The organism is Siccirubricoccus deserti (assembly GCF_014283215.1).
Taxonomy (GTDB): Bacteria; Pseudomonadota; Alphaproteobacteria; order Acetobacterales; family Acetobacteraceae; genus Siccirubricoccus; species Siccirubricoccus deserti.
Map to the genome: position 1 here is coordinate 222022 of NZ_JACOMF010000003.1, position 56352 is coordinate 278373.

Below are 56352 nucleotides of genomic sequence, written 5' to 3' on the forward strand. Positions count from 1 at the left end.
TTGCCGCCATGGCGATTTCAGCCGCAATAAGGCGGGAAGGATAAGAAAGCGCCCAGCCACCGCAGAGCCGCTCAACCGCTTCGGCTTTCTTAAGCGTCGTTTCACGAAAATCGGCGTTATACTGCAGAAGTTCTCCAAGGATCGGCATCGATAACGCGAAAATTACATTGCCTGACCGCTTTCGTGCTTCGAGCATGTTGAAAATTTTTTCGGTGGATATATCGGCCTTGCCTCGGAGGACATCGCCAAACCGGGAATAATCCTGAGTGTCAAGGTAGACAATCGGCAGTGACAGCACGGGAGATCTCGCGCGGTTAAGATTGTAATCCAGTTCGAATAAAATACGTTCATAATCCCCCGTTGCAAACATTAAGATGAAGTCAAATTCTGAGAGGTTCACTTGCAGTGTCGAGCGGACTCAGCAATGCAGAGCCCGCTATGCGGCGTTCTCGCAAACGCATATTTTTAGCCGATAGCAGTCGTTTTTGATTGGGTTTGCACCCTAGCTTTACCCCAGCGCCGGCCAGCGCTGCGCCCAGGGCTCCGCCGCCTCCCATTCCGCCGCGATGGCGCAGAGCAGCCCATCGGCGCCCGCAGGGCCGACCAGCTGCATGCCGATCGGCAGCCCGCTCGCCGCCGGGGCGATCGGCAGGGCGATGCCGGGCAGGCCGGCGATATTGGCGAAATTGGTGAAGACCGCATGGCCGCGCGGCCCGACCGGCTGTCCGTCGATGGCCGGCGGCGCCACCTGCTCCGCTGGCCAGGGCAGCGCCGCGGCGGCCGGGGTCAGGATCAGGTCCCAGGCGCCGAAGAATGCCGCCATGCGGCGGCGGAAAGCGGCGATGCGGTCCAGGGCGGCGAACAGCGCGGTGCCCGCCAGGGCGCGGCCGGCCTCGGCCATCTCGCGCAGCATCGGCGCTTCCGGCGTGCCGCCCTTCTCCGCCAGCAGCCAGGCGAGTCCGATCTGGCCGACCGGGCCGAAGATTGCCGTCGTCTCCTCCACGGTGAAGGGCGCCTCGCCCGTCTCCACCTGATGGCCAAGCGCGGCGAGCCGCGCCGCGGCGACGGCGGTTGCGGCGGCGATCTCCGGCTCCACCGGATGCGCGCCGAGGCGGGGGATGAAGAGGATGCGCCGGCGCGGCGCCGCCGCCGGCACCGCGAAGGGCGGCAGGGCGCGGGAGGCCGCATCCCGCGCATCCGCCGGTGCCAGGATCGCCAGCAGGGCGACGAGGTCGGCGACGGTGCGGGCGATCGGGCCGATCTGCTCGAAATCCAGCAGGATCGCCGGCAGCCCGTCGCAGCGCGGCACCCGCCCCGGCGTCGGCTTCAGCCCGACCAGCCCCGCATGCGAGGCCGGGCGGCGGATCGAGCCGCCGCCATCGGTCCCGAGGGCCAGCGGCCCGAAGCCCGCCGCCACCGCCGCGACCGCGCCACCGGAGGAGCCACCGGGGGTCAGCGCCAGGTTCCACGGGTTGCGCGTCGGGCCGTACACCGCATTGTCGGTGTAGCCCTGCAGGGTGAACTCCGGGACATTGGTCTTGCCCAGCACGATCAGCCCGGCGGCACGGGCGCGGGCCACCGGCAGTTCGTCGCGCTGCGGCACGAAGTCGCGGAACAGCGGGCTGCCCCAGGCGCAGGGCAGGCCGGCGACCGTGATGTTGTCCTTCACCGTCAGCGGCACGCCATCCAGCGGCGAGAGCGGCACGCCCGCCCGCCAGCGCGCCTCGCTGGCCCGGGCGGCGGCGCGGGCGCCGGCCTCATCCAGCGCGACGATGGCGTTGAGCCGCGGATTCAGCCGGGCGATGCGGGCCAGCACCGCCTCCAGCGCCGCGACCGGGGAGAGCCTACCCTGGGCGAAGCGGCCGGCGAGCGCGGTGGCCGGCAGCAGCGCCGGGTCCGCGCTCATCCGAAGCTCGCCCGAAGCCGGGCGACCCCGGCCGCCGCCTCCGCCACCATGCGGGTGATGATGGCGCCGGCGGATTCGACCCCGTCGATCAGCCCGACGCTCTGCCCGGCCCAGACATAGCCGCCCTCGAAATCGCCCTCATCGGTGCCGCGGGCATTGGCGGCGCCGGCGATCATCGCCACGATCTCCTCCTTCGGCGCCCCGGCGGCCTCGGCGGCGAGGATGCGCTGCGCATAGGGGCTGTTCAGCACCCGGCCGGGCATGCCGAGGCTGCGCTTGATGACCATGGTGTCGGTAGGCAGCGCCGTGGCCAGCGCCTGCTTGTAGGCGGGGTGCGCCTGGGCCTCCGCCGCCGCGACGAAGCGGGTGCCGATCTCCACGCCTTCCGCACCCAGCGCCAGCGCCGCCAGCAGCCCCGCCCCGGTGGCGATGCCGCCGGAGGCCAGCACCGGGATCTTCACCGCGGCGACGGTGCGCGGGACCATCACCATGGTGGTCTCATCGGAGCGGCCGATATGGCCGCCGCCCTCATAGCCGACGGTCGCCACCATGTCGGCGCCGGCCGCCTCGGCCTTCCGCGCCAGCTCCGGCCCGGCGGTCAGCACCAGGGTCTTGGCGCCCACCTCCAGGCAGCGCTTGATGTAGGGCGCGGGGTTGCCGGCGGTCAGGGCGATGATGCGCACGCCTTCCTCCAGCGCCGCTTCCAGCCCGGGCCAGATGTCCTGCCGGCCGATCGGGAAATTCACCGCGAAGGGCTTGTCGGTCAGCGCCCGGCAGCGGCGGATCTGGTCGCGCAGCGCTTCCGTCCCGCCGAGCCCGGCGGTGCTGATCTGGCCGAGCCCTCCGGCATTGGAGACGGCGGCGGCGAGGTCGGCATAGGCGACGCGCGCCAGCCCCCCCTGCACGATGGGGTAGCGGATGCCGAGCAGGCGGGTGACGCGGGTGTCGATGGCGGGAAGTGTCATGCCGCCATGCTGGCCTCGCGCCCCGTTGCGCACCAGGGGCATTCTGCGCCGCGAGAGGCGCGGGAGAAGGGAGCGGCCCGATGGGCGGCGTGGTGCCGCGCGCCTTGTATTCATCGCAAGGCGTTGCGTACCATCCCCGTATCAACAAGGACGGGAAGCCCATGCGCGCGCTGCCGGCGCCCAAATGGCTGGTCATCGGATGCGCCCTGCTGCTCGGCGCCTGCAATGGCTGGCGGGAGCAGCCGCCTGCGCCCCTGGCGGGCGAGGTGCCCTGGTCGTTGCCGGCGGAGCCGGCCGCGGTGCTGCCGCAGGGCTGGAGCCCGGAGCTTGCCGCGCGCGTCCACTTCACCGCCCAGGGGTCCCGGCTGATGCCGCGCGCCTGGTTCGTCGCGCTGGAACGGGCCGAGGGCGACGGGTTCTTCGCCGCGCCGGACAACCTGGCCGGCTACGGGCTGCTCTTCGCCGATGATGCCGGCACCGGGCTGAACCCGGACCGGCTGCCGATCGGCTTCGCCATCGACCCGGTGCCGCAGCCGGTCACCGGCCAATGGGTCGGCCTCACCTGCGCCGCCTGCCATACCGGAGAGGTGACGCATCGCGGCGCCCGCATCCGGGTGGAGGGCGCGCCGGCCAACTTCGACTTCGACCGCTTCGTCGCCGAACTCGACGCCGCGGTGCAGGCCACCGGCCGCGACCCCGTCCGCTTCGCCGCCTTCGCCCGCCGCCTTGGCGCGACGCCGGAGGCGCTGCGCGAGCCCTACGCCGCCTATGCGGCGCGGAGCGCCCGCCACGCCGCGGTGCAGCGGCCGGCGGTGGTTTCCGGCTTCTCCCGCGTCGATGCGCTGGGGCAGATCATCAACGCCATCTCCGTGCTGCAGCTGGATGCGCCGGCGGCGCTTGTCGATGCCAATCGCCAGGCACCGCGCGCGCCGGTCTCCTACCCCTTCCTCTGGACCGCGCCGCGCCAGGAATGGGTGCAATGGATGCCGATCGCCAGCAGTCCGATCGGCCGCAACGCCGGCGAGGTGCTGGGCGTGTTCGGCGAGTCGCGGCTGACCGCCCCCGGCACCCCGGACCGCTTCGGCTCCTCCGTGCAGTACCACAACCTGGTCGCCATGGAGAAATGGCTCAACGACCTGCGCCCGCCAGCCTGGCCGGAGGAGCGCTTCGGCGCCCTCGACCGTACCGCCTGGGCGGAAGGCAAGCGGATTTTCCAGAAGGAATGCCAGGGCTGCCATAACATGCCGCCCTTCCGGTTGACCGACCCGCGGCAATCCGCTGACGGCAACCGCTTCATCCGCACCAGCGGCGTGCCGCATCGGATCGTCGGAACCGACGCCGAATACCTCCGCGCCCTGCAGGGCTGGCGCATCCGGAGCGGGCCGCTGCGCGACCAGATGGCGGATATCGGCGGAGAGACGGTGGCGGCGACCGACTACTTCCTGCGCACGGTGAAGCTGGTGGTGGAGGCCGGCACCGCCCAGGCCGGGTTGTCCCGCATCGCCCTGATCGACACAGGCGAGGCGCGCGCCTGCCCCGGCCATACGACGCGGCGGATGGTCAACCAGATCCCCCGCCCGACCGGCGCCTTCGAGGCGCGCGACGTCTGTGCCATCACCGACCGCAGCGGCATCCGCCGGGCGCCGGAACGCTGGGCGCTGCCGCCCTCCTTCCTCGACAGCCTGAAGGCCGGGCCGCTGCTCGGCCTCTGGGCGACCGGGCCGTTCCTGCACAATGGCTCGGTGCCGACGGTCTATGACCTGCTCTCGCCGCCGGCCGAGCGCCCCGCGGTATTCTGGGTCGGCGGGCGGGAGCTGGATACCGGGCGGCTCGGCTTCGTCTCCACCGAGGCGCCCGGGCTGTTCCGCTTCGACACCACCCTCCTCGCCAATTCCAACCAGGGCCACGCCTTCCCGCGGCGTGGCCTGACGCCGGCGCAGCGGCTGGCGGTGGTGGAGTTCCTGAAGGACCCGCTGCGCTTCGACCCGGAGGGATTGCGATGAGCCATCTCGATCGCCTGGATGCGACGCCGGAAGCCGAGCGCTTCCCCCTGGTCTGGCAATGGATCAACAGCGAGGATCCGAGACCCTTCTTCGCCGAGTTGCGCGAGCGGCGGCCGGTGCTGGCGACGCCGGTCTGCACTCTGGTGGCGCGCTTCGACGACGTGATCGAGGTGCTGCGGCTGCCGGCGGTCTTCACCGTGCAGCCCTATGTGAACGCGCTCGGCACCTACATGCTGGCGCAGGACGAGACACCGGACCATGCGCTCGACAAGAGCGTGATGACGGCGATGCTGGACCGCCGCGACCTGCCGCGGGTGCGCGCCTTCGTCGCCGCCGAGACCGACCGCGTGCTGGATGGCGCGGGAGAGCGGATCGAGCTGGTCGGCGGCATTACCCGATACATTCCGGTGCGGCTGGTGCAGGAGTATTTCGGCTTCGCGGAGTCGTCCGCCGCGAAGCTGCAGGAATGGTCCTACTGGGCGCAGATGGACGGGTTCCACAACTACCCCTGGGACCTCGGCGCCGACCATGAGCGCATCCATGCCGAGGCGCGGCGCGGCCTGACGGAGATGAAGGACTACCTGACCGGGCTGCTGCAATCCCGCGCCGCCGCGCTCAAGGCGGGCAGGTCGCTGCCGGATGACATCGTGGCGCGGCTGCTGCAGTCGCGTATCGCCGGGCCGGTCGGCTTCCCGCCGGAGAAGCTGCTGCTGAACGTCGGCGGGCTGCTGATCGGCGCGGTCGAGACCTCCTCCCAGGCGACGGCGCAGGTGATCGAATGGCTGCTGCAGCGGCCGCCGCGGCTGGACGCCGCCATCGCAGCGGCGCAGGAGGCCGACCCCAAGACCTTCGATGGCCATGTCTGGGAGGCGCTGCGTTTCGCGCCCATGTCGCATTACCTGTTCCGGAAATCCGCGGCGGCGCATGTCTTCGGCCGTGGCCAGGCGTGGGAGACGACCATCCCGGCCGGCACCCATGTGCTGCCGCTGATCGGCAGCGCCGGCTTCGACCCGGCGCGCTTCGCCAGGCCCGATGCCTTCGACCCGACCCGGCCGATCCACAGCGCCTTCCACTTCGGCTGGGGGCACCACGCCTGCCTCGGCGGGCATATCGCCGAGGTGCTGATCCCGGAGATGGTGCGCCGGGTGCTGCTGCGCCCGGGCATCAGGCTGGAAACCCCGATTGACCGGCGCGGCGGGCCGTTTCCGGAAAGCCTCGGGGTGGCCTGGGCCTCCGGCGGGGCGGTGTAGCGGCGGCCGGTGAATTGACTCTCTGTTAACCCATGCTGCGGATGTTGGAGGCCGCTTGAGGGAGCCACGACCCTAGCCGCCGCTTCATTTCGTAGCTATGAGCTTCCTCCTGGCGGAGTGCAGTGTGGCGCCTGTGGGCCGAAAGGGTGATACATCCGAATCGGGAACCCGCCGACCGGATACAGGACGCAGAGGATCCTCGTTGGCGACCGAGACAGCCGCGCCGGAGATCGCCGGCCTTGCGCCACCCGCCGCGGTACCGGCCCCGATTCGTGTCCTCCACCTCCATCGCCGTTTTCATCCGGACTACACCAGCGACGGCATCCGCTTCGTTCGGGTGATGGCGCGCCTCGCCTCCCGGGGGATCGGCAGCGAGGTCCTGGCCTATGAGACCACGACACCTGGCGGCGAGACATTGGCCATCCACCAGGGCCTGCCCGTCCACTACATCGCCAACCGGCGCGGCCAGCCGTCGTACCCGGCGCTGCTGCGCTGGCTTCTCGCCAACCTCCGGCGATTCGACGTGCTGCACCTCCACGCGCATGCCGACCGGCAGTTCATCTCCTGCCTCCTGGCCCGGCTGTTCGGCGTGCGGGTCCTGTTCTCCGGCACGCAGGCCGACGGCCCGGCCGAACTGGTGGAGGCTTATCGGCCGCGCAATCGCTGGCTCGTCGGCCTGCTGCTGCACGCGATCAACGCCTTCGTCGTCACCAGCCCGCGCCTGTTCCGCCGCTCGCTCGAGAGCGTCGCGGCAGCCCGGCTCTGCTTCATTCCACCGAGCGCCAGCCTGGGTGAGCCGCCGGTCCCGGCCGCCGACCGGGCCGCGGCGCGCGCATCCCTCGGCCTCGCGGCCGATGACCTGGTCCTGCTTCATGTCGGCTCGGTGTCCCGCCGGGAGAACATCGCCTTCCTGGTCGAGGCCCTGGCGCGGACCGCCGATCCCTCGGTCAGGCTCGTGGTGGTCGGGCCGGTGCTGGAGGATGACTACGCCACCGAGATCGAGGCGCAGATCGCGGCACTCGGGCTGCGGGACCGGGTGATGTTCACCGGCTTCCAGGACGCCCACACCCCCTACTACACAGCGGCGGATGCCTTCGTCTTCGCCTCGGCCGCCGAATGCTTTCCCGATGCCTGTCTGGAGGCGATGGCCAAAGGCTTGCCGATCATCAGCCATTTCCTGCCGGGGCTGACCGATTTCATCGTGGATCACGGCCGGACCGGCTTCCTGGCCGGCTCGCTCGATCAATTCGTCGAGGCGATCGAGCACATCCGGGCCGACCCGGCCCTCCGCGAGTCCATGGGCCTGGCGGGTCGACGCTTCGCCGAGCGCAACCTCGACATCGGCAGCATCGCCGACCGCTACGCGGAGCTTTATCGGAAGACCAGCCGGCACGCCTCGCCACCGCACGCCGCGCCGCCCGCCTGTCCGAACCTGCATATCCGCTTCAGCGGCGCCCTCGCCGAAGGCCCCGCGGCGCTGGGCCTCGAGGAGTTCGACACCCCCACCCACTGGCCGCCGCTGCTGCAGGTGGTGATCGACACCGAGGCGGATTTCGACTGGGACCGCGGCATCTCCACCGATGTCGGCCGCGTGGTTTCGATCTCCGGGCTGGACGAGAATTTCGACAGCTTCCGCAAGCACGGCATCCGGCCGTCGCTGGTGATCGATCACCCGGTCGCCACCCATGCGGAGGGCGGTCGGATCGTCCGCCGGCTGGCCGAGGAAGGCTGCGAGATCGGCGTGCACCTGCACAGCTGGACCACGCCGCCGATGGTCGAGCCGAGGGACGACTGGCATTCCTTCTCCGGCAACATGGGCGCCTGGCTGGAACGCCGGAAGCTGGCGACGCTGACCCACCGGGTCGAGGCGCTGACCGGCCGCAAGGCGCGGATCTTCAAGGCCGGCCGCTACGGTCTGGGCCCGAACACCGTAGACGCGCTGGAGGCTGAGGGCTTCGAGATCGATCTCAGCATCTGCCCCTGGTACGACTACTCGGCGCTCGGCGGGCCGGATTTCTCCCGCTTCACCGCGCGGCCGGGCTGGTTCGGCGCGTCGCGCCGCCTGCTCTCGCTGCCGACCACCGCGGCGCCGCTCGGCTGGCTCGGCCCCCAGGCGCATCTGGTCACCCGGGTCACCCGCGGCGGCCTCGGGCGGCAGCTCGGCCTGGGGCGGATCGCCGCCCGGGCCAATGCCTTCTATCCACTCCGTCTCTCGCCCGAAGGCGCCGATCTGGGCCAGATGATCCAGGTCACCCGGCAGTTGCATGCGCGTGGGCTCAGGGTATTCACCCTGAGCCTGCACAGCCCCACGCTGCAGGTCGGCAATACCCCCTATGTCCGCTCCGTGGCCGACCTTCGTGAATTGCTCGGCCGGATCGACCGCTACTGCACCTTCTTCCGGGACGAGCTGGGCGGCGTCTTCTCCGACCCTGCCGACCTGCACCGTCGGCTGAGCGGCCTGTCCGCAACGCAGCCCGCCGCTGGCAGGCCGCGGCCGTGAGCCGCGCCGCCACCCTGCCGGACCCCGCTGCCCCGGGGGCGCGCGGCCCGGCGATCCGGCTGCTGACCTTCAGCACGCTCTATCCCAACGCCGCGCAGCCGAACCACGGCGTCTTCGTCGAGAACCGGCTGCGCCACCTGGTCGCCGGCGGCGCGGCGGAGAGCACGGTGCTGGCGCCGGTCCCCTGGTTCTCCGGGCGCGGGCCGCGCCGTGCCGCGGTGCCGGCGCAAGAGACCCGGCACGGCCTCGTGCTGCACCATCCGCGCTATGCGGCGCCGCCCGGCCTCGGCATGTGGACCAATCCCTTCACCCTGCACCAGGCGTCGCGTGCCGCCCTGCGCAGGCTGCTGCGGGGCGGGCTGCGGGTCGAGGCGATCGACGCGCATTACCTCTACCCCGATGGCGTCGCCGCGGTCTGGCTCGGGCAGGAATTCGGCCTGCCGGTGGTGATCACCGCGCGCGGCTCCGACACCAGCCTGCTGCCGCGATACCGGGTGCCGCGGCGGCTGATCCAGGGGGCGATCGCCGGCGCCGATGCGCTGATCGCGGTCAGCGCCGCGCTGCGGGAGGAGCTGCTGGCGCTCGGCGCGCCGCCGGGGAAGGTGACGGTGCTGCGCAACGGCGTGGACCTTGGCCTGTTCCGCCCGCCTGCCGACCGCGCCGCGCTGCGCGCCGCGCTGGGGGTGGAGGGGAAGGTGCTGCTCTCGGTCGGGCTGCTGATCCCGCGCAAGGGCCATCATCTGACCATCGAGGCGCTGGCGGCGCTGCCGGGCCACACGCTGCTGGTGCTCGGTGAGGGGCCGGAGCGGGCGGCGCTGGCGGCGTTGGCGGCGCGCTGCGGCGTCGCCGACCGGGTGCGGCTGCTGGGCGCCCGGCCGCATGCCGAGTTGCCGGCGTTCTACGGCGCCGCCGACGCCATGGTGCTGGCCTCCAGCCGTGAGGGCTGGGCCAATGTGCTGCTCGAATCCATGGCCTGCGGCACCCCGGTGGTCTCCAGCCCGGCCTGGGGCAGCCGTGAGGCGGTGGCGGCGCCGGAGGCCGGGCTGGTGCTCGACACCGCCACCCCCGCCACCATCGCCGCCGGGGTGCGGCAGCTGCTGGCCACGCCACCCGATCGCGCCGCGACCCGGCGCTATGCCGAGGGCTTCGGCTGGGACGAGACGACCGCCGGTCAGCTGGCGCTGTTCCGGCGCGTGATTGCGGGAAGGCAGCCGGCCCGGTGAGCACGCCCCAGCCGATCCGCCGCCGTCGCCTGCCGCTGCTGGACACCGCCCCGCCATCGCAGCGCCCCGTCGCCGCCTAGAGCGGTTTCGAATTTTGCGGGCTCAGCGGAGCGGCGAGGGGCACCGTTGGACCGCCATGGCCGGACGTGTCCCGCCGCTTGGCCGGTGTCCCGGGTCCAGGTGATCCGCCACCGCACCAGGCCGGCGCCGTGGTCCGGCTGCCGCCGATGCCCTGCGCCACCCGCCCGGGCGACATCGCCGGCAATGCTGCTGGAGGACAACGGCACCACCACGGACACCATCATCGTCTTCAGCCAGGCCTTCAGGCCGGGTGACCTGCCGCGCGGCCGCGGCCTCGCCGCCCGGACGATGGGGGACGCCGCTGCGCGCCCAGTTGAATGTGAAGACCCGCCACCCCGATGGCTCCGCTGGTTCGACGTAGCGAGCCTGGCCGCTGCGCAGCAGCGCCCGGCTCGGCGTGGTGCTGTCGGCTTCGGCCAGTGCCGCCGCGCCGCCGCTCGGCGCCCGCATGGTGCACCAACCCACCGTAGCGCAGCCGAGTGGGCGGGGTGCTCAACCTCAGCTTCGAACCCGCCTGCGCGTGCCGCCTTCAGGGAAGATATATTCAAGTATGGCTACGCCCGCACCAACCGCCATGAACGCAACCGCAAACCTGAGAGGAATGCCGTCCAAGGACGTGCCCAACAGTGCCCCGCCGCCGAAGCCGTTAAGAACTCCTGCAGTAATGGCCGAAATGAAAATTCGCATTTTGTAATTAAAATACGGACGTCCGGTAACAAAAAACAGAAATACGACCAGAGCGACCGCAAGAACTCTGTATAAATTTGTGTAGATATCGTACATATCAATTCCTTTCGGTGCTGCCGGCTGCTGCCTGAATTATCTTGTGATGGTTGTTGGATTAGGCGTGCGAGCCGCCTGCTTTCCAGAGAATTGCAAGGCTGCACAGAGTTGTGCATTCGAGCCCGCATCACTGGTTGAGCGGCGTGGTAGTGAGGGCGGCCGCCTTGTATCCGGACCCGCGGAGGCGGCTGTTCCGGGTGGATGGGCAGCGCGGTGCTCGCCACGATTCGGCGGCTACCACAAGCCGCTGCCTGCCGGGTACAAGGACCTGCCGCGTGAGCTGATCCGCGGCGTTGCACGTACTCCCGATGCCATGGTCAGCCTGCGAGGCAGGCGGCCAGCTCCCGCGCCGCCCAGCGCAGCGCACCGGGCGCATGGCCGGAGAAGCCGAGCATCAGCCCCTGCATCGGCGGCGCGGCCAGGAACATCGGGCTGACCGGCCGGGCGATCACGCCACGTCGTGCCGCCGCCGCCGCCACCTCGATGTCCCGGCTTCCGTCGCGCAGCCGGGCAACCAGCTTCATGCCCTGTTCCGGCGCCTCCACCTCCAAAGCCGGGATGCCGGCAAGCGCCTCCACCAGCGTGTCGCGGGCGCGGCGGTAGTGCTGGCGCATCCGCCGCAGGTGCTGGGCGAAGTGGCCCTCCGCGATGAAATCGGTCACCACGGCTTCCGGCAGCGCCGCCGGGTGCCAGTCGCTCAGCAGCCGGGCGCCGAGCACCGCATTCAGCAGCGGCTGCGGCAGCACCGCGTAACCCAGGCGAAGGCCGGGAAACAGCACCTTGCTGAAGGTGCCGATGTAGATGACACGGCCGGCGTCATCGATCCCCTGCAGTGCCGCCAGCGGCCGGCCGGCGTAGCGGAATTCGCTATCGTAATCATCCTCCACCACAAAGGCGCCGGCCTGCCGCGCCCAGGCCAGCAGCTCCAGCCGCCGCGCCATGGAGAGCACCACGCCGAGCGGGTATTGCGAGGAGGGGGTCACATAGGCGAGCCGCGCCTGGGGCGAGGCGGCGATGCCGGCGGCCACAACCAGCCCCTGCGCATCCACCGGCACCGGCACGATGCCGGCCCGCGCCGCGGCCAGCGCGGCGCGCACCGCCGGGTAGCAGGGGTCCTCCACCCAAACCGGGTCGCCCGGCTCCACCAGAACCTTCAGCACCAGATCGATCGCCTGCTGCGCCCCGGCGGTGACGATGATCTGGTCCGGCTCGCAGCGCACCGCGCGGGCGGCGCGGAGATAGCCGGCGATCTCGGCACGCAGGGCCAGGCTGCCGCGCGGGTCGGCATAGCCCAGCATCGCCGGGTTGGGCGCCTGCAGGCGGCGCAGGGTCAGGCCGCGCCAGACCAGGGCGGTGCGCTCCTCCCAGGAGGTGCGGCCGGTGTTGCAGGGCTCCGTGCCGTAGGAGCCGACGGCGGGGACCGCGGTGGCGTAGCGCTGGGCGGCGCGCGGCAGGGCGCCCGGCGCGGCGGGCGCCGCCGACCCTTCCTGGCGCGGCGGCGGTTCCAGCCCCTGCGGCAGGTCGCGCGAGACGTAGCTGCCCGCGCCGACCCTGCCCTCGATGATGCCTTCGGCGAGCAACTGGTCATAGGCCGCGACCACGGTGTTGCGGGCGAGGCCCAGCCGGGCGGCGAGCGACCGGCTGGGCGGCAGCCGCGCCCCCGGCGGCAGCACGCCGGTCAGCACCGCGCGGCGGATCTCCAGATAGACCTGGCGCAAGGCCGGCACGCCGCTGCCGCGGTCAATGGCGAGCAGCAGCAGGTCCGAGAGGTCGTGCGTCGGCTTCATGCCGCAGCCTATCGCCTGCCTACCGGATTGGACCAGTGGATAGCGGCCGGATTGGCCCTCGCGCGGGGCCAATCACCCCGGGCATAGCAGCCTCGGAACTCCCTCCCCGAAGGCCAGACGATGTCCCAGACCGACGCCTATCCGGTTTCCGAGCGCAACAAGGTCCGCCGCCTGCACGAGCGCGGGCGCTACGACCGGGAGAGCGTGCACGCCATCCTCGACGCCGCGATGATCTGCCACATCGCCTATGTCATCGACGGCCAGCCCTACTGCACCCCGACCGCCTTCTGGCGGGAGGGCGAGCATCTCTACTGGCACGGCTCCTCGGCCAGCCGGATGCTGCGGAGCCAGAAGCCGGGCCTGCCGGTCTGCCTGACGGTGACGCATCTCGACAGCCTGGTGCTCGCCCGCTGCGGTTTCAACCATTCGGTCGATTACCGGTCGGCGATGTGCTTCGGCACGGCGCATATCATCGACGACCCGGCGGAGAAGGCCCGCGCCCTCGATTCCATGATCAACCGCTTCTACCCGGGCCGTGCCGCGGAACTGCGGCAGAGCTCGGCGCAGGAGCTGAAGGCGACGATGCTGGTGGGGATGCAGATCGAGCAGGCCAGCGGCAAGATCCGCTCCAAGGGCGTCGCCGATGAGGAGGAGGATTACGCCCTGCCGATCTATGCCGCGCGCTTCCCGGTGCGCCAGGTGATCGGCGCCGCCGAGCCCTGCCCGCGCATGCCGGAGGGGGTGGCCTACCCGCCGGGGCTGGCCGGCTTCATCCCGGACCGCCGGCTGGACGAGGTCATGCTGGAGAGCTTCCGCACGACCTATGGCGATTGAACTGCCCTACCAGCGCAACCCGCGAATCGCCGCCAGCGGATCCACCCCCTCGGCCAGCGCCACCTGGCGCAGCACCTCAGGGTCCGGGTTGTCGCCATGGGCAAAGGCGGCCAGGCCGGTCAGCGCCCAGAGCGCGTCCAGCCCGGCGGCCTGCGCTCCGGCCAGATCGGTGTGCGGGGTGTCGCCTATCGCCAGGACCCGGGCGCGAGGAATCGGGCCGATGATCTCCATCACCGGGTCGTAGACCGCCGGGTCCGGCTTGCCGACCTCGAAGCACTCGCCGCCGAGGGCCGTATAGATATCGGCCAGCGCGCCGGCGCAGATCAGCCGCTCGGCGCCGACCATCACATGCCGGTCGGGGTTGACGCAGACCATCGGCAAGCGGTGGCGCGCCGCGGCCTCCAGCGCCGGGCGGTAGGCCTCGGCATCCTGCGAGCCGCGTTCGGGGTCGGGGCCGGTGTTGAGCAGGAAATCCGCCGCCGCCGGGTCTTCGACCAGCGTGGCGACGCCGTCCTCGACCACCGAGAGGTCGCGCTCCGGCCCGATATGCACCGCCCGCAGGCCGAGCCTGGCGAAGAACGGGTGGCTGCGTGCCTTCAGCATGCGCCAGGCGATCTCGCCGGAGGAGATGATGCCGTCATAGAGGGCCCGGTCGAGCCCCATGCGGTCCAGCATGCCGGCGATGAACCACGACCGGCGCGGCGCATTGGTCAGGAAGACGATGCGCTTGCCGCGGGCCTTCAGCTGCCGCAGCGCCTCCGGCACCTCCGGATAGGGGTGCTTGCCGTTGTGCACGACACCCCAGAGGTCGAGGACATAGCCGTCATAGCGCTCGGCAACCGGCGCGATGCCGTCGAGGATTTCCATCTGCGCTTCCTTCAGGCCGCGCCGCCGACGGCGACGGAGCACTCAACCATGGCCGGCATCCACGCCGACCGCATCCGCTACCCGCGCGAAGCCGTCGCGCTGCAGCAGCGTCGAAAGCTCCGCCTTCAGGCGCGGGATCAAGGCCGGCCCGGCGTAGGCGAAGCCGGTGTAGAGCTGCACTAGGCTGGCCCCGGCCCTGAGCTTCGCCAGCGCATCGGCGGCCGAGGCCACGCCACCGACGCCGACCAGCGTCAACCGGCCCCGCGCCAGGCGGAAGCAGTGCCGCAGCAGGGCGGTGGAACGGTCGCGCAGCGGCGCGCCGGACAGCCCGCCGGCCTCGCTGCGATGCGGCGAGCGCAGGCTGGCGGGCCGGGCAAGGGTGGTGTTGCCGATGATCAGGCCGGCAACGCCCTGGGCGACGCAGGTTTCGACTAGCGGCCCGAGCGCATCCTCCGCCAGGTCGGGCGCGATCTTCACCAGCACCGGCGGCTGCCGCGGCAGTCCGGCCCGCGCCGCGGCGATGGCGCCGAGGATGCCGGCCAGCCGCGCCTCCCCCTGCAGGTCGCGCAGGCCAGGGGTATTGGGGGAGGAGATGTTGACGGTGACGTAATCGGCCAGCGGCGCGATGGCGCCGTAGAGCGCCGGGTAGTCCCGCTCCGGCTCGGCGCCTTCCTTGTTCACACCGATATTGGCGCCGATCACCGCAGGCAGTGGCCGCGGCAGGGCGGCCAGCCGGGCCCGGTAGGCCTCGATCCCCTGGTTGTTGAAACCCATGCGGTTGATGACCGCGGCATCCTCCGCCAGCCGGAACAGCCGTGGGCGCGGATTGCCGGGCTGCGGCCGCGGCGTGACCGTGCCGGCCTCGACATGGCCGAAGCCGAGCCGCATCAGCGCCGGGATCGCCGTTGCATCCTTGTCGAAGCCGGCGGCGAGGCCGATCGGGTTGCGGAAGGAAAGGCCGAAGGCGGTGGTCGCCAGCCGTGGGTCGTCCGGTGCCGCATCCCGCCCGGCGAGGCCGGCGGCGAGGGCGCGAAGGGCCAGCTCATGTGCGGTTTCGGCGTCCAGCCCACGCAGCAGGGGCATCAGGGCGGAAGCGAGTTTGGGGGTCATCGCGGGGCTGTGTGCCTGAGTGCCGCGTCCATGGGAAGCCGCCATGGTGGCGGCGCACCGCCGTCTCGGTTGACGGCATGGGTCGGCCCCGCGACAAGCTACAGCGGATCGCGTCCATGTCTGGACACCGATCCGCTGTAGCCTGTTGTTTGCGGAGCGGATCGGCGCTCCGGGGCGTTCGCGCCCCTCCACGATCCACTCTGACGGCAAAGCCTTGGGAGGAAGCGGTTGAAGGGCCCGGCGTTGCTGCTGGCCGCCATCGCGGTGTTCGGCGTGCTCGATGCGAATGGCAAGCTGCTGTCCGGCGCATATCCGGTCGGCCAGGTCATCAGCATGCGCTACATCGTGCTGCTGCCGGTGTTCTTCGCCCTGCGCGGGCTTTGGCCCGGCCTCGGCGGCCGGTTCCGCACGGCGCATCCGGGGCTGCACGCGCTGCGCATCGCCTCGATGATGGTCTCGGCCGCCTCCTTCTTCCTCGGCTTCCGGCATGTGTCGCTGGCCGAGGGCTATCTGGTGTTCTTCACCGCACCCTTCATGACCCTCGCCCTCGCCGCCCTGGTGGCGCGGGAGCCGGTGCCGCGCGCGGCCTGGTTCTGGTGCGCGGTCGGCTTCGGCGGGGTGCTGGTGGCGGTGGTGCCGAAGCTGGGCGGTGGCGGCTCGCTGCTGGGCTTCGCCTGGGTGCTGCTCGGCACCATCGGCTTCTCGGTGACCCAGACGGTGAACCGGCAGCTCAAGGGGGAGTCGGGGCTGGCCATGCTGGTGGTCTGGCCGGGGCTTGCCGGGCTGCTGATCTTCGGCCCGCTGGCGGTGCGGGACTGGGTGGCGCCGCCGCCGCTCGACCTCGCCATGCTGATGGCGAACGGGCTGCTGGGCGGGGCGGCGGTGGTGCTGAGCGCCGCCGCCTACCGGCACGCCGATGCGGCCCGGCTCGGCACTTATGGCTACGCCGCGTTGCCGGTCTCAGTCGCGCTGGATTTCATCATCTGGGGGAGGGTGCCGGATGCGGCGACGCAGCTCGGCGGCGCCGTGGTGATCATCGCCTGCGTGATGAGCGAGCGGGCGCGGCGGCGTACGCTTTCCGCGGCTCAAGGCACCTCGGTGGGAAACCGGTGCGTGCCGTCCGGCATCAACGGCAAGGGGGTGACCGCGCGCACCGCGGCCAGCGGCAGCGGGCCGTAGAGGTGCGGGAACAGGCCCGGCCGCCTGCCGCCTGCCGCCGGTTCCCAGCGCAGCGCCTCACCAAGCGATGCCGGATCGACGCTGACCAGCAGCAGGTCGGCCTCGCCGGCGCGGTGCTTGGCGGCGCTGGCGCGGAGTTGCCCGGCGGTGGAGAAATGCAGGAAGCCGTCCCGCCGGTCATCGGCGCTTCCCTCATAGGCTCCGGCGGCTTCGGCCCGGCGCCAGTCCGCGGCGCGCACCATGGTGTAGATCGGCTGGTCCATGGCGACGGTGTAGCGCCGGCCAGGGATGGGTGGAACAAGGCCAGCGCAGGGGCGCGGGCTCAGCCCACCGGCAGACGGTAGAACACCAGCCCGCCGATCTCGGCCGTCGGCACCAGGCCGAGCGCCCAGCCGGGCAGCTCATCCGCCGCATGCCAGTGGGTCGCGCCGCCGGTCGGGTCGGGCAGCGCCCCGGCCGCCGCCCGGGCGGCGATGCGGCGGCAGGCCTCCAGCATCGTGTCGGTCCCCTCGGTGGAGGCCTGCATCGCCAGCAGAAGCGCCCGGCGCCGCGGGTTGCGCGGCATCCAGCAGCCGAACAGGAAGGGCACCCGGCAGACCAGGCCGAGCAGCGCCGCCAGGCCTAGCCCCGGCCTTGCGCCAGGCGCAAAGCGCAGCCCCGTGGCGGCATCCATCGCCGCAAGCCGCGCCCGGTTGACCGCCAGTGCCGCCACCGCCTCGATCGCCCGCACCGGGCGCCCGCCGGCTTCCGCGCGCAGGGTCAGCGCGAGGATCTCCGCGCCGGTCACGGCGCGTCCCCATCGGCATGGGTCCGGTCGCGCACCCGCAAGGGGGGCGCGCCGAGCCGCTTCACCTCCTCGATCTTCTCCTCGATGCGCAGCAGCTGCTGCGACAGGCGGCGATCCACGTCGCGAATCAGGGAGAGCGGCACGTAGCTGCGCGCCACCTCCAGCTTGAACTCGGCCAGTTCGTCGCGGGCGCGGCCGACCACCTCATTCTCACGCTGGTCGCTGCGGTCGATGCGCTCCTGCATGTCGCGCCGCAGGCCATGGAGCATGTAGAACAGCGCGGCGACGATGGGAGCTTCCACCGCGCTGATCCACCAGGTCGCTTCAATCTGCATGGGGCTCCTCGCTGCCTCCTTGAAGGGGTAGGTGCACCGGCCCACCCTCCTGGCCGCGCGCCAGACGTGCCGGGCGTGAATCAGGCGAAGCAGGACGGGGGACGATGTCCGTGGATGGATGGAATGAGCCCTATCTCGAGACCTGCTGCCGGGCCGCGCTGCACCGGCTGATGCTGGTCGGCGCGGTGGGACGGCCGGAGGGGCTCAAGGACGGACCCTGCCTGCTCCGGCTGCAGGGCATGGGGCTGGCGGCGCAGCGCCCCGACGGCCGCTTTCTGGCGACCGCCGAGGGCACCGCCCGCCATGCCAGCGAGATCCTGCGGCGCACCGGCTGAGCCGATCAGCCCACCCCGCGCCAGGACGGCCCGCGCGCGGTCGGGACCGCCACGGGCAGCCGTACCGGCTCGGCCAGCAGGCAGCCGGCCAGCGCGTCCAGCGCATCGTCGCGGCTGCCCGGCGCATCGGGCCGCCAGCCGGCCATCTCCGCCGGGAAGGGCGTGCGGAAGACCGCCTCGTGCGCATGCAGCCGGCGGGCCGCCAGCGCCGGTTCCAGCGCCGAGAGAATGCGCTCGGCCTTGCCCCGGCGGCTGGCGTGCTCGATGACGCTGCAGGACGCCCCGGCCCGCGCCAGCTCCCGCCGCAGCAGCGCCGGCAGGAAGCGGCCAAGGCCGTTGGTCTCGACCCGCACCACCGGCAGCAGCAGCTCCCGCGCCAGTGCCGCCACGCTGCGGCATTGCTGGGTCGCGGGATCCACCTGGCCGTCCGGTTCATGGGTCAGCCAGGCGATGCGGTGCAGGTAGTGGTTGCCCTCGCCATCCGCATAGGTGGCGGCGAGCACCGAGCCATCCCCGCCGGCACCCTTGCCGGGCGGCCGGCCGAAGGCCGGGTCCCAGAAGCCGCCGCCCGAGACCAGCCGCCGGCCGAGCAGCGAAAGCTGCGCCCTGCCGCTGGCCTCGCGGAACGCCGGCTCCTCGGCGTAGCGGATGATCAGCGCCGGATCGAGCCGCAGCGCTTCCTCCGCCACCGCCTGCAGCAGCATCTGCCGGGCGAAGCGCAGCGGGCCGACGCGGCTGCGCAGCGCCTCGATCATCGCGCCGTCGAAGCGCTCCGGCCAGGCGCTGTTGCCGCCGGCATCCAGCAGCGGCACGGTCAGGCGGTGGTAGCCGCCGAGGAAGGCCTCGCCGCGCGACGGGTGGAGGTAGAGCGTCTCGGTGCAATGCGGCGTGCCGACGAACAGGATGGTGCCGCCCGGCACCAGCACGAATTCGATCTCGGCCAGCCTTGCCCGCAGCTCCTCCCGCTTGCCGGGCGTGTCGCAGTTGCCGGCGACCTCGACATCGTCGCAGATGATGATGTCGGCGCGGGTGCCGGTGATGTTGCCGCCGAGCCCCTGCGCCAGCATCGACGGGTCGCGCAGCACGGCGTCGCGGGCGACGGTGAAGCGGTCCATCGCCCAGGCTTCGGCGGCATCCGGCAGAAGCTGCTGGCACAGCGGATGCCGTTCCAGGATGCGGCGGACCTGGGCGACCATCTTGGTGGCCAGGGCCTGGTCGGCCGCCAGCACCAGAATCCGGGTATCCGGCGCCCGCAGCAGCCGCCAGGCGCAGAACAGCCCGACCAGGGTCGATTTGCCGCAGCCGCGGAAGGCCATCAGCAGCAGCCGCCGGTCGCCGCCGTCCCAGCGCGCCTGAAGCCAGCGGGCGATGCGGCGGTGCGGGGCTGGCGTGCCCTGGTTCTGCTGGGTGTTCCAGATCCAGACGAATTCGATGAGGTCAGGGTGAAGGTCCATCGCCCTCCGTGGCCTCCTTTGCTTCGATCGGCGATGCCGCGGGGATGACCCGGCGGGTGTCGAGCAGCAGCGCCTGGCCGTTTCGGCCGGTGTCCTCCTCCGGTTTCTCGCCAGTCAGCTTGAGCAGCTGTTCGAGATGCGCGAGCGCGGATCTGGCGGCGGCGTGGCGTGCGCCGAATTCCTTCGCCTCCTCCGGCGCGGCCGTCGCATCGGCCTGGCGCAGGAAGCCCCGGTATTCCGCCAGCACCTGACCGACCGCCGCGGCGAGCCCGTGGGCGACCGCGGAGCCTCGCCGGCGCTTCAAGACTTCACCACCCTTGCCCGGACGATGCCGGGGTTCAGGTCGATGGGCTGGGTGCTGCGGTTCCAGGCGGTGACGGAGACGATATCCGCCGCGGCGACCTGCGCCAGGAACACCATGCCGGAGGTGGCGAGGCTGAAGCTCGCCGCGGCGAAATCCCCGGGCCTCGCGCCGACCAGCGGCACATTGACCTGGGCCGAGGCGCCGGCCGCGACCGAGGGCGCATCCCAGGCCACTTCGGCGCTCAGCTCCCGCCGGCCGAAGGGCAGGTCGGGCAGGCCCCAGAGCGCGGCCGGCGCATGCGCCGGATCGCAGGCGAGGCGCAGCGCACGCACTTCATAGTCGGTGCCGATGCGGGCGACGCCGATGATGGCATAGGCCACCGCATCGGCCAGCCGCACCACCTGCAGCCGGGTCAGGTCGGCATCCTTCAGATCGGCCGAGCCCTGCCACCAGCGCGGCGCCGCCGACCATTGCATCGACATGCCGGAGGCCCGCACCAGCTCGCCGCCCGCATTGGTCAGCAGGTTCATCGACGCGTCGAAGCATTGGACGACGAGGCGCGGGTCGTCGGCGTCGACCGCCAGCGCGAATTCCTTGCAGACCCGGGCATCCACGACGAAGCCGATGCCGCGGCCGCCGGTGAGCAGCAGGCCACGGTCGGTCAAGGTGTAATCCTCAAGCGCCGGGAAGGCGAAATGCGCCAGATGCGTCGGCGTGCCGGAGACATTGGTGGACAGGCAGGCCAGCCGGTCGAAGCCGATTTCGGTCTTGCTCCAATGGAAGGCGGCGGCGCGCAGGTTGGGCACCGCGACGATCTCGCGGGTCGCTGCGCGATGGCCGGCGGCCTGGTGCAGCGCCCGCACCACCGAGCCGACGCGGGTCGCCGTGCCGGTGTAGTCGATGCCGACGGCATAGCCCTGGCTTGCCCAGGCCACCTCATAGACATGGTCCTGCGCTGCGCCGGTATGCCGGGCAACGTAGTCCGAGCATCCTTCCATGCGCATCGCACTGACGATGATCGAGCGGCTGCTGACCTCGCTCAGGAAGGGAATGCCGCTGATCGGCCGGTTGCGGGCCTGGAGCTCGAAGGCCGGGCCGTAGAAGACATGCCGGTTGTGCGCGACATAGGCGCCGGGCGCGGCGGAGAGGCGGATGCCGTAGCGATCCTTGTCGGTGTTCACCGTGCTGCCTGCGGCGAAATGACCGCCATGATAGCGGACCGAGGTGTTCCAGCCGGTGGCGGTGGCGGTGTGGATGTCGAGGCCGATGGCGTTGTTGACGATGCGGCCGAGGATGACGGTCGAATCCTCGAAGCCACGGCCATCGCCCAGCGTCCGCAGCCCGATGGTGAAGCCTTCCACCTGCCGCAGCTCGACCAGCGAGGAATCCTGGTTGCGGATGACGATGCCGATGTCGGACTCGTCCAGCCAGTCGGAGAGGGTGGCGCGCAACACCCGAAGGCCCTGGTACAGCTTCACCGCATTGCGGGTGGTGCCGCCGTCGCCAAGGGTCAGCGCCGCGACGCCGCCGGCGCCGGCGTAGAGGATGGCGCCGCGCATCGTCAGCCCGGCCGCGGCGCCCGGCAGCACCAGCGGCAGGGTGGTGCGGAAGCTGCCCTCGCCGATCTCGAGGTGCTTGCCGCTGGCGGCGGCGGCGTTCATCGCCGTCTGCAAGGCCGTGGTGTCGTCCGTCACGCCGTCGCCGGTGGCACCGAAGTCCCGCGCCGAGAGACGTTCCGCCATCTTGTCCTCGACCGTGCGCGGCACCGCGCCGGGAAAGGGCAGGCTGATCGTGCCCTCGCCGCGATCAAAGACGGTGATGTCGCCGATACTGTCGAAGCCCAGCAGCTTGTTGGTGCGGGCGCCGCGCAGCGGCAGGGTGGTCGAGCCGCCGAGCTCCGAGGGGTCGAGACGCAGCGCGCTGCCGATCTCCTCCTTCACCTCCTGCAGCGCGGCGACCTGGTAGTCCAGCTCGTCGTTCAAGGTGCGAGCGCGGAGGATGCCGTTTTCCTGGAAGTCGGTGGTGCGGGCGACCACCAGGTTGCGGCGCAGCGTCACCCGGATGCCGCTGGCCGGCGGCTGCAGGAATTCGACGCTGCCGCCGCTGCTCTGGCCGGCGCCGGAGACAAGATAGCCGGAGGCCTGGAGCAGCCCGTCCAGCCGGACCTCAAGGTCGGTCTCGGTGAAGATCGGGAAGGGATAGGTGAAGCTGATCTGGACGCCGTCGGCCAGGTACTGCACGCGCGGCGCGACGTCGCCGATCCTGATGTGCTCGTCCATGAGGGGCTCCGATGCGTGTCGCGCAGCAGCGCGCGGTGAAATCGCGCGACGGTGCGCGGTGAATTCATGCGGCGGCGCGCGGTCAATCCAGCAGGCTGCGGGCGGCGAGGCCGAAGGTGCGGCCGCTTTGCAGCAGGGTGGTGACGGTGCCGTCGGGGCTCAGCAGGCTGCTGCGGCCCTGCGCCAGCCGGGCCCGGTAGGCCGCATCATCGGCGCCCTGGGCCGCTGCGGCATCCTGGCGCAGGCCCGAGGTGACCGCGGCGCCTGAACCATCGTCCGGTTGCAACCCGCCGGCGGCGAGGCGGGCGCGGGTGGCGGCCAGGGTGCGCGCCAGGGCCTGCTGCCGCTGCCGCATCTGCTCCTCCTGCTGCACCCGCAGCGCGTCCTGCCGCGCCGCCTCCTGCGCCTGGCTGACCTGCGCCTGGGCGCGGCTTGCGGAGTGCTGCGCCTGGACCTGGCGGACGGTGCCGTAGACGGAGGCGCCCGTCCCGACCAGGGTGGCGAGCGAGGCGAGTGCGGCCATCAGTCGGTGATCCTCGTCTCAGTGGTGACGGAAAGCAGGGTCATGGGCAGCGGCGTATCGTCCGCGATGCGCCAGAGCGGCTTCATCGCATCGCGCTGCCAGCCGATGGCGCGCAGCCGGACATCGCCGGTGAAGCGCTGCGGCGCCGCGTCGAGCAGCGGCGTGCCGAGCCGGCGGAAGGCGACCGGCGCGCTGCCGCGGCCGAGGTCGACCGACAGCGCCGCCGTCTCCAGCAGCCGGAAGGTGACCGAGACGAGCCGCAGCGGCGCGGCGCGGGTGCCGACGGCCGAGGCGAGATCCGGCGGCAGCGGCTCGATCACATGACGGAAGCCGAGGCCGGCCTGCAGGGTCAGCGCCGGCGGGTCGAGCGCCACGGCGCCGCCGGCGACGATCGCACCCGCGCGGGGCGCGCCATCGGCCACGAGGCCGATGCTGCGGCCATCCAGATGGTCGAGGCCGGACCAAAGCGCCCGCGGCGTGGTGGCGCTGCCGGTCAGTGCGGCATCCAGCGCCACCGCGTCGTCGAAGCGCTCCAGCCGCGGCGTGCCGCCGCGTTCCACCACAGCCCAGACCGCACCCTCGATCTCGGCGAGAGCGCGGAAGGCGCCATCGGTTTCCTGTCGCGTCCAGGCGGTGACCTGCTCGGCGCGGTAGAGCGTCAGCGTCGCCAGCGCGCCATCGGCCATGGCGACATGCAGCAGCCGCCTTGTCTGGTCGTAGCAGAGCGCTACCGGGTCGCGGACCAGGTGCTGCGCCGCCAGCGCCAGGTCATTCGCCTGGTAGAGCTGCTGCAGATCGGTGTAGGCGAATTCGAAGACGCCCCTGCCGCTGCGCGAGACGAAGATGGTCGCGCCATCGACATCCACCGGCGGCAGCATGCGCGCGACCGGCGAGCCGACCCTTGTCTGGCGATTCAGCTGGATGCTGGCCGGGGTCAGCGGCGCGCCGCTCACCATCCACTCCGCGCCGGAGGTGAAGACCTGCAGATGCAGGCCGGAGAAGACGGCGCGGATCGCATTCACCTGGTCGGAGACCAGGCCAAATGCGATTCCCTGGTCGTCCAGGCCGGTGCCGGTATCGAAGTTGAACAGGTCGCCTGATTGCGACAGCCACAGCCGGTTCGGCAGATCGCGTGAGCCGCCGATGACCAGCCGGTCCTGGTGGAAGCAGAGGCAGACCGGCCAGCCGCGCACCGGGGAGAAGGCGGCCTCGTCCCAATCCGCCGTCGCGGCGGTCCCCGCCAGCGCTTCTTCCACCGTCGCACTCGCCTGGGTGGCGGAGGCGACGGCGGTGAGGCGCAGCCGCTTGCCGCCGATGCGGAAGCGGGTGCCGACATGGCCGGGCTGGAATGCGGCGGTCGAGGCTGTCAGGCCGATGCTCCCGGCGGTGGCGGAGGGCGTCAGCGTGACGGCGCCATCGGCGAAACGGTGGAAGGGCTCGTAGAAGAAGGCCCAGGGCGCGATGCTCCAACTCGTGTGGCTGGTGCGGGTGATCCGCTGCGGCACCATTTCCGGATGGCAGATCAGCAGCGTGTCGGCGCTCTGGGTGAAGGCGAGCTGCGGCAGCATCGCCGCCGTCCAGGCGCCAGCGACCTGCGCCACCTGCGCATCGCCGACGAAGACCTGCAGCTGCCCCGCGGTCAGCACCAGCAGGTAGGTCTGCTCGGTGTTGAATTCGAAGGCGATCAGCCGTGCGGCGCCGGGCAGCAGGGCGACATGGCGCAGCCCGGGGCGGCGGGTGACGCCGCCGGTCGGCTGGATGAAGACGTTGCGCAGCATCCGGGCGCCATTGGCCCAGGCCCGCAGATCCGGGCGGCCGAGCAGCTCCGGCGCCACCTCGCCGGCAGTGAAGCTGGTCTTGAGGGTGCGGGACTGGGCCATGCTCAGCCTCTCGCGCTCAGCAGCGGGAAATCCTCGATTGCCCGCGGGGTGGCCTGCTGGCTGTCGGCCAGACGCGCGGCGCGCAGGTCGTTCTCGGCCTGGGCGAACAGCAGCTGGGTGCGGGACGTGTTCTCGGTCAGCGGGATGCAGAACTCGGCGGCGAGGCGCGTCGCCAGCGCCGCTGCGAAGAACGGCGGAAAGGCGCTCTCGGCCGGACGGAAGATGTAGGAGAGCGTGACCTGCGCCGCGCTGCAGTGCAGCCGGTCCTCAAGGATGCGGTAGACCAGGCCGCGCCCGGCGCCCGGGCTGCCGGCCGACAGGGCGCGGAGGAAATCCGCCGGCAGCTGGAAGGCGTGGTCGAAATCCGCCGCCGGTCGGGCCGAGAGGCGCGGCAGGCTGGCCTGCGCCGTGGCGAAGCTCCAGGGATGCAGCGAGAGCAGCGCGTCGCGCATCGCCGGATAGAGGTTGGCCGCGACCTCGGCCTCGGCGGTGCCTTCGTCGAGCGAGGCAATCGGCTGGGCGCCGATCTTCAGCAACGCGCGCGAGCAGAGCGCGAGGGCGGAGAGGGCCATGGGGGGCTCCGGACTGGGAAGGGAAACAGGCGCACCCCCACCCGGCGGGCGGGGGTGCCGGCGCACGCGCGGCGGCGGCGCGCGTCAGTGCGGCGCCGGGCCTTTGCGCGTATCCGTGGACTATTCCTTCGCGCGCATCCGCACGACGCCGGCGTTGTCCACCAGCACGGCGCCCTGGCTCATCATGGTGTTGACGAAATGCGCGGCACGGTCGCCGTGCCAGGTCACGTCGGTGGTGATCTCCGCCGCCGCGGCATGGCCGATGGCCGTCCTGTGATAGAAGTAGCAGTAGCGCAGCGCGCCGTTCCTGGTCAGGCCGCTGTGCGGGATCCAGAGCGCGCCGAGCCAGCGCTTCGCCTGGGTGCCCTTCCACGGCAGCTCGTCGTTGCCGATGTACTGGGCATTGGCGAATTCCTGGATGGCCAGCAGCTCGCTCCACTGCTTCCAGCCGACCACCGCGAAGCGGTTGCCGTCATCCGGCACATCGGCGTCGCCGAGCGCCTGGAAGGCCAGCAGCACCTTGGCGCGGGTCAGCCCGTCGTTGTCGGTCTCGCCGCTGTTGGTGCCGGTCGCCTCATTCGTCGCGCTGTCGAGGGCGGCGATGATCAGCTCGTCGGTCTTGCGGCCGAGCGCGTAGGCTCCGGCATTCGCCGCCACCGCACGCTCGTCGATGTTGGTCTTCAGCTCGTCCATGCGGTCGACCCAGTCGCCGGCGTAGTAGTCCTGCAGCAGGCACTCGACAGTGGTGTGGTCGATGTTCATCACCGGCACCACGCCGTTGCGCGCCTTGGCCGCCGCGGTGCCCTTGCCGACCTTCTGGAAGACGGTGGAGGCGCCGCGCACCTCGGTCTTGCTGCGCACCGTCGGGCGCAGCTTGCTGCCCTGGCGCTGGTAGGCCTCCTGCACTTCGGCTTCGTACTGCTTGATGAAAGCCTGGTCGATGGAAGCGGACATGCGTCCTTCCTTTCAGGATCGGGTTGCAGGCGGCGCGCCGTCGCGGTTGGCCGCGGTGCGCGGACCGCGACGGCGACGCGGGGCCACGGCCCCATCCGGGGTTGGTCGTGGCCGCAAGGGGTGGGGGCGGGCGATGCGGCATCGGCCGGAAGGCCGGGCACCAGCCCGCCCCCCGGGCGCCACGCGGCAGGGCCGCGGGCGCCCATGCGGCGGGGCGAGCGCGTGCGGGGGGGACCACGCGCTCAAGCCCCGCCGGGTCGTCGCAACCGGCCGCCGGGCGGCCGGTTGGCTTCAGCTTCCGGCCAGGCGGCGGAAGCCTTCGGTGACGCGGCGGATGAACTCCGGCTCGCGGGTCCGCCAGTAGCGCGGGTCGCGCATCATCGCCCGCAGCTCGCCCTCGGTCTCGGCGGATTGCGGCACCGCATCGCGGGCCAGGCCCGGCTCACCCTTCCGCATCATCTGCTCAAGCGCGAGCACGCCCTCGGCGGTGCTGGAGAGCGCGGCATAGACCGGCTCCGGCAGCTTCGCCCGGCCCCAGGCGGCAAGCTGCGCCGCGATCTGGCGGAACCGCTCCTCGCCGCCGAAATGCTCGGCCAGCTTCTCGCGCTGGCGGTCGGCTTCGTACTGCGCCGCGGCCTCGGCGATCAGCGGCAGCAGCCGCTCGGCGGCGAGGTCGTAGACCAGCTGCGCCTGGTCATTGCTGAAATGCGCCGCATGCAGCCGGCTGTTCACCGCCGGATCGGCGCAGCACAGTTCATGCGGCGCGGTAAGGCTGTAGCCCTCCGGCGCCTCCGGAATGCCCATGGCCTGGCGGAAGCGCAGCAGCTCCTCCGGCGCCGCATCGGCAGCGGGCGGGGCGGCGCGCTGCGACAGGCGCCGCTCCAGCTCGCGGTAGGATTTCAGCAGCGCATCGGTGCGCAGCGTGCCGGTCTCGGCGTCCCAGAATTTCTCCGGCACCTCGGCGGGGCGCTGGAAGGGCCTGTGGCCTTCTGGCGACAGCGAAGGGGCCGGCGGCTGCAGCAGATCCTCGGGCATGCGGGGTCACTCCCGGTTGGGCAGGGGTTGGGCGGTCGGGCTGGGCACCAGCACCTCGGCGGGGGCGCCGAGCGTGCGGGCGAGCCATCGCGTCGCCGCGACGGAATCCACCTGGGCGGCGGCCGCGCCGCCAAGCTGGCCGACCGCCTGCAGGAACAGCAGCGTGTTGGCGGCATCGGCGCGGCCCTGGACGCGGGCAAGCGGGCTTTCGTAGCGCAGCGTGATCTCCCGCCCATCGGCGACCAGCAGCGGCGGCAGCTCGCCGCGCCGGCGCAGGATGGCGAGGCAGCGGGTGACCAGCGGCGTCAGCAGCTCCGCCTGCAGCCGGCCATAGGCGGCGCCGAGCAGCCGCGCGGTCTGGGCGCTGCGTTCCAGCACCTCGGTCGCGGTCATCCGCGCATCCTGCGGCGTGCCCAGCCGGTCGGCGAGCAGCGCGCCGCGGATGCGCCCCCGGAGGTCCTGCAGCACCAGCTGCGAGACATCGAAATTGCCGGGCGCGGCGAGCGGGGTGAGGCCGGCGCTGCCCGGCGCCTTCGGGATGATCGCGCCCGGCACCAGCTTGATGGTGGCGGGGTTCAGCACGCCGTCATCCTCGGCCTGCCAGATGCCGGTGGCGGCGATGGAGGCGTTCTTCAGGATCAGCTCGACGACCTTGTTCGCCGTGCGGATGTCGGGCAGCGCCTTCATCACCGGGCCGCGGCCGTAGAGCTCGCCCGGCACCTTCAGCCAGCGGAAGGCGATGCAGGGGCTCTCGGCGAAGCGGCCCTCGGTGAGGGTCAGCGGGCGGGAGGAATCGGTGGTGAGCAGCGCGACATAGCGCGTGCCGCCACGATCGGGTGTCACCACCTCCAGCACCGGATGGGTCGCCGGGTCATCCGCCGCGGCAGCGCGCAGCAGGTCGGCTGGCAGCTCCGCCGCGGGGAAGCGGCGGCGCAGTGCCGCGGCGGTCAGCCGGGCCTGGCGATAGACGGTGGAAAGCCGGCCATCCGGTCCTTCCTCCAGCACCGCCGTCCGCAGCGGCACGGCGGTGAAGCGGAAGGCGGAGGCCTCGCCGAGCGGCGCCTCCTCGACCATCAGCAGCCCGGTTCCGGCGACCACCAGGTCGAGGAAGGCCTGGTGCATCTCGACGGCGAAATTGGAGCGGTCGAAATGCCCCTGCAGCGTCTCCGCCGCATCCTCCAGCGCCAGCGCTGCCTGATGGCCGCGGGGCGTGTCCTGGAACGGGCGGCTCGGTGTCAGGCCGAACCAGCGCGACCAGGGCGGCGTCAGCTCGGCGAGGAGCGAGGCGGCCAGCTGTTCCGCGGCATCGGCAGCGGTGGCGTCGAACAGCGCCGCCCCGCCGACCGGCGGCAGCACATGATCGTAGCACGCCTGCCAGACAGGCTCGATCGGCCGGCGGCGGTCGAGCGCGCGGCCATGGCCGGCGAGGATGGCTTCGGCATCCATGCGCGTCACTCCCCGAGCAGCGATTTGCGGCTGGCGGCGCGGAGGGCCGGCAGCGGGTCCAGGACACCGCGCGGCGAGGTGGCGATGGTGCCCGCGAGGCCGCGGCTCGCCCGGGCACGCGCTTCGGTCCGCGCCTGGCTCGCCTCCTGCTCCGGCGTCGAGGTTGCGGCGGTCGTGGTGGTCGGTGCCGGTTGGACGATCATCGGCTTCGGGGCGCGGAACAGGCCACCCATGCGCATCCTCTCCTGTCTGCGGTGCACGCCCGATCCGGGCCTGAAAAGGCTGCGGCCCCGGCGCCTCCAAGGGGGGAGGGACCGGGGCCGCAGAAGTCGCAGGGGATCGGGAGGAAGGCCGACGGGCGCAAATCGCCCGTTGGCAGAGGTGATTTATCCTAGGTTCCCGGATAGATCAAGATTTTTTTCTTATAAAGCCGAGATTATTGCTGCTGTGACCTCTCGGACGGGCACGCAGGCCGCGATACAGGCCGAAAGGTGTCAGCGCGAAAGGGGCCGCGGCCCCCAGCACGGCGCGGCAGAGTGCCACGCAACTCATCGGCAGCAGTGGCGGCAGCGCCGACCAGCGCGGCTCTCCCGGCAGGAACGGCCCGAGCACGGTGAAGCCGGCCCGGGCATAGAATTCCGGCAGGTCGGACTCCGGCGGCAGATCGAGTCGCGCCACCACCAGCCGGCCGGAGAGCGGGTCCAGCACGGTCCAGCCGGCGGCATCCGCCAGCGCGGCGAAGCAGTGACGGAAGCCTGGGCGCAGCAGGCGCAGCCAGAGCAGATCCGCCTGGCCGCCGAATACGACATAGGCGCGCTGCTCCGCCTCGGCCGCGGCGCGGCGATGGGCAGGCCTCCGGAAGGGGACGGTCACGCCCCGCCCCCAGGGAAGGCGATAACCTCGGCCGGCTGATGGGCCGGCAGCACGCCGGCGACAATGCCCTTGACCCGTAGCGACCAGTCGAGCCGGGTCATCGCCTCCCGCCACAGTCGCCAATCACCCTTCTCGCCGAGGTGGCGCGGGTCGGGCGTGGTTTGCCGTTCGCCCCAGATCCGCAGGATGCGGGCATGCTGCAGGTCGATCCGCCGCTGGCGGTACAGCCGGTCCAGGCATTTGATGACATCGTCCGGCTCGCAGGGGCGCTGGACCAGGCCAGCGCCCGAGACGATGCGGGCCCCGTCGCGCCGGGCGATGAGCGCCGCCATGGTCCAGAACCAGGCTTCGTCAACAGTCTGGAATGGCTGCATCTTGCTACTGGTGTTGCGGACGGGGGCGTGTCCGGGGCGGGCGGCGGTGGTCATCGGGGGCTGTCCTTCGCGCCAGGTGTGGAACATTTCGAGAACGTAAACCACAGGTTGTTTTCGGCGCAAGAGGCAGCGAGGAATATTCGCCTATTGCTTGGCGACTCCGAACCTAGGATGTTATGCCCATGAAGCGACCCCCCAGATCTAGTGCATGCCAAGCCATCCCGAGCCCAGGAGCGGGCCGTGACCCATGACGACATCTGGCGCGCGCTGGACGCGCTTGCCGCCGAGCATGGGCTCTCCGCCTCCGGCCTGGCGCGCAAGGCCGGGCTTGACGCCACCGCCTTCAACCCGTCGAAGCGCGTCGGTGCCGATGGCCGGTCGCGCTGGCCCTCCACCGAGAGCCTCGCCAAGGTGTTGAGCGCCACCGGCACCGGCATGGCCGAATTCGCCGCCCTGGTCACCGGCATGCCGGCGCTCTCGCGCTCCGGCCGGCAGCCTTCGGCCCGCCGCATCCCGCTGATCGGCCTGGCGCAGGCCGGCGGCGAGGGCTATTTCGACGATGGCGGCTATCCGGTGGGCGGCGGCTGGGATGAGATCTCCATCCCCGAAATCGGCGATCCCAACGCCTATGCGCTGGAGATCTCCGGCGAGAGCATGGAGCCGGTGTTCCGCGACGGCGACATTGTCATCGTCTCACCCGCCGCACCGCTCCGCCGCGGTGACCGCGTGGTGGTGCGGACCCAGATGGGCGAGGTGATGGCCAAGGAACTGAAGCGCCAATCCGCCCGCCGCATCGACCTGCGCAGCCTGAACCCGGCGCATCCGGACTACGCCTTCGACCTGTCCGAGATCACCTGGATGCACCGGATCGTCTGGGCGACCCAATAATGTCAGCGGCCTGCCGAAGGACCGCTCTCGACTCGAAGCAACCCCCAGAACCATGGGCCGAAGGCAGGACAGGCATTGATCGGTCGCCCCTGGAGCACTGATTAGCCCCGGGCTGGCCTATTTCGTCTCCCCAAGTACCCGCGCGATAGCGCCCAGGACCTCCTCGGCGGTGTAGGGCTTGCGCAGGATGGCGGCGGCGCCATTGGCGCGGGCACGGATGGTCGTCTCGGGCAAGGAGCTCAGGACGATCGCGGGTATCCCCGCCAGATCGGGGTCGGCGGCCATGGCCTGGAGCATCTCCGCCCCGCTCATGACCGGCATCATCATGTCGGTCAGGACGAGATCCGGGCACGGTGCCTCGGCCAACCGCTCCAGACCCTGCCGCCCATTGGCCGCGGTCACGACCCCATAGCCCGCATCTTCCAGCACCGCCTCCAGCGCCATCGCGATCAGCGGCTCGTCTTCCACGACAAGGATGGTGATCATTGGTCCTCCGTCGTCACGGAGGTTTGGTCCATGGTGGGGCGGTCCCGCGCGAAGCCGCTCAGCAACTCCTCGGCACCGTCGAAAGTCCCGGCGAGCGAGAGGCCGCGGCCGCCTTCGATGACGAATTCGCGCAGGCGTGGGTCAAAGCTGTTGCCGCGGACCTTCACCACCGACAGCAGCCGCCGCGCCCGCGCGTGGCGCTCGACGTAGCGCAGTGCGATCAGGTTCTCCACCATGGAGGAGATCCCCGTTATGGGCACCTCGATGCCTGGGCCGACCACGTCCCGCGTCTCCATGGTGTAGAGCGTGGTAACACCACGCGCCCGCAACTCGTTCACCAGCAGGGCGAAGAAGCGGGCCAGGCGATCGGGCTCGACCGATGCCTCCATGAAGCCGCCGAGCCCGTCGAGGAAGAGTCGCTTCACGTCGCGCCGCCCCACCGCGTCCAGCAGCCGGTGCGCCAGGGCGTCCTGGAGGTCCTCGCCCTGCGGCTGCCAGACGATCTCGACCTCGCCACGGTCGACGGCGCCCGCGAGATTGAGGCCGATGCTGGCCGCTTGCTGCAGCAGGCGGGGCGGCGTCTCATAAAAGCCGAAGAACAGCCCCGGCTCGATCGCGCTCGACCTGCAGAGATAGTGGAGGCCGAGCGTCGTCTTGCCGATGCCTGACGGGCCGAGCATGCCGGTGACCGTCCCCTCCGGCAGGCCGCCGCCGAGCATCGCGTCCACGCCCTCGACGCCGATCGACAGCTTGCCTGACCGGGCCTCGTCGGGTCGCGTGGTGGTGCGGAACGCCGCCTCCACGCGCGGGTAGACCACCAGGCCCTGTTCCGTGATGCGGAAGGGATGGCGGCCGGGCAGGTAGTCACTGCCGCGAAGCTTGTTGACGAAGAGCCCGCGCTCGGTACGTGAGCCGAAGCGGACATCGGTCAGCTCGACGATGCCGTCCACCATCGTGTGCTCGGGCGGAACGGCTTGGCCCTTGGCGGTGGTGAGCAGGAACACCGTGCAGCCGTGCAGCCCGGCCTGGACCTGGAGTTCCTGGATGAAGGTCTTGAACTCGGTGTCCGACGCCGCCTGATCCTCCGCCGCCACCAGCCCGTCCAGGATGAGAACGCTTGCCTTGTGTGTCGCGACCTCGCGTCGGAGAAGTGTCACCAGCCCCGGCAGCCCGTCGGCCTCGAGCGCACCGAAGCCGCTGATGTAGGCGATCTGGTCCGGCAGGCGATCGGCGTCGAAGAAGCGCATGGTGCCGAGGTGCAGGAGCATCCGGGTGTGGGTCTCGGACAGGAGCGTGACGTAGAGCGCCCGCCCGCCCGCAGCGGCGTGGTGATAGCAGATCTGGTTGCCGAGCGTGGTCTTGCCCGACCCAGGCGTGCCCTGGAGGATGTGGATGCCGCCTCGCGGGAAGCCGCCACGGAGGACGGTGTCCAGCCCGGGGACACCGCTTGCCACCCGCTCGATGGCGTTCACTTCGGTCATGTGCCGCTTGTCTCCTGCTGCTCGGCGCTGCCCTGGGGCAGCGAGACCGTGAAGGTCGTCCCCTCGCCAGGCGCACTCTCGACGGCGATGCCGCCGCCCATGGCCGTGACGAGTTGGTTCGCCAGCCACAGGCCAATGCCGAACCCACCATGCTCGCGCCGCGTTACGGCACGCTCGAACCGCCCGAAGATGCGGGCGCGATCCGCCTCGGAGATGCCAATTCCACGGTCGCGCACGGCCAGCAGGGCAGTACGGCCGTCGGAGGTCAGGGCAATGCTCACGGGCTTGCCCGCACCGAATTTGATGGCATTCGAGAGCAGGTTCTCGGTCACCTCTTCCAACGAGAGCCGGTCCCAGATGCCCATAACGCCCTCTTGCAGATCCGCCTCCAGCGGACTCCGTGCCATCCGCGCTGCGATGCCCGCGCGGTCGACCACGCGGCGGACAACGCCGGTGAGGTCGACGTCGGCGAGTTCAAGACGAACATTCCCCGCCGCGATGCGCGAGACATCGAGGAGCGCGGTCGAGCGCCGCACGAACTCCCGCACCGCGAGTTCCAAATTCTCCAGCCGCGGCGCGAGCAGCTCCGGGCGGCATCGGCGTGGGTCCCGCGCCGCCGCGAGCAGGCCGCCGACCTGCATCAGGATGGGCGTCATCGGGTTGCGCAGCTCGTGCGCAGCGATGGCGACGAACTCGTCGCGTGCCTGGACCGCCTCGCGCAGCTCCTTGATGAGGCGGTCCTTGTCCACGTCGTCACACGGTCCGTCCCGGCTGCTACCGGCTTCGGTCATTCCAACTCCAAGCTATCAACCGGTCGAGGGGCGTGGGTTGAGTCGCCATAATCCCGCTCCAGGCGACTACCTGACCGGTCCCAAACTGCACCCACACGGGCATTGGTGCGAGTGCGAAGTTTGCGTATCGATGGGTTATCCAGGCCGGTAAACCGTCTGTGAGCGTTGCTTCGGCAATCTTGGCCGGGCAGAAACCCTGGGCTTGCTCGAACGCCGGATAGAATTGGATGTCTGGTTTCCGCCCTGAGCGATCATGCGGCAGGGCGGTTGGTGCAAGGCTTACGCTGCGAGATTGTTCCCGGCCGCCTCGGCTTCGCGTTGCAGGGCCGGCGGCAGCAGCGGCAGCAGCTTCTCCAGGTCGCGTTCCGCCCGCAACGCCAGGTAGGTCGGCGGCGCCCCGCCCAGCGGCACCGCGGTCAGCCCGATATCGCCATAGACCCGCAGCAGCCCGTCGCCCACGCGCCAGAAGGCCGGGTCGACCCCCGCCCGGTCGCACAGGTCGCGGAAGCGCCAGATGGCGGAGATCGTATCCTCCCGCTCCCCGGCCGGATCGCCCAGCGCCAGCCAGATGCCGTCGCGCTTGAGGAAGGCGAAGCCGGCCCGATCCGCCTCGCCGAACACCGCGCCATCGGCCTCCGCCGGGGCCAGGGCGCCGAGCCGGGCCAGCCGGGCCCGCGTCTCGGCATTCCAGGGCGCCGTCGCGAAGCGGGCCGGGCGCAGCAGCCGCACCATGCCGGCCAGCAGCAGCACGCCGGTCAGCCCAACGGTGAAGCGAAGCGAATCCGGTGCCAGCGGCGATAGCACCACGGCCCACCAGCTCTCATCGGAGACCCTTCCGCCATAGGCGACCAGCGCCAGGGTGATGCCGCAGGCGGCGACCGCCAGCAGCGGCACCAGCGCCTCGGCCGAGAGCGGTTCCCGCACCAGCCGGCTGCTGCGGTAGAAGGCGCCGCGCAGGCTGGCGACCAGCGCCGCCAGCAGCAGGAAGGCACCCCAGAGCCACCAGGCCTCTCCGCGCATCCAGGCGATGCCGGCACCGTTCAGCAGCAGGAACAGGGTGAGGCTCCAGGCGATGGTCAGCCGCCGCAGCAGCCCATAGGCCATCACCAGCAGCAGCGAGCCGACCACCGAGGCGGCGAAATGCGAGGCAAGCGCGGCGAGATGTCCGGCCCATGCCTCGATGATGGTGTCGCGAGTCGGCAGCGCGCCGAGGAAGATCAGCAGCGCCCCGGCAAGTGTGACGAGGGAGGCGATGGCCGGCACCTCCAGCGCCTGGGTGCCACGGCCGACGGCGGTGATCCGATGCAGCGCCGCGCGGCGCTGGCCGATCTCGAAGCCGACGAAGAGCGAGCCGGCGATGAACAGCGGCACGATGTAGTAGTACAGCCGGAACACCAGCAGCGCGCCGATCACCTCGGCCGCCGGAAGGTAGGGCTGCAACCCGAGCAGGATGGCGCCATCGAAGACGCCGATGCCGCCCGGCACATGCGCCAGGATGCCGGCGGCATAGGCCGCCAGGTAGATGCCGACGAAGCGGATGAAGGTGAGCCCCTCGGCAGCCGGCAGCAGGGTGTAGAAGATCGCCGCCGTCACCGCGACGTCGACCGTCGCCAGCATCGTCTGGGCCAGCGCCATGCGCGGGCTCGGCAGGGCGATCTCATGGCGGAAGATGCGCACATGCCGGACGAAGCGGCTGAGCACCACATAGGCCAGCACCGTGCCCCACAGCGGCACCGCCAGGGCCTGCAGCGCCCAATGCGGCAGGTGGGTGCCGAACCAGGGCACCACCTCCGGCTCCACCACCAGCACCAGCCCGCCGAGCGCCATGCCGCCGAGGCCGAAGGTCAGGCTGGTGAAGCCGACCACCTTGGCGATCTCGAGCGGCGTCAGCCCCCAGGCGGAATACAGCCGGTAACGCACCGCGGCGCCGGAGACCGCGGCGAACCCGAGGTTGTGCGCCAGCGAATAGCCGCAGAAGGACGCCAGCAGCGACTTCGTCCAGGACACCGGCCGGCCGGCGTAGATCGAGCCGAGCTTGTCGTAGATCGCCAGCACCAGATAGGCGAGCACGGTGAAGCCGCCGGCGACCCAGAGCGCCGCCGGGGTGATCGCCGCCATGGCGGTGCGGATGTCGGCGACCGAAAGGCTGCTGAACTCGCGCTGCACGACATAGAGCGCGCCGATCAGCAGCACCACGCCGAACACCGCCGGCCCGTGCCGCCTCAGAGCGGCGAAGCGCTTGTTCGGACCTTCGCCCCCCGCCGTGGTGCTTCGGTCGCCGGATGCAGTCACGCGGCCGATGCCTCGCGCGCCAGGGCGGCCTCAATCAGCCCGATGGTGCCGGGGATGCCGTAGAGCGCCACGAAGCCGCCGAAGCGCGGGCCTTCCTGCTGGCCGAGGAGCACCTGATAGAGGCACGAAAACCAGTCGCGCAGGTTGGCGAAGGCGTGCCGCTTGCCGACCTCGTAGAGCAGCGCCTGGATGGTCTCGGCGTCGGCATCCGCCGGCAGGCTGCGCAGCCCTTGCAGCAGATCCTCCAGCGCTGCGTGCTCCAGCGCGCTCGGCGCGCGGTGGCGCTTCTCCGGGGCAACGAAGTCCTGGTAGTAGGCGACCGCATGCTCCGCCAGCCGGGCCAGCATCGGGTGGCTCTCGGCGGTCACGCCCGGGGCGTAGCGGCCGATGAAGCCCCAGAGGATCTCCGGCCCATCGGCATTCACCACGCTGGCGAGGTTGAGCAGCATGGCGAAGGAGATCGGCGAGCCGGGGTCGTTGCTGCTGCCGTTGTGGATATGGAAGGCCGGGTTGGTCAGATCCGGCTGCGCTTTCAGCTTCTCCAGATTGGCGAGGTAGTCGTCCACCGCGCGCGGGATCACGTCGAAGAACAGCCGCTTCGCCCGCTGCGGCGTGCTGTACATGAATTGCGACAGGCTTTCCGCCGGGGCGTAGCGCAGCCATTCCTCGATGGTCAGGCCGTTACCCTTGGACTTGCTGATCTTCTGACCCTTGTCGTCCAGGAACAGCTCATAGGTGAAGCCGACCGGCGGGGTGCCGCCGAGGATCTGGCAGATCTGCCCGGACAGCCGCACCGAATCGATCAGGTCCTTGCCCGACATCTCGTAGTCGACGCCGAGCGCGTACCAGCGTAGCGCCCAATCCGCCTTCCACTGCGCCTTGCAATGGCCGCCGGTGATGCGGGTGCCGTGCCGCCTGCCGGTGTCGGGATCGATCCAGACCAGCAGATCCTCCGCGGGCCGCACCTCCTCCATCGGCACCTGCATCACCACCCCGGTTTCCGGGTGGATCGGCAGGAAGGGCGAATAGGTGGCACGGCGGTCCGGCCCGAGGGTCGGCAGGATCACCCCGCGCACCTGCTCATGCCGCTCCGCCATGCGCAGCAGCGCCGCATCGAACCGCCCGCCGCGGTAGTAGTCGGTGGAGGAGGCGAAGGCGTAGTCGAAGCCGAAGGTGTCGAGGAAGGCCTGCAACCGCGCGTTGTTGTGCGCGCCGAAGCTCGGGTGGGTGCCGAAGGGGTCGGGGATGGCGGTCAGCGGCCGGCCCAGATGCTCGGCGAGCATGGCCTTGTTCGGCACGTTGTCCGGCACCTTGCGCAATCCGTCCATGTCATCGCTGAAGGCGATGAGGCGGGAGGGCAGACCGGTCAGCCGCTCGAAGGCGCGGCGTACCCAGGTGGTGCGGGCCACCTCGCCGAAGGTGCCGATATGCGGCAGGCCGGAGGGGCCGTAGCCGGTCTGGAACAATGCCCCTTCAGGTTTCGGCGCCGCGGCGAGCCGATCGGCGAGTTTGGCGGCTTCCTCGAAGGGCCAAGCCTTGACACTGCGGAGGGATGGATCGGCGTTCATGAGGGCGAGGCATGGCAGGGGGCGGCGGCGTGGTCAACGCGGCTGCAACGCGGCCAAGTCGGCGATTCTCGCCTGCTGGTGCAACCCGGTCTAGCTTCCACCTTCGGGAGAGTGACCGCGGTCTTCGGCTGGTGCCGCCAGCGTTCACGTTCCAACGCCAGGAGACACCCCACATGAACCTTGCCCGCTTCCCCCGCATCCGCCTCGGCCATCTGCCGACCCCGCTCGAGCCCATGGAGGCGCTCAGCCGCCACCTCGGCGGGCCAAAGCTCTGGATCAAGCGGGATGACTGCACCGGCCTGTCCACCGGAGGCAACAAGACCCGGAAGCTGGAGTTCCTGATGGCCGAGGCGCTGGGCCTGAAGGCAGACATCGTCATCACCCAGGGCGCCACCCAGTCCAACCACGCCCGGCAGACCGCCGCAGCGGCGGCCAAGCTGGGCCTCGAATGCCTGATCCTGCTGGAGGACCGCACCGGCTACGCCGATCCGGCCTATCGGATGTCGGGCAACGTCCTGATGGACAAGCTGCACGGCGCCCAGGTGTCCCGCCGCCCCGGCGGCGCCGATATGCAGGCGGAGATGGAGGCGGTGGCGGCCAATCTCACCGCCCGTGGCCGCCGGCCCTATGTCATTCCGGGCGGCGGTTCCAACCCCGTCGGCGCGCTCGGCTACGTGAATGCGGCGCTGGAACTGGTGGCCCAGGCGGCGGAGATCGGGCTGCGCATCGACCATCTGGTGCATGCCACCGGCAGCGCCGGCACCCAGGCTGGGCTGGTGGCCGGGCTGGTGGCGCTGAACAGCGGCATCCCCGTGCTCGGCATCGGCGTCCGCGCCCCGAAGCCGCGGCAGGAGGCCAATGTGCTGGCGCTCGCGGAACGCACCGCCGCCCATCTCGGCCTGCCCGGGCTGATCCGGCCGGAGCATGTGGTCGCCAACTGCGACTACGTCGGCCAGGGCTATGGCATCCCGACCCAGGGCATGGTGGAGGCGGTGCGGCTGGTGGCGGAGAAGGAGGGCATCCTGCTGGACCCGGTTTATTCCGGAAAGGGCATGGCCGGGCTCATCGACCTGATCGGCCAGGGCCGCTTCGGCAAGGAGGAGAACATCGTCTTCCTCCACACCGGCGGCCAAGCCGGGCTGTTCGGCTACCCGGAGGCCTTCGGCCTGCCGCCCGAGCTGGGCTGAGCGCAGGGGGGGGTTAACCCGGTCTTCACCCGCCCCATCGCAGCCTGCCGCCGCCGGCGGATGGGGCGGGACATGACCATGCAGGATGCATCGGGGGCAGGGGTGTCGGGTGGGCGGCTGCCGCGCCTTGCCATCCTCGAATTGCGTGGGCTGGAGCATTTCCTGCCCGATCTCGTCCGCGGCCTCGCCGCCTCCGGCGCGGTCGAGCCGCGCCGCTTCACCATCACCGGCCCGGATGATCTGGCCGCGGCGCTGGCCTGGACCGACCAGCCGGCGCGCGACACGCTCTGGTTCGAATTCTGCTGGCCGCCCTTCCCGGCGCTGATCGCCCGCGCCGATTTCGGCGGCCGGCGCGTGATGCTGCGCCTCCACCGGATCGAGGCCTATGGCAGCAATCACGCCGCCGGCGCGCCCTGGGCAAAGATCGACGACGCCATCGTGGTCGGTCAGGACATGGCGGAGCGGCTGCTGCGGGCAGTGCCCGGGCTGCCTGCGACGACCCGGCTGCATGTGCTGCACAATGGCATCGACCTTGGCCGCCACCCGCCGGCCGCGGCGCCTGACCCGTTCCGCATCGGCTGGTGCGGCTGGCTCTCGCTGCACAAGAATCCCAATCTGGCGCTGGAAATCCTTCACCGGCTGCTGGCGGAGGATGCGCGCTACACCTTGCACCTCGCCACCAAGGGCGGCGACCCGGTGGCGGTGGACAGCTTCGCCCATCTCGCCCGCCGCATGGGCCTCGACCAGGCGATTCATGTCATTGAGGGCATCCCGGGCCACGCCATGCCGGCATGGCATGCGCGGAACGGCGTGCTGCTCTCGACCAGCGTCTATGAAAGCTTCGGCTACGCCATTGCCGAGGCCGCGGCGATGGGCTGCGACCTGGCGGTGCTGGACAACACCGCGGCGGGCGAGTTCTGGCCGGAGGCGGTGCGCTTCGCCACGGTGGAGCAGGCGGTGCAGCTGATTCGCGCCGCCCGGCCGTACCGCTGGCGATCCCTGGTCGAGGTCCGGTTCAGCCTGGAGCGCCAGGTGGCGCAGGTGCTCGCGCTGCTGCGCGACCGCGCCGATGGCCGGCGCGGCGAGACGCTGGTGCCGATCGCCCATGGCGCCTGGCGCCTGGCGCGGCCGGCTGCCGCTGCGCGACCCGTCCGATCACATCCAGGCGGCGGTACTCGCCACCGGTGGCTTCTACGAGGCCGGAATGCTGGAGGATCTGCGCCGCCGCCTGCCGCCGGGGGGGCTGTTCGTCGATGTCGGCGCCAATATCGGCAACCACAGCCTGTTCGCCGCCGGCGTCTGCGGCGCCAGGGTCCTGGCCTTCGAGCCGGCACCGGAACTCGCGGACCATTGTGCGGCCACCCTGGCGGCGAATGGCCTCGCCGCCTCGCTCGACCTGCGCCGCCAGGGGGCGGGGGCTGCGCCTGGCTTCGCTACCCTGCGGTCCGGCCCGGCGGGCAATGCCGGCATGACCGCCCTGGTACCCGCCGCCGCTGGGGCGGTGGAGGTGGTGCGCCTCGACGATGTGCTGCGAGAGGCGCCGGCGGCGGTGAAGATCGATGTCGAAGGAATGGAATACGCGGTGCTGGAAGGCGCCCGCGGCCTGCTGCAACGCTACCACCCGCCGCTCTACGTCGAGGCGGCGACGGAAGCCTCGCTCGCCGCCATCACCGCCCTGCTGCGCCCGTTCGGCTACCAGCCGGAGGCGCGGTTCAACGCGACCCCGACTTGGCTGTTCCTGCCGGAAGCCGCTTGATCAGCAGGGGTTGGGCAGCAGCGCCAGCTCCTGCAGCTGGCCGTTGACGCTGAATTCGCCGAATTCCATCGTCAGCTCGTCGGCCACGCCGTTCTCGAAATAGCGCAGCCCGACCTCGTAATCCGGCGCGCTGGCGCCGCCGCCGCTATCGGCCGGGTTGCGGTCGAAGAAGGCCACCCGCATCCGCGCGCTGCCAAGCTGCGCCAGGGCCGGGAACCGGCCGGCGGCCTGGACGCTCCCTTGGGTCCCTCCCTGGGGCGGCTGCCAGGCGGAGATCACCGTGGTGGTGTCCTGCGCGCCATCCGGGCTGGTGCCGTCGAACAGCGGCACCACCAGCATGCGGGAGCCGGCACGCGCCGCGGCCAGGCTGCGGATGGTGTGCAGCATCGGCAGCAGCGTGCCGCGCGGCAAGCTCTCCTGCTTCGCCGCGGGCTCGGTGTAGGTAACGGTCCCGCCCTCGGCGTCCAGCTTCGCCTCGCCGGCAACGCGCTGGGAAACGGCGCCCTGGCTGGTCTGGGTCAGGCTGAAGCGGATGCTCCGGCCGTCCTTGGTCTCATAGGTCGAGTAGTCGGAAGTGGTCTCGATCTCCTGCCCGTCGCGGTCGGTCAGCCGAAGCTGGAAGCGCTGGCGGGTGGCCCAGCCGTCGCAGGCATCCACCACCTCGTACAGCATCGCCCCCTCGGCGCGGGCGATGTCGGCATTGTCCCGCACCCGGTCGAGGCTCAGCCGGTAGGCGGCGCGATGGCCGACCATCGCCTCCACCCCCGGATCCGCGGCATGGGACGACGGAGCGGAGAGCAGGGCGGCGCCGGCGATCAGGCCGGCGATGAGGCGACGGCGCAGCGGCATCGCAGAGGGTCCTCGAAGGATGTCGGCGGTATCTAGGAAGCCTTCGGCCCGGCCGCACCCTTCACGGGCGGCAGGTCGAGGCGAATATGCAGCTCCTTCAGCCGCGCCGGCTCCACCGGCGCGGGGGCGCCCATCATCAGATCCTGCGCCTGCTGGTTCATCGGGAAGAGGATGACCTCGCGGATGTTCGGCTCATCCGCCAGCAGCATCACGATCCGGTCGATGCCGGGGGCCGAGCCGCCATGCGGCGGGGCGCCGTAGCGGAAGGCGTTCAGCATGCCGCCGAAGCGCTCCTCCACCGCCTCCGCCGAATAGCCGGCGATCTCGAAGGCGCGGATCATGATGTCCGGCCGGTGGTTGCGGATGGCGCCGGAGGAAAGCTCGATGCCGTTGCAGACGATATCGTACTGATAGGCCTTGATGGTCAGCGGGTCCTGGGTGTTCAGCGCCTCCAACTCCCCCTGCGGCATGCTGAAGGGGTTGTGGCTGAAGTCGATCTGCCCGGTTTCCTCGTTCAGCTCGTACATCGGGAAATCGGTGACCCAACAGAAGCGGTAGGCGTCCTTCTCGATCAGCCCGAGCTCGTTGCCGAGCCGGGTGCGCACCTGACCGGCGAATTTGGCAGCCGCCTCCACCTTGTCGCAGGCGAAGAACACCGCATCGCCGTCCTTCAGGCCGCAGGCCTCGCGGATGGCGGCGGCGCGGTCGGCTTCCAGGTTGCGGGCGATCGGCCCCTTGGCCTCGCCCCCCTCGAAGGTGATGTAGCCGAGGCCGCCGGCGCCGCTCTCCCGCGCCCATTCATTCAGCTTGTCGAAGAAGCTGCGCGGGTTGCCGCCGGCGCCAGGGGCGGGGATGGCGCGGACCACCGAGCCCTTCTCGATGTTGCGGGCGAACAGGCCGAAGGCGCCACCGCGGAATTGCTCGGTCACGTCGCGGATGCGGATCGGGTTGCGCAGGTCCGGCTTGTCGGAGCCGAATTCCAGCATCGCCGTCTCGAACGGGATGCGCGGGAAGGGCGCCGGCGTCACCGCCCGCTTCGTCCCGGAGAAATCGGAGAATTCCTCGAAGACGCCATGCAGCACCGGCTCGATGGCGGCAAAGACGTCCTCCTGCGTCACGAAGCTCATCTCGAAGTCGAGCTGGTAGAACTCGCCCGGGCTGCGGTCGGCGCGGCTGGCCTCGTCCCGGAAGCAGGGGGCGATCTGGAAGTAGCGGTCGAAGCCGGCGACCATGGCCAGCTGCTTGAACTGCTGCGGCGCCTGCGGCAGGGCGTAGAAGGTGCCGGGATGCAGCCGGGACGGCACGAGGTAGTCCCGCGCGCCCTCCGGGCTGCTGGCGGTCAGGATCGGGGTCTGGAATTCGGTGAAGCCCTGGTCGACCATCCGCCGGCGGATCGAGGTGATGACCTGGCTGCGCAGCAGGATGTTGCGGTGCTGCTTCTCCCGCCGCAGGTCGAGGAAGCGGTAGCGGAGGCGAAGGTCCTCGGGGAATTCCGCGTCTCCGGCCACCTGGATGGGCAGCACCTGCGCCTCGGACTGCACCGCAAGCTCCCGCACCCGCAACTCGATCTCGCCGGTCGGGAGCCTGGGGTTGATGGTGCCGGCCTCGCGCCGGACCACTTCGCCAGTGACGGTGATGACGCTTTCCGGCCGCAGCCGGTCGGCCGCTTCGAAGACGGGGGAGCCCTGGGCGATGACGCATTGCGTCAGGCCGTAATGATCGCGCAGGTCGATGAACAGCAGCCCGCCGTGGTCGCGCTTGCGGTGCACCCAGCCGGAGATGCGGGCGGTGGTCCCGGCGTCGGAGGCGCGGAGCGCGCCGCAGGTATGGGTGCGATAGGCGTGCATGGGGGCTGACCTGTAAGAACGGCGGAAGCGGGTAAGACGCGCCAGGGGGTGTCGCTGTCAAGCCGCCCCACCATTTCCCCGGCTTTCCCCCGGCCTCCCCCGGGGGTAGAAGCCTCGGGCATGAGTCGTCGCCAGCCCGGCACCGCGGATGCCGATGCATCCGCCCCCGCCCTGATCACCACCACGGAGGCCCTGGCCGCGCTCTGCGACCGGCTCCGTACCGAACCCTTTGTCACGGTCGATACCGAGTTCATGCGGGAGCGGACCTATTGGCCCGACCTCTGCGTGGTCCAGCTCGCCGGGTCGCAGGATGTCGCGGTAGTGGATGCGCTGGCCGAGGGCCTCGACCTCGCCCCGCTCGGCGCCCTACTGGCGGACCCCGCGGTCACCAAGGTGTTCCATGCCGCCCGTCAGGACATCGAGATCTTCCTGCTGAAATTCGGCGCGGTGCCGCAGCCGCTGTTCGACACCCAGGTCGCCGCCATGGTCGCCGGCTTCGGCGACCAGGTGAGCTACGACCAGCTCTGCCGCGCCCTGGCCAATACCCAGATCGACAAGGCCCACCGCTTCAGCGACTGGTCGGCCCGGCCGCTCTCGGCCTCCCAGATCCTCTATGCCGCCGGCGACGTGACCCATCTGCGGCGCATCTATGTTGCGCTGAAGGAGCGGCTGGAGCGTGAGGGGCGGCTGGAATGGGTGGCGCAGGAGATGGCGGTGCTCAACCAGCCCGCCACCTACCGCACCGAGCCGGAGAACGCCTGGGAGAGGCTGAAGCCGCGCACCAGCAACCGCCGCTTCCTTGGCCTGCTGCGCGCCGCCGCCGCCTGGCGGGAGCGCGAGGCGCAGCGCATCAACATCCCCCGGCAGCGGCTGGTGAAGGACGAGACCCTGCTGGAGCTGGCCGCCACCGGCCCGGAAACCCCGGCCGAGCTGTCGCGCGCCCGCGGCATCTCGGAGGGCTTCGCCAAGGGCCGCAGCGGCGCCGGGCTGATCGCGGCGCTACAGGCCGCCAAGGCGCTGCCCGACAGCGAACTGCCCGAGGTGCCGAAGGACCGCGGCGGTCCTTCGCCCTCTCCGGCGCTGGTGGCACTGCTGAAGGTGCTGCTGGCCGCCAAGTCGGAGGAGCACCACGTCGCGCCGAAGCTGCTGGCCAGCAGCGACGACCTCGACCGGCTGGCCACCGAGGCCAACCCCGACCTGCCGGCGCTGTCCGGCTGGCGGCGGACGGTATTCGGCGAGGCGGCGCTGGCGCTGAAGGCCGGACGGCTGGCGGTTGGTGTCGAGGGGCGCCGGATCAAGCTGATCGCCGCTGGCTGACGCCAGGGCTGTGTCACGCAGGTCGTTCCAGCCTGCGTAAACCGTTCTATCAGCCTGTTGGGCGAAGCCCATGGCGCTCTTGATGATGTCGAAGGTGGGTTCGACGGTCTGCTTGCGGCAGGCCTGGAGGGCTTCGGCTGTCAACGCGGCAATGTCGGCGGCCTGCTGGGCCCGCAACGCCAGCGCCCGGCCTCGCGCGACGCTCGAAATCGTTCAGCCCCACCCGATCCACCGCTGCCACCACGACATGCGCCCGATTGTCCGCCGGAAGTCAGTCCTTCATGTCAGGCGGCAGCAGGAACGACTAGTCGCGGCTGAATGGCACAAACATTGCCGTCCCAACAGCTTGCACCATTCATCCGGCGACGAGAATCCGGCAGCCTGCTAGAGCATTCCAGCATCCCGGGGGAGATCGGCACATGGCAACCCGTATCGGCATCACCGGCATCGCCGGCCGCATGGGCCGGCTGCTGGCTGAGGAGGTGGCGGCGGCCGGTGCCGCCCTGGCCGGCGGCACAAGGCGGGGCGAGGATCCCGCTCCGCTCTTCGCCGCCAGCGATGTGGTCATCGACTTCACCCATGCCACCGCCGCCACCGCCCATGCTGCGGCTGCGGTCGCCGCCGGCAAGCCGCTGGTGCTCGGCTCCTCCGGCCTCTCGCCGGCAGAGGAGGCGGCGGTGGCCAAGGCGGCGCGGCAGGTGCCGGTGGTCTATGCGGCGAATTTCGCGCCCGGGGTGAACCTCTTCCTCGCCATCGCCGAACGCATGGCCGCCGCCCTGCCGCCGGAGCAGTACGACGCCGAAATCGTCGAGATGCACCACCGGCAGAAGGTGGACGCCCCCTCCGGCACCGCCGTCGCGCTTGGCCGGGCGGTGGCACGCGGCCGCGGCACCACGCTGGAGGCGGCGGGGATCGAGAGCGGGCGGGACGGCCATACCGGCGCCCGCGGCACCGGCACCATCGGCTTCGCCGCGCTGCGCGGCGGCCAAGTGGTGGGCGAGCACACGCTACTTTTCGCCGCGGGCTCCGAGCATATTGCTTTGACCCACCGCAGCTTCGACCGCCGGGTCTACGCGACCGGGGCGGTGCGGGCCGCGCTCTGGCTGCAGGGCCGTGCACCCGGGCTTTACGACATGAAACATGTGCTCGGCATGGAATGAGCCTCGCGAGGCGACCGCGGGCACCAATCCGGAGACTGAAACGCGGGGTTGATCCGCCGCATAAGCATGTCTTTATATGATCACCCTTGACCCCTGCCCCCCGAGCCTGCGAAACACCCCCCGCGCCATGCGGGTGCAGCCAGGCCGGGGCGACCGGTTCTCCGCGACAAGAGGCCGAATCACGCCATGCGCGACAAGGGCGAATATCTTTTCACGTCTGAAAGCGTCTCCGAAGGCCACCCGGACAAGGTGGCGGACCGCATTTCCGACACCGTTCTGGACGCCTTCCTCTCCGCCGACCCTGTTGCGCGCGTCGCCTGCGAAACGCTGGTGACCACCAACCGCATCGTTCTCGCTGGCGAGACCCGTGGTCCCGACAGCGTGACCCCGGCGATGCTGGAGGACCTCGTCCGCGCCGCGGTGAAGGACATCGGCTACGACCAGGAAGGCTTTTCCTGGCGCAACGCCGCCTTCGAATGCCACCTGCATGCCCAGTCCGCCGATATCGCGGTGGGTGTCGATGCCGCCGGCAACAAGGATGAGGGTGCCGGCGACCAGGGCATCATGTTCGGCTATGCGACGAACGAGACGCCGGAGCTGATGCCGGCGCCGCTCACCTACGCGCACAACATCCTGCGCGTCATGGCCGAGCTGCGGCATGCCGGCGACAAGCGGGCGAAGGGCCTGCTGCCTGACGCCAAGTCGCAGGTCACCCTGCGCTACGTCGATGGCAAGCCGGTCGGCGTGACCTGCGTGGTGATCTCCACGCAGCACGAGGACGGCATGGAGCAGGCCGAGATCAAGGAACTGCTGCGGCCGATCGTGAAGCAGGTCCTGCCCGCCGGCTGGACGGTGCCGGAGGCGGAGTTCTACGTGAATCCGACCGGCAAGTTCGTCATCGGCGGCCCGGACGGCGATGCCGGCCTGACCGGCCGCAAGATCATCGTCGACACCTATGGCGGCGCGGCGCCGCACGGCGGCGGCGCCTTCAGCGGCAAGGACCCCACCAAGGTCGACCGCTCCGCCGCCTATGCCGCGCGCTACGTGGCGAAGAACGTGGTGGCGGCGGGCCTCGCCGACCGCTGCACCATCCAGGTGAGCTACGCCATCGGCGTCTCCAAGCCGCTGTCGGTCTATTTCGATCTGCACGGCACCGGCCACGACGTGGATGAGGCGAAGCTGGCTAGCGTGGTGCAGGAGATGGTGAACCTCTCCCCGCGCGGCATCCGCGAGATGCTGCGGCTGAACCGGCCGATCTACGTCCCGACCAGCGCCTATGGCCATTTCGGCCGGACGCCGGACCTGGCGAAGGACAGCTTCACCTGGGAGCGGACCGATCTGCTGGCGCCGGAGCTGAAGCGCGCCTTCGGCCGGTAAAATCCAACCCTCTCCCCGACTGGCGGGGATGGGCGTTCATGGGGGTGGCTCCAGGGCCATCCCCATTTTTTGTTCAGGGTACCGCATGACCGCCGACCGCCCGCCCCTCGCCGAGGGCATCCCCGACCGGCTCTACGGCCGCCGCCGCGGCCATCCGCTGCGGCCGCGGCAGCAGCGTCTGCTGGACGAGACCCTGCCGCGGCTGCGGCTTTCCCCGGAAGCGGCGGCCGATCCGCGCGCCGCCTTCGGCATCCCCGTCACCGCTGTCTGGCTGGAGGTCGGCTTCGGCGGCGGCGAGCATGCGCTGGAGCATGTCCGCGCCAACCCCGGCATCGGCTACATCGCCTCCGAGGTATTCGAGAACGGCCTCTGCTCCCTGCTCTCGCGGCTGGTGGCGGAGGGCGAGGAGGCGAGCGGGACGCTGCCGCCGAACCTCCTCCTCTGGCCGCAGGACGCAAGGCACCTGCTGGGGCTGCTGCCGGCGGGCTGCCTCGACCGGCTGATGCTGATGTTCCCCGACCCCTGGCCCAAGGCCCGGCACGCCAAGCGCCGCTTCGTCAACCCGGCGCTGCTGCCGCTGGTGGCGCGGGCGTTGCGGCCGGGCGGCGAATGGCGCATCGCCTCGGACGACCCGACCTATCAGGGGTGGATGGCGGAGGTGCTGGCGGCGCAGACGTTGTTCACCGCGCCGCCGCCGGCCACCGCCCGGCCCGCCGGTTGGCCCGGCACCCGTTACGAGGCCAAGGCGCTGCGCGAGGGGCGGCAGCCGCTGTACTGGACCCTGGAACGGCGGGGTTAGCCTTCCCCCAAGCCCAGGGAAGGAAGGCCGCAGTGGCCATCGACCGCTGCACCGCGCGGGCGCTGCCGTCCGGCCTCGCGCGGACCTCGAAAGCATCCAGCTCCTCCGGTCCACCGCCACACGGCATGCGCCAGAGCGTCCGCCGGAAGCCAGTCCTTCAGGTCAGGCGGCAGCAGGAACGACAGTTCGCGGCTGAACCTGCCGGTCCGCCCGAAGGTCGTGCTCTGGCGGCCGGGCACCGCGCCTGCGGGAACGGGCCGGCCAGGGTGCCGGCCGGCCCGTTGGCGTTTACCGCACCAGTGCCGCCGGTTCCCCGAACAGCCGCGACGACAGGTTGTCGAACAGGTTGAACAACCGGTCCACCGCATAGCCGGCCAGCAGCGCGAAGCCTGCGAGGGTCAGGGTCTCGGTGCCCTCCATGGTCTGCAACTGGCCGACGAACAGCCCGATCACCGCCCCGGCCAGGACGCCGAGGATCACCGTCATCCGCATGCCGCCATGGTCGGAGATCGACAGCGCCTCCGCCTGCACCCGCTGGCCGAGCCGGCGGAACATCGAGGCCAGCGCGCCCAGCACGGCGTAGAGGCAGGGCAGGAGCTGGGCCAGCATGCCGCCAGTGAACACCTCCGTTCCCACCGCACGGACATAGAAGGTGGCGGTCGGCGCGACCTCCGGCGGCGGCTCGCGGAAGCCGCCGCGGGCGGGCAGGAAGCTGCAGGACGGCCGCGGCGCATTGGCCGGGGTGTCCAGCAGCGCCCGGTTGGCCCAGACACGGGCGATGCAGGCCTGCTCATAGACGATGCCGTAGACCTCGCCCGGCAGCCGCAGCAGCCCGACCACCGGGCCGATGTCGCCATACCAGCGCTGCATCGATGCCTGCAGCGCCGCGGCGCGGTAACGCAACGCCTCACCCTCGTCGCACAACCGTTGATGGTTGAAGTCGAGGAAGAAGGTGCGACCCGGCGATGGATCGCTGACCCCCATGGCGGAGCGGTCGCCGGCGCCGCCGCCGGCTACGGCCAGCAGCTGCGATGAATGGACGTTTATCTTGTAGTCGCAGTAGCGTTGAAAGCCGGGCTGGCTTTCCAGGAAGCGCTCCTCGCCCAGGTGGCGTGTACGCAGCAGCGGGATGGCCTCGTCGCTGGCCTTGCGCAGGTTGGTCTCATGCGCCGCCCATTGCGTGGCGAAGCGGTTCGCTTCCAGCACCAGGCGCTGGCCGACCAGGGTCTGGAAGGACAGCCAGATGGTCACCGCTGCCAGGCTGACCAGCATGAACTGATAGCGGTCCCGCCGGGACGCGATGCGGCGCCCGTAATACACCGCGCGATCTTCCTCCGGCCCGGTCGGGCCGGCACCGTGCACCCAGGCGATCGCCCGCCGCCAGAGCGGCTGCCGCAACCTCTGTCGCTCGGCACAATAGGATTGGGTGACGCGGATGGTCTCGACCGAGGCCGGCCAGGCGATGGCGCTGAGGAAATCCCGCGCTGCCAGCAGGAAGGCGATCTCCGTCGAATCCACCGGGAAGGTGCTGGCCAAGGTGTCCCGTACCTGGCTGCCGATGGTGGTCAGCCTCGCCAGGAAATCCGCCTTCGAGTGGGTCTCGGCGGGCGGCGCCGCCATCCGTGCCGGCGGGGTGCCGCTGGCCCGGCCGCGGGTCTCCTCGAAGCACCAGTCGAGCCGGGCGTCCGGCATCCGGCTGAGGTAGTCGAGCAGCAGGGTGCAGTCGTTCACCAGCCGCTCGACGCCACGGCGGGAAAGGGGGTCGAAATTCGTGTCCTCGGACATGGCGTTTGCCTGAGCGGCCCTCCTGGCATGACCCCGGTACGGCGGAGCCTCGCCGAAGAGCGGCGGAACCGATGTGCCCTTGGTCACATGTCCGTCCGGCGGCCGGTCACACCCGCGTGGTCAGGCCGCGGCCTCGACCATTGCTTCCAGCCCGAGCGCGGCGCCCAGCGCCTCCACCCGGCGCAGCACGCTTTCGCCGGCAAAGACGCCGCTGCCTTCGTTCATCCGCAGCACCAGCCGACCGCCGCGGCGTTCCAGCGCGGTGCCGGCCAGCAGCGCCGGAGTGCCGCCGCAGAGGGTATAGGCCAGCCGTAGCGCCGCCCCCAGCGCCTCCGCCCGGCGGATGGCCGGCACGTCCAGCAGCACCCGGGTCGGCGCCAGGAAGGGCGAGCCCGGCTCCGCCTCGTAGCGCAACGCCGCGACCAGGGCGAGGAAGGCCCGGGCGTGGTGATCGAGTCCCGCGCCATGCTGGCGAAGGACCCGCAGGAACGCCTGTTCGGCCCGGTATTCCGGGTGGTCATGGCTGCCGATGTCGGAAACCCAGCAGGCCGCTTCGCGCAGGCTCCGCGCCACCCCCTCGGGCTCGGGGAACAGCGGGTCGGTCCAGGCCAGCAGGGCCGGCGGCAGGCCGGGGTCGCGGCCCCAGTTCATCGCCAACTCCCGCGCCGCGGCCAGCATCGGGTCGGTCTCCCGCAGCGCCGGCGGCAGCAGGGCCGCGTACCAGCCCTCCCGCAGCCCGTTGGCCGAGAACACCACCCGGCTGGCGCCGGTCGCCCGCAGCAGCCGGCGCAGCGCCACGGCGGCGAAGGGCAGGTCGCCCAGCCGCTTCTGCGGCGCCCCCACCATGCGTTCCAGCACCCGGCGGGAGGCCGCCATGACGACGCCGGCCAGGTCCCGCGCCTCCTCCCGCCGCAGCACGTAGTGATGGACGATGGTCAGCGGATAGCCGGTCTGGGCGATGTGCATCCGCGCCAGCGCCCGCCAGGCGCCGCCGACCAGGTACAGGTCGCGGCCGCCGCCTTCGGCCAGCCAGGGGTGCCGGGCCAGCTCCTGCTCGGCGATGGCCCGCGCCCGCACCATGTCGCCGCCGGCGCGCTCGGCGAGCCGGATGGCACCGATCGGCAGCGAGGCGGCGCGGGTGACCTGCCCTGCCTCCAGCCGGACCACCTCCAGGCTGCCGCCGCCGAGGTCACCGAGGATGCCATCGGCCTGGGGGAAGCCGAGCAGCACGCCATCGGCCGACATCCGGCCCTCCTCCTGGCCGGACAGCACGCGCACCGGCACGCCGGGCATCCGCTGCTGCAGGGCGGTGACGAAGTCGGCGCCGTTGGTCGCATCCCGCACCGCCGCGGTGGCGACCACTTCCAGCGGGTCGGCCTGCATGGCACGGGCGAGGGCGTGATAGCGGGTCAGCACGGTCAGCGCCGTGCCGATCGCCTCCTCATTCAGCTGGCCGGTGCCCTGCAGCCCGCGGCCGAGGCCGAGCACCGCCTTCTCGTTGAAGATCGCCTGCGGGTTCCGGCCACGCCCCTCGAACACCACGAGGCGGACGGAGTTGGAGCCCAGGTCGACGACGCCGCAGCGTGGAGGATGCCCAGTAGGGAACAATTCCGCTGTCCCATTCTTCCGGCCGGAGAAAACCAGCCTGGCCAAAAAATCGGTGCCCGGGCTTCAGTCCTGGGCGATCCGGTCGGGCCGGGCGCGGCGCGGCGCGGCGCTGGCGCGGGCCGCCCGGTGCAACGCACTGCCACGGCCTGATAGCGAGGGGTTGGTCATGAAATAGGCGTGCGCCGAAACCGGCTGGACACCGGCGGGCAGTCGCTTCCACGTGCCGTCGGCATGCAGCTCCCAGCTTTGCGCCGTGTCCTTCAGGTTCACCACCATGATCTGGTCGAGGATCTGCGCATGCACCGTCGGGTTCTCCACCGGCACCAGGGTCTCGACCCGCCAGTCCATGTTGCGCGCCATCCAATCGGCCGAGGAGATATAGACCCTGGCGCGCCGGCTGGGCAGGCGGTGGCCGTTGCCGAAGACGCAGATGCGCGAATGCTCGAGGAAGCGCCCGACGATCGACTTCACCCGGATATGCTCCGACAGCCCGGGCACGCCGGGCCTGAGGCAGCAGATGCCGCGGACCACGCAATCCACCCTCACCCCGGCCTGGCTCGCCCGGTACAGCGCGTCGATCAGCTGGGTGTCGACGAGGCTGTTCATCTTCAGCCAGATGCCGGCCGGCTTGCCCTCCTCGGCGAAGCGGATCTCCTGCTCGATCAGGCCGAGCAGCGTCGGCCGGATGGTGAGCGGCGAGAAGGCGAGGCCGGCCATCTTCGCCGGTCTCGCGTAGCCGGTCATGTAGTTGAACAGCCGGGCGGCGTCGCTGGTCAGCCCTGGGTCGGCGGTGAAGAAGGACAGGTCGGTGTAGATGCGCGCGGTGATCGGATGGTAGTTGCCGGTGCCGAAATGGGCGTAGCTGCGCAGGGTGCCGCCCTCCCGCCGCACCACCAGCGACACCTTGGCGTGGGTCTTCAGCTCGACGAAGCCGAACACCACCTGCACCCCGGCGGCTTCCAGTTCCCGCGCCAGGGCGATGTTCCGCTCTTCGTCGAAGCGGGCCTTGATCTCGATGACGCCGGTGACCGATTTGCCGCCTTCCGCCGCCTCGATCAGCGCACGGGCGATCGGGCTCTCGCGGCTGGTGCGGTAGAGCGTCTGCTTGATGGCGACCACATTCGGGTCGCGTGCCGCCTGGCGGAGGAATTGCACCACCACATCGAAGCTTTCGTACGGGTGGTGGACGACGATGTCCTTGGCGCGGATCGCGGCGAAGCAGTCGCCGCCATAGTCCAGGATGCGTTCCGGGAAGCGCGGCGTGTAGGGGGTGAAGAGCAGGTCCGGGCGGTCGTCGACGATCACCTGCTTCAGGTCGTCCATGCCGAGCAGCCCGTCGACCACGACGATGCTGCTGCGCTCGGCGTCCAGCTCCTCGACCACGAAATCGACGATGTCGGTCGGCGTCGCGGCGGTGACCGAGAGGTGGATCGCCCGGCCGCGGCGGCGGCGCTTCAGCGCGGTCTCGTAGCTGCGGACCAGATCCTCGGCCTCTTCCTCGAACTCCACATCGGTGTCGCGGATCAGCCGGAACAGCCCCTGGTCGGCCGGGATGAAGCCCGGGAAGATGCGGCGGAGGCTGAGGGTGATCAGGTCCTCCAGCAGCACGAAGCGGATGCCGGTGGTGCCTTCCTCCGGCGGCAGGCGGATGAAGCGCGCGATTTGCGGCGGCAGCGGCAGCAGCGCCCGCATGGTGCCGCCATCCTCCTCCCGCACCAGCTTCAGCACCATGCAGAGCGCGAGGTTCTGGATGAAGGGGAAGGGGTGGGCCGGGTCCACGGCCAGCGGCGTCAGCACCGGGAAGACCCGTTCCATGAACCACTCGGCCAGCCAGGCGTGATCCGCCTGGGTCAGCTCGCCCGGCGTGCAGACGGCGACCCCGGCCTCCCGCAGCAGCCCGGCCAGGGTCCGCCATTCCGCCTGCTGTGCCTCGATCAGCACCTGGGCGCGGGCGTAGATGGCGGCAAGCTGCTGCGCCGGGGTCCGGCCATCCGCCGCCTTGCTGGCGATGCCGGCGCGTTCCTGCCCGATCAGCCCGGCGACCCGCACCGAATAGAATTCATCGAGGTTGGAGGCGGAGATCGCGACGAATCTCAGCCGTTCCAGCAGCGGATGCGCCGGGTTCGCCGCCTCCTCCAGCACCCGCGTATTGAAGTCGAGCCAGGAAAGCTCGCGGTTGATGAAGCGCTCGGGCGCATCTGGCACCGAGGCGGTGGGAGCGGCCTCGGCCGGGGCCGGTGGCCTGATGTCGAGCGGGGTCATGCCCCCACCCTACAGCAGCCTGGGGGTGTCGGTGGAGGGCAGGTCCTGGTTCGCCATCGAATCGTCATCCTCGCCGCCTGCGCCGAAGCCGGGCAGGCTCGCCAGCACCTCCCGGGCCAGCGGCCGGGTCACCCGCCCGCCGGCGGCCAGTGCGGCGCGGTCGAGCCGCGCCGCCGCCTCCACCATCGCCGCCGCTTCGCGCGGCAGGCGCAGCAGAAGCCAGCTTTGCAGCGCCTCATCGACCCGGAGCTGCCGGGCCGAGAGGTGCTTGCGCAGCAGTGCCGCCAGCAGCGCATCCCCTGGCGGGTGGACCGCCACCGCGGTCATCGCCCGCAGCCGGCTGCGGAGGTCGGGCAGCGCCACCGGCCAGCGGGCAGGCGCAGCCCGTCCCGCCAGCAGCACCGGCTGGCGATGCTCGGCGCAGAAGTTCAGCAGGTGCAGGAGCGCTGTCTCCTCGGCAGCGCAATCGGCATCGTCCAGTACCAGGCCGCGGCCGGGTGGCACATGCGGCAGGCCGCGCAGCATCAGCCCGTCCAGCGCCGGCCAGCCGAGCTGGGCCGCGAGGCCTTGCAGCATATGGGTCTTGCCGGTGGCGGCCGGGCCGAACAGCGCCAGCCTGCCGCCCGGCCAGCGGTCCGGCCGGCGCAGCCAGGCCAGCGCCGCGGCATTGCTGTCATCCTCCAGCAGCGCCCCCAGCTCGGGCGGCGGCAGGGCCAGGGGCAGGGCGAGCTGGCGCATCATGCCGGCGGGCGGGGGGACATGCATGAAGCGGTCATTCCGCCACTATCCGGTACGTGGCGGGTCCAGGTACAGCGGGCTTTCCAGGTAGCGCCGCAGCCAGTAGCGGACAATCACCCCGGCGAAGGCGGCCAGCGGCACCGCCAGCAGCACGCCGAGGAAGCCGAAGGCGACGCCGCCGGCGAACAGCGCGAAGATCACCCACACCGCATGCAGCTCCACCCGGTCGCCGAGCAGCCGCGGGTAGATGATATAGCCCTCGACCACCTGGCCGAAGACGAAGATCGTCAGCACCACCAGCACGCCGTTCCAGGTGCCGTATTGCGCCAGCGCCAGCGCCAGGGCGGTGACCAGCCCGGTGATCGAGCCGATGTAGGGGATGAAGGACAGGATGCCCGCCATCAGCCCGACCGTCAGCCCGAGTTCGAGCCCGATCAGCGACAGTGCCGTCGCGTAGTAGATCGCCAGCAGGGCGCAGCATAGCAGCTGGCCGCGCAGCCAGGCCGAGAGCAGCCGGTCGGTGTCGCGCGCCATCTGCCGCAGCGTGGCGGCGGAGCGGCGCGGCAGCCAGGCATCCAGCCGCGCCACCATCCGCGGCCAGTCGCGCAGCAGGTAGAAGGCCACCACGGGGGTGACGGTCACCAGGGTGAACACGTTGAACAGCGCGATGCCGCCGCCGAGCAGCCGGGCGATCGAGGTGCCGAGATAGGAGATGATGGCCCCGGCCTGGCCCACCGCCAGCTCCTGCAGCCGGTTGTCGACCACGTCGGGGCCCAGCCGCTGGGCCAGCGCGGCCAGCGCTTCCCGGACCGCGGCGCCGATGCCGACGACGTAGCTCGGCAGCCGCTGCAGCAGCACGCTCACCTGGGAGATCAGCAGCGGATAGAGCAGCAGCAGGCACAGCAGCGCGACGCCGACCACCGCCAGGATCATCAGCAGCGAGGAGAGGCCGCGGCCAATGCCCAGCCGGACCAGACCGCTGGCCGGCGGGTCGAGGAAATAGGCGATGACCGCGGCCAGGACGAAGGGCGTCAGGATCGCCGAGAAGGCCCACAGCCCGACCAGCAGGAAGGCCGTCAGGCCAAGCGCAAGGCCGAGCCGCTGCGCCCTTGTCGCGGTCTGCGGCGGGCGCGGCACCGGCCGGCCCGGCAGCGGCGGCTCCGCCATCACCCGCGGCGGGTCGGGCCGGCGCGGCCGGTCCGGCGGCGGCAGGCTCACCATCTTATGCCTCCGGTACCGCGGCGCAGCGCCGCGGCGACATAGGCGATGCCGGAAGCGAGGGTAGTGCCAGCCACGATCCATACCAGCGCGGTCTGCAGGCCATCCGCCTGCAGATGGAAGCCTGCCAGCAGCAATGCCAGGGCCGCCAGCCCGATCTGCATCGCGGTGTTCAGCTTGGAAACCAGCAGCGGCCGGATCGCCGGCGGATGCCCCAATACCCAGAACACCAGCACGCCGCCGACGATCACCAGGTCGCGGAATACCACCATGATCGCCAGCCAGTCCGGCAGCACGCCGACCGCCGCCAGCGTCACATAGACCGAGACCAGCAGCGCCTTGTCCGCCACCGGATCCAGCAGGGCGCCGAGGGCGCTGCGCGAATTCGTCACCCGCGCCAGCCAGCCGTCGATGGCGTCCGAGATGCCGGCGCCGATGAACAGGCCGAAGGCGATGTCGAGCCGATGCTGCAGGATCAGCCAGATGGTCGCCGGCACGGCGCAGAGCCGGGCCAGGGTGATGAGGTTGGGCAGGGTGACCAGCGCATCTCTGCCCCCGCCGGGAGGGCGGGCGGGCGGCGGCGTCGGCCCGGGCGAGGCCGGCGGTGGTTCAGCCGCCGCCGGCAAGGCCCACCCGCCAGGCCGGCCCGGCATTCGGCCCGGCCGCCGCACCGCCCGGCGCCAGCGTCACGCCGAGGCCGGCGAGATCCGCCGCCGCCACCTGCGGCGGCGCCCGCAGCCCGACCCGCAGCCGGGCCGCATCGACCGCGATGCCGAGGATGCTGACCGAGGCGACCGGCCCGGCCGCCTTCAGCCGGCGGTGCAATTCAAGCCACTCTGCCATGGAATGATAGGTGGCGACGGCCTCCACCCAATTCGAGGCCGGCCCGGCCGGCGCCGGCGCGGCACCCGCCCCGGCGATGGGCGCAACGCCGGCCGAGCCGCGGCCCAGCGCGCTGCGCACCCGGCTGGCGCTGAAGTTCACCGTGATGCGGCCGCTGTAGCGGGTGGGCGCGGTGCGTTCCTGCTCGATCACGATGGAGCTGACCATCTCCTCGATCTGCTGGTCGGAGAGGCTGGTGCCGGGCTGGCCGGCCTCGGCCAGCAGCCGTTCCCAGGCGATGCGGCGGCCGGCGGCCAGCGCCCGTTCCCGCGCCAGCACGCCGTTCTCGGCGCTGGCCTCGGCCGGGATGCCCCGTTGGGTGAGGTTGATGCCGCCCGTCGGCTCCGCCGCGGCCTCGAAGGACTGGGCCCCGGCCGGCGCGGCGGCGGTGAGCAGCAGGGCGGTTCCGATGGCGGCGGCGC

Annotated in this window: 50 protein-coding genes and 1 pseudogene (2 of these 51 cut by a window edge); 15 read left to right on the forward strand and 36 right to left on the reverse strand. The window is 71.1% G+C overall.

Annotated features, from left to right (window positions below; genetic code table 11):
- The 3 genes from H7965_RS04265 to H7965_RS04275 all read right to left on the reverse strand — a co-directional run.
- Positions 1 to 400, reverse strand: the 5' end (the start) of a protein-coding gene (locus H7965_RS04265; RefSeq protein ID WP_186769297.1) for a hypothetical protein. The gene continues 908 nt to the left of window position 1, outside the view; 400 of the gene's 1308 nt are visible here — the first part of the coding sequence; it begins with the start codon at positions 398 to 400; its stop codon lies off the left edge, out of view.
- A gap of 108 nt (positions 401 to 508) precedes the next feature.
- The gene (locus tag H7965_RS04270; protein ID WP_186769298.1) at positions 509 to 1906 is read right to left on the reverse strand and encodes an amidase; all 1398 of its coding nucleotides are present in this window, start codon (positions 1904 to 1906) and stop codon (positions 509 to 511) included.
- Complete coding sequence (locus H7965_RS04275; protein WP_222440458.1) at positions 1903 to 2871, reverse strand: NAD(P)H-dependent flavin oxidoreductase; 969 nt, start codon at positions 2869 to 2871, stop codon at positions 1903 to 1905. Before H7965_RS04275 ends, H7965_RS04270 begins: the two co-directional genes overlap by 4 nt.
- Positions 2872 to 3032: 161 nt before the next feature.
- On the opposite strand from H7965_RS04275, the gene H7965_RS04280 reads away from it, so the two are divergent.
- The 4 genes from H7965_RS04280 to H7965_RS04295 all read left to right on the forward strand — a co-directional run bounded on the left by H7965_RS04280 (position 3033) and on the right by H7965_RS04295 (position 9847).
- Complete coding sequence (locus tag H7965_RS04280) at positions 3033 to 4874, forward strand: di-heme-cytochrome C peroxidase (protein ID WP_186769299.1); 1842 nt, start codon at positions 3033 to 3035, stop codon at positions 4872 to 4874.
- Positions 4871 to 6124 (forward strand): cytochrome P450, encoded by a 1254-nt coding sequence (locus H7965_RS04285; protein ID WP_186769300.1) that lies wholly within the window; start codon positions 4871 to 4873, stop codon positions 6122 to 6124. The genes H7965_RS04280 and H7965_RS04285 overlap by 4 nt, the downstream gene beginning before the upstream one ends.
- Positions 6125 to 6326: 202 nt before the next feature.
- The gene (locus tag H7965_RS04290; protein ID WP_186769301.1) at positions 6327 to 8624 is read left to right on the forward strand and encodes a glycosyltransferase; all 2298 of its coding nucleotides are present in this window, start codon (positions 6327 to 6329) and stop codon (positions 8622 to 8624) included.
- The gene (locus H7965_RS04295) at positions 8621 to 9847 is read left to right on the forward strand and encodes a glycosyltransferase (protein WP_229682441.1); all 1227 of its coding nucleotides are present in this window, start codon (positions 8621 to 8623) and stop codon (positions 9845 to 9847) included. The genes H7965_RS04290 and H7965_RS04295 overlap by 4 nt, the downstream gene beginning before the upstream one ends.
- A 579-nt stretch (positions 9848 to 10426) precedes the next feature.
- On the opposite strand, the gene H7965_RS04300 is transcribed toward H7965_RS04295, so the two are convergent.
- Both H7965_RS04300 and pdxR read right to left on the reverse strand, forming a co-directional pair.
- Entirely contained in the window at positions 10427 to 10711 is a 285-nt protein-coding gene (locus H7965_RS04300) for a hypothetical protein (RefSeq protein WP_186769302.1), read from the reverse strand.
- 317 nt (positions 10712 to 11028) lie between these two features.
- A complete protein-coding gene (gene pdxR, locus H7965_RS04305; protein WP_186769303.1) occupies positions 11029 to 12498 on the reverse strand; it encodes a MocR-like pyridoxine biosynthesis transcription factor PdxR in 1470 nt (489 codons plus the stop codon).
- Positions 12499 to 12618: 120 nt separating this feature from the next.
- Here pdxR and H7965_RS04310 point away from each other — a divergent pair, with 120 nt between their 5' ends.
- Positions 12619 to 13332 carry a pyridoxamine 5'-phosphate oxidase family protein gene (locus tag H7965_RS04310; protein WP_186769304.1) on the forward strand — a complete coding sequence of 238 codons (714 nt, stop codon included), beginning with the start codon at positions 12619 to 12621 and terminating at the stop codon, positions 13330 to 13332.
- A 6-nt stretch (positions 13333 to 13338) separates the two neighbouring features.
- Here H7965_RS04310 and H7965_RS04315 read toward each other — a convergent pair whose 3' ends face one another.
- Positions 13339 to 14199, reverse strand: a complete 861-nt coding sequence (locus H7965_RS04315) for a TIGR01459 family HAD-type hydrolase (protein ID WP_186769305.1) — start codon at positions 14197 to 14199, stop codon at positions 13339 to 13341.
- A gap of 42 nt (positions 14200 to 14241) precedes the next feature.
- Complete coding sequence (locus tag H7965_RS04320) at positions 14242 to 15309, reverse strand: quinone-dependent dihydroorotate dehydrogenase (RefSeq protein ID WP_186769306.1); 1068 nt, start codon at positions 15307 to 15309, stop codon at positions 14242 to 14244.
- A gap of 228 nt (positions 15310 to 15537) precedes the next feature.
- Here H7965_RS04320 and H7965_RS04325 point away from each other — a divergent pair, with 228 nt between their 5' ends.
- Complete coding sequence (locus H7965_RS04325; RefSeq protein WP_186769307.1) at positions 15538 to 16488, forward strand: DMT family transporter; 951 nt, start codon at positions 15538 to 15540, stop codon at positions 16486 to 16488.
- On the opposite strand, the gene H7965_RS04330 is transcribed toward H7965_RS04325, so the two are convergent.
- The 3 genes from H7965_RS04330 to H7965_RS04340 are packed head-to-tail and all read right to left on the reverse strand — an operon-like array spanning position 16395 to position 17610.
- Positions 16395 to 16751, reverse strand: a complete 357-nt coding sequence (locus H7965_RS04330) for a DUF952 domain-containing protein (protein WP_186769308.1) — start codon at positions 16749 to 16751, stop codon at positions 16395 to 16397. The two genes, H7965_RS04325 and H7965_RS04330, sit on opposite strands and share 94 nt — an antisense overlap.
- 59 nt (positions 16752 to 16810) lie before the next feature.
- Entirely contained in the window at positions 16811 to 17275 is a 465-nt protein-coding gene (locus H7965_RS04335) for a cell wall hydrolase (protein ID WP_186769309.1), read from the reverse strand.
- A complete protein-coding gene (locus H7965_RS04340; protein ID WP_186769310.1) occupies positions 17272 to 17610 on the reverse strand; it encodes a hypothetical protein in 339 nt (112 codons plus the stop codon). Before H7965_RS04340 ends, H7965_RS04335 begins: the two co-directional genes overlap by 4 nt.
- A 104-nt stretch (positions 17611 to 17714) precedes the next feature.
- Here H7965_RS04340 and H7965_RS04345 point away from each other — a divergent pair, with 104 nt between their 5' ends.
- Positions 17715 to 17945, forward strand: coding sequence for a hypothetical protein (locus H7965_RS04345; RefSeq protein ID WP_186769311.1), 231 nt, complete (start codon positions 17715 to 17717; stop codon positions 17943 to 17945).
- 5 nt (positions 17946 to 17950) lie between these two features.
- Here H7965_RS04345 and terL read toward each other — a convergent pair whose 3' ends face one another.
- From terL to H7965_RS04405, 12 genes are all read right to left on the reverse strand, one after another.
- Positions 17951 to 19399 (reverse strand): phage terminase large subunit, encoded by a 1449-nt coding sequence (terL, locus tag H7965_RS04350; RefSeq protein WP_186769312.1) that lies wholly within the window; start codon positions 19397 to 19399, stop codon positions 17951 to 17953.
- Complete coding sequence (locus tag H7965_RS04355; RefSeq protein ID WP_186769313.1) at positions 19383 to 19703, reverse strand: hypothetical protein; 321 nt, start codon at positions 19701 to 19703, stop codon at positions 19383 to 19385. Before H7965_RS04355 ends, terL begins: the two co-directional genes overlap by 17 nt.
- Positions 19700 to 21982 (reverse strand): glycosyl hydrolase family 28-related protein, encoded by a 2283-nt coding sequence (locus H7965_RS04360; protein ID WP_186769314.1) that lies wholly within the window; start codon positions 21980 to 21982, stop codon positions 19700 to 19702. Before H7965_RS04360 ends, H7965_RS04355 begins: the two co-directional genes overlap by 4 nt.
- An 82-nt stretch (positions 21983 to 22064) precedes the next feature.
- Positions 22065 to 22505 (reverse strand): hypothetical protein, encoded by a 441-nt coding sequence (locus H7965_RS04365; RefSeq protein WP_186769315.1) that lies wholly within the window; start codon positions 22503 to 22505, stop codon positions 22065 to 22067.
- Positions 22505 to 24385: a hypothetical protein gene (locus H7965_RS04370; RefSeq protein WP_186769316.1), complete on the reverse strand. Its 1881-nt coding sequence runs from the start codon at positions 24383 to 24385 to the stop codon at positions 22505 to 22507. The genes H7965_RS04365 and H7965_RS04370 overlap by 1 nt, the downstream gene beginning before the upstream one ends.
- Before the next feature lie 2 nt (positions 24386 to 24387).
- The gene (locus H7965_RS04375; protein ID WP_186769317.1) at positions 24388 to 24957 is read right to left on the reverse strand and encodes a hypothetical protein; all 570 of its coding nucleotides are present in this window, start codon (positions 24955 to 24957) and stop codon (positions 24388 to 24390) included.
- Positions 24958 to 25077: 120 nt separating this feature from the next.
- Positions 25078 to 25911, reverse strand: a complete 834-nt coding sequence (locus H7965_RS04380) for a phage capsid protein (RefSeq protein ID WP_186769318.1) — start codon at positions 25909 to 25911, stop codon at positions 25078 to 25080.
- Positions 25912 to 26202: 291 nt separating this feature from the next.
- Complete coding sequence (locus H7965_RS04385; protein ID WP_186769319.1) at positions 26203 to 26946, reverse strand: capsid assembly protein; 744 nt, start codon at positions 26944 to 26946, stop codon at positions 26203 to 26205.
- A 6-nt stretch (positions 26947 to 26952) separates the two neighbouring features.
- The gene (locus tag H7965_RS04390) at positions 26953 to 28392 is read right to left on the reverse strand and encodes a portal protein (protein ID WP_186769320.1); all 1440 of its coding nucleotides are present in this window, start codon (positions 28390 to 28392) and stop codon (positions 26953 to 26955) included.
- Positions 28393 to 28397: 5 nt separating this feature from the next.
- Entirely contained in the window at positions 28398 to 28625 is a 228-nt protein-coding gene (locus H7965_RS04395) for a hypothetical protein (protein ID WP_186769321.1), read from the reverse strand.
- Positions 28626 to 28800: 175 nt separating this feature from the next.
- A complete protein-coding gene (locus tag H7965_RS04400; RefSeq protein WP_186769322.1) occupies positions 28801 to 29265 on the reverse strand; it encodes a hypothetical protein in 465 nt (154 codons plus the stop codon).
- Positions 29262 to 29693: a hypothetical protein gene (locus tag H7965_RS04405; RefSeq protein WP_186769323.1), complete on the reverse strand. Its 432-nt coding sequence runs from the start codon at positions 29691 to 29693 to the stop codon at positions 29262 to 29264. Before H7965_RS04405 ends, H7965_RS04400 begins: the two co-directional genes overlap by 4 nt.
- A 186-nt stretch (positions 29694 to 29879) precedes the next feature.
- On the opposite strand from H7965_RS04405, the gene H7965_RS04410 reads away from it, so the two are divergent.
- Positions 29880 to 30527: a S24 family peptidase gene (locus H7965_RS04410; protein ID WP_186769324.1), complete on the forward strand. Its 648-nt coding sequence runs from the start codon at positions 29880 to 29882 to the stop codon at positions 30525 to 30527.
- Between the two features lie 117 nt (positions 30528 to 30644).
- Here H7965_RS04410 and H7965_RS04415 read toward each other — a convergent pair whose 3' ends face one another.
- From H7965_RS04415 to H7965_RS04435, 5 genes are all read right to left on the reverse strand, one after another.
- On the reverse strand, positions 30645 to 31013 hold the full coding sequence (locus tag H7965_RS04415; protein ID WP_186769325.1) for a response regulator: 369 nt from the start codon (positions 31011 to 31013) through the stop codon (positions 30645 to 30647).
- Positions 31010 to 32494 carry an ATPase domain-containing protein gene (locus H7965_RS04420; RefSeq protein WP_186769326.1) on the reverse strand — a complete coding sequence of 495 codons (1485 nt, stop codon included), beginning with the start codon at positions 32492 to 32494 and terminating at the stop codon, positions 31010 to 31012. Before H7965_RS04420 ends, H7965_RS04415 begins: the two co-directional genes overlap by 4 nt.
- Positions 32491 to 33285 carry a sensor histidine kinase gene (locus H7965_RS04425; protein ID WP_186769327.1) on the reverse strand — a complete coding sequence of 265 codons (795 nt, stop codon included), beginning with the start codon at positions 33283 to 33285 and terminating at the stop codon, positions 32491 to 32493. The genes H7965_RS04420 and H7965_RS04425 overlap by 4 nt, the downstream gene beginning before the upstream one ends.
- A gap of 279 nt (positions 33286 to 33564) precedes the next feature.
- A complete protein-coding gene (locus H7965_RS04430) occupies positions 33565 to 35577 on the reverse strand; it encodes a phosphatidylglycerol lysyltransferase domain-containing protein (RefSeq protein WP_186769328.1) in 2013 nt (670 codons plus the stop codon).
- Positions 35574 to 37145 carry a lysine--tRNA ligase gene (locus H7965_RS04435; protein ID WP_186769329.1) on the reverse strand — a complete coding sequence of 524 codons (1572 nt, stop codon included), beginning with the start codon at positions 37143 to 37145 and terminating at the stop codon, positions 35574 to 35576. The genes H7965_RS04430 and H7965_RS04435 overlap by 4 nt, the downstream gene beginning before the upstream one ends.
- 173 nt (positions 37146 to 37318) lie before the next feature.
- On the opposite strand from H7965_RS04435, the gene cuyA reads away from it, so the two are divergent.
- The 3 genes and pseudogenes from cuyA to H7965_RS04450 all read left to right on the forward strand — a co-directional run bounded on the left by cuyA (position 37319) and on the right by H7965_RS04450 (position 40088).
- A complete protein-coding gene (cuyA, locus tag H7965_RS04440) occupies positions 37319 to 38332 on the forward strand; it encodes a D-cysteate sulfo-lyase (protein ID WP_186769330.1) in 1014 nt (337 codons plus the stop codon).
- 453 nt (positions 38333 to 38785) lie between these two features.
- A pseudogene (locus tag H7965_RS31895) lies at positions 38786 to 39208 on the forward strand (glycosyltransferase); the annotation flags it as partial.
- A gap of 229 nt (positions 39209 to 39437) precedes the next feature.
- Entirely contained in the window at positions 39438 to 40088 is a 651-nt protein-coding gene (locus tag H7965_RS04450; RefSeq protein WP_186769331.1) for an FkbM family methyltransferase, read from the forward strand.
- Here the strand turns inward: H7965_RS04450 and H7965_RS04455 are convergent, their stop codons facing one another.
- Both H7965_RS04455 and aspS read right to left on the reverse strand, forming a co-directional pair.
- The gene (locus tag H7965_RS04455) at positions 40089 to 40937 is read right to left on the reverse strand and encodes a cell envelope integrity EipB family protein (protein ID WP_229682440.1); all 849 of its coding nucleotides are present in this window, start codon (positions 40935 to 40937) and stop codon (positions 40089 to 40091) included.
- A gap of 32 nt (positions 40938 to 40969) precedes the next feature.
- Complete coding sequence (aspS, locus tag H7965_RS04460; RefSeq protein WP_186769332.1) at positions 40970 to 42784, reverse strand: aspartate--tRNA ligase; 1815 nt, start codon at positions 42782 to 42784, stop codon at positions 40970 to 40972.
- Positions 42785 to 42904: 120 nt separating this feature from the next.
- On the opposite strand from aspS, the gene rnd reads away from it, so the two are divergent.
- The 4 genes from rnd to trmB all read left to right on the forward strand — a co-directional run bounded on the left by rnd (position 42905) and on the right by trmB (position 47437).
- Positions 42905 to 44101: a ribonuclease D gene (gene rnd, locus H7965_RS04465; protein WP_186769333.1), complete on the forward strand. Its 1197-nt coding sequence runs from the start codon at positions 42905 to 42907 to the stop codon at positions 44099 to 44101.
- 419 nt (positions 44102 to 44520) lie between these two features.
- Entirely contained in the window at positions 44521 to 45261 is a 741-nt protein-coding gene (gene dapB / locus H7965_RS04470; RefSeq protein WP_186769334.1) for a 4-hydroxy-tetrahydrodipicolinate reductase, read from the forward strand.
- A 186-nt stretch (positions 45262 to 45447) separates the two neighbouring features.
- Entirely contained in the window at positions 45448 to 46638 is a 1191-nt protein-coding gene (metK, locus tag H7965_RS04475; RefSeq protein WP_186769335.1) for a methionine adenosyltransferase, read from the forward strand.
- 85 nt (positions 46639 to 46723) lie between these two features.
- A complete protein-coding gene (gene trmB / locus H7965_RS04480; protein ID WP_186769336.1) occupies positions 46724 to 47437 on the forward strand; it encodes a tRNA (guanine(46)-N(7))-methyltransferase TrmB in 714 nt (237 codons plus the stop codon).
- A 288-nt stretch (positions 47438 to 47725) separates the two neighbouring features.
- Here trmB and H7965_RS04485 read toward each other — a convergent pair whose 3' ends face one another.
- The 7 genes from H7965_RS04485 to H7965_RS04515 all read right to left on the reverse strand — a co-directional run.
- Positions 47726 to 49222: a hypothetical protein gene (locus H7965_RS04485; protein WP_186769337.1), complete on the reverse strand. Its 1497-nt coding sequence runs from the start codon at positions 49220 to 49222 to the stop codon at positions 47726 to 47728.
- A 120-nt stretch (positions 49223 to 49342) separates the two neighbouring features.
- On the reverse strand, positions 49343 to 50830 hold the full coding sequence (locus H7965_RS04490) for a Ppx/GppA family phosphatase (protein WP_186769338.1): 1488 nt from the start codon (positions 50828 to 50830) through the stop codon (positions 49343 to 49345).
- A gap of 63 nt (positions 50831 to 50893) precedes the next feature.
- Positions 50894 to 53092 (reverse strand): RNA degradosome polyphosphate kinase, encoded by a 2199-nt coding sequence (locus H7965_RS04495; protein WP_186769339.1) that lies wholly within the window; start codon positions 53090 to 53092, stop codon positions 50894 to 50896.
- 9 nt (positions 53093 to 53101) lie between these two features.
- Positions 53102 to 53857, reverse strand: a complete 756-nt coding sequence (locus tag H7965_RS04500; protein ID WP_186769340.1) for an HdaA/DnaA family protein — start codon at positions 53855 to 53857, stop codon at positions 53102 to 53104.
- An 18-nt stretch (positions 53858 to 53875) separates the two neighbouring features.
- Entirely contained in the window at positions 53876 to 55051 is a 1176-nt protein-coding gene (locus H7965_RS04505; protein ID WP_229682439.1) for an AI-2E family transporter, read from the reverse strand.
- Positions 55045 to 55674, reverse strand: coding sequence for a CDP-alcohol phosphatidyltransferase family protein (locus H7965_RS04510; protein ID WP_229682438.1), 630 nt, complete (start codon positions 55672 to 55674; stop codon positions 55045 to 55047). The genes H7965_RS04505 and H7965_RS04510 overlap by 7 nt, the downstream gene beginning before the upstream one ends.
- A protein-coding gene (locus H7965_RS04515) for a hypothetical protein (protein WP_186769342.1) crosses the window boundary here: on the reverse strand, positions 55658 to 56352 show its 3' portion. 31 nt of this gene lie beyond the right edge of the window; the window shows 695 of its 726 coding nt (coding positions 32-726); its start codon lies beyond the right edge, outside the window; its stop codon occupies positions 55658 to 55660. Before H7965_RS04515 ends, H7965_RS04510 begins: the two co-directional genes overlap by 17 nt.

Excerpts from the sequence above, each read along its gene's own strand:
- terL (WP_186769312.1), bottom strand. The coding sequence starts at position 19,399 with ATGGACCTTCACCCTGACCTCATCGAATTCGTCTGGATCTGGAACACC.
- H7965_RS04285 (WP_186769300.1), top strand. The coding sequence starts at position 4,871 with ATGAGCCATCTCGATCGCCTGGATGCGACGCCGGAAGCCGAGCGCTTC.
- H7965_RS04280 (WP_186769299.1), top strand. The coding sequence starts at position 3,033 with ATGCGCGCGCTGCCGGCGCCCAAATGGCTGGTCATCGGATGCGCCCTG.
- H7965_RS04275 (WP_222440458.1), bottom strand. The coding sequence starts at position 2,871 with ATGACACTTCCCGCCATCGACACCCGCGTCACCCGCCTGCTCGGCATC.
- H7965_RS04450 (WP_186769331.1), top strand. The coding sequence starts at position 39,438 with ATGGCGCCTGGCGCCTGGCGCGGCCGGCTGCCGCTGCGCGACCCGTCC.
- H7965_RS04300 (WP_186769302.1), bottom strand. The coding sequence starts at position 10,711 with ATGTACGATATCTACACAAATTTATACAGAGTTCTTGCGGTCGCTCTG.
- H7965_RS04500 (WP_186769340.1), bottom strand. The coding sequence starts at position 53,857 with ATGCATGTCCCCCCGCCCGCCGGCATGATGCGCCAGCTCGCCCTGCCC.
- H7965_RS04405 (WP_186769323.1), bottom strand. The coding sequence starts at position 29,693 with ATGACCACCGCCGCCCGCCCCGGACACGCCCCCGTCCGCAACACCAGT.
- H7965_RS04505 (WP_229682439.1), bottom strand. The coding sequence starts at position 55,051 with ATGGTGAGCCTGCCGCCGCCGGACCGGCCGCGCCGGCCCGACCCGCCG.
- H7965_RS04495 (WP_186769339.1), bottom strand. The coding sequence starts at position 53,092 with ATGACCCCGCTCGACATCAGGCCACCGGCCCCGGCCGAGGCCGCTCCC.
- aspS (WP_186769332.1), bottom strand. The coding sequence starts at position 42,784 with ATGCACGCCTATCGCACCCATACCTGCGGCGCGCTCCGCGCCTCCGAC.
- H7965_RS04420 (WP_186769326.1), bottom strand. The coding sequence starts at position 32,494 with ATGACCGAAGTGAACGCCATCGAGCGGGTGGCAAGCGGTGTCCCCGGG.
- rnd (WP_186769333.1), top strand. The coding sequence starts at position 42,905 with ATGAGTCGTCGCCAGCCCGGCACCGCGGATGCCGATGCATCCGCCCCC.
- trmB (WP_186769336.1), top strand. The coding sequence starts at position 46,724 with ATGACCGCCGACCGCCCGCCCCTCGCCGAGGGCATCCCCGACCGGCTC.
- H7965_RS04380 (WP_186769318.1), bottom strand. The coding sequence starts at position 25,911 with ATGTCCGCTTCCATCGACCAGGCTTTCATCAAGCAGTACGAAGCCGAA.
- metK (WP_186769335.1), top strand. The coding sequence starts at position 45,448 with ATGCGCGACAAGGGCGAATATCTTTTCACGTCTGAAAGCGTCTCCGAA.
- H7965_RS04390 (WP_186769320.1), bottom strand. The coding sequence starts at position 28,392 with ATGGATGCCGAAGCCATCCTCGCCGGCCATGGCCGCGCGCTCGACCGC.
- dapB (WP_186769334.1), top strand. The coding sequence starts at position 44,521 with ATGGCAACCCGTATCGGCATCACCGGCATCGCCGGCCGCATGGGCCGG.
- H7965_RS04415 (WP_186769325.1), bottom strand. The coding sequence starts at position 31,013 with ATGATCACCATCCTTGTCGTGGAAGACGAGCCGCTGATCGCGATGGCG.
- H7965_RS04320 (WP_186769306.1), bottom strand. The coding sequence starts at position 15,309 with ATGACCCCCAAACTCGCTTCCGCCCTGATGCCCCTGCTGCGTGGGCTG.
- H7965_RS04270 (WP_186769298.1), bottom strand. The coding sequence starts at position 1,906 with ATGAGCGCGGACCCGGCGCTGCTGCCGGCCACCGCGCTCGCCGGCCGC.
- H7965_RS04360 (WP_186769314.1), bottom strand. The coding sequence starts at position 21,982 with ATGGACGAGCACATCAGGATCGGCGACGTCGCGCCGCGCGTGCAGTAC.
- H7965_RS04330 (WP_186769308.1), bottom strand. The coding sequence starts at position 16,751 with ATGGACCAGCCGATCTACACCATGGTGCGCGCCGCGGACTGGCGCCGG.
- H7965_RS04375 (WP_186769317.1), bottom strand. The coding sequence starts at position 24,957 with ATGGCCCTCTCCGCCCTCGCGCTCTGCTCGCGCGCGTTGCTGAAGATC.
- H7965_RS04365 (WP_186769315.1), bottom strand. The coding sequence starts at position 22,505 with ATGGCCGCACTCGCCTCGCTCGCCACCCTGGTCGGGACGGGCGCCTCC.
- H7965_RS04315 (WP_186769305.1), bottom strand. The coding sequence starts at position 14,199 with ATGGAAATCCTCGACGGCATCGCGCCGGTTGCCGAGCGCTATGACGGC.
- H7965_RS04425 (WP_186769327.1), bottom strand. The coding sequence starts at position 33,285 with ATGACCGAAGCCGGTAGCAGCCGGGACGGACCGTGTGACGACGTGGAC.
- H7965_RS04310 (WP_186769304.1), top strand. The coding sequence starts at position 12,619 with ATGTCCCAGACCGACGCCTATCCGGTTTCCGAGCGCAACAAGGTCCGC.
- H7965_RS04345 (WP_186769311.1), top strand. The coding sequence starts at position 17,715 with ATGTCCGTGGATGGATGGAATGAGCCCTATCTCGAGACCTGCTGCCGG.
- H7965_RS04485 (WP_186769337.1), bottom strand. The coding sequence starts at position 49,222 with ATGTCCGAGGACACGAATTTCGACCCCCTTTCCCGCCGTGGCGTCGAG.
- cuyA (WP_186769330.1), top strand. The coding sequence starts at position 37,319 with ATGAACCTTGCCCGCTTCCCCCGCATCCGCCTCGGCCATCTGCCGACC.
- pdxR (WP_186769303.1), bottom strand. The coding sequence starts at position 12,498 with ATGAAGCCGACGCACGACCTCTCGGACCTGCTGCTGCTCGCCATTGAC.
- H7965_RS04455 (WP_229682440.1), bottom strand. The coding sequence starts at position 40,937 with ATGCCGCTGCGCCGTCGCCTCATCGCCGGCCTGATCGCCGGCGCCGCC.
- H7965_RS04385 (WP_186769319.1), bottom strand. The coding sequence starts at position 26,946 with ATGCCCGAGGATCTGCTGCAGCCGCCGGCCCCTTCGCTGTCGCCAGAA.
- H7965_RS04435 (WP_186769329.1), bottom strand. The coding sequence starts at position 37,145 with ATGAACGCCGATCCATCCCTCCGCAGTGTCAAGGCTTGGCCCTTCGAG.
- H7965_RS04340 (WP_186769310.1), bottom strand. The coding sequence starts at position 17,610 with ATGCAGATTGAAGCGACCTGGTGGATCAGCGCGGTGGAAGCTCCCATC.
- H7965_RS04395 (WP_186769321.1), bottom strand. The coding sequence starts at position 28,625 with ATGGGTGGCCTGTTCCGCGCCCCGAAGCCGATGATCGTCCAACCGGCA.
- H7965_RS04370 (WP_186769316.1), bottom strand. The coding sequence starts at position 24,385 with ATGGCCCAGTCCCGCACCCTCAAGACCAGCTTCACTGCCGGCGAGGTG.